A 57,237-nucleotide genomic window follows, 5' to 3' on the forward strand; every position below is an offset into this window, starting at 1 on the left:
GCGGCCGTAAAACTTTCCCAAATTGATCGGACCGCGATAGCCTGAGCTCAACCGCGCTGGTCCGCGTCATGCAACAGCGTTTTTACACGACCAAGACCCGTTGCGGACGATCGCAGCAATGCACATCGACTACGATACCAGGCCGAGGCAATCGGCTAGATCGGCCCAAGGTTTTCACTCGGCACTTGCGCCAGTGCGGCATCGATGGCGGTTTGCAACTCTGCCAGCAAGCAAGGCTTTCTCACGACCGGGGTGCCCCTGAAGGCATCAGGCACACCCGACGATCCGTAGCCGCTCACGAAGAAAAAGGGCTTGCCGCGTCCCGCAACTGCTGTGGCGATTGGCTCGATGGTGTCGCCGCCGAGATTGATGTCCAGGATCGCGAGATCGAACTCGGCATCCGTCGCAAGAACGGCACCCTTGGTGACGTTTCCCGCTTCTGCAACAACTGAATGACCCGCTTCCTCGATCATCTCGACCAGCATCATTCGGATGAGCGCTTCATCTTCGATGAGGAGGACTGAGGCAGACACGGATCTCGCCGTTTCTCAGGCGGGACCCGTCTGCTGCGAGGCCGCGTTCAGGAGCTGGGAAACAGCCGAAACGACTTGCGCGGGCGCAAATGGTTTCTGAAGCAGAATGCTGTTCGGTACACCGAAGATGGGCCATTTATCGGCCGCGCCGCCGGTCATGTAAACCACGGGAAAATGCGGGTCGATCTCACGGGCGGCCCTTGCGACCTCCCAGCCGTCGAGGCGCCCCAGCAGATTGACGTCAGTGACGAGCGCCCGGTAGGGCTGACCACCCTTCAGGAGCGTGACGGCTTCCTCGCCCGTCTTCACGGTCGCGATCTGAAAGCCTCCCTCCGAGAGAGCGTCTTCGACGATGAGCTGGAGCGCATCCTCGTCTTCGATCAACAGAATGGTTGGAAGTTCCGCCGTATTCACATCTTCCCCCTGCTTCGCCCAACGTTACAAAGTGCACATAAGGTTCTTTGTTCCATCGGTGGAACGAACAAAGCGAAGCAGTTCAAGCTACGCCGGGCACTTAGAGACCAGTACGTGCCATTCCTCCCACGGCGCCAATTCCTCTTCAAAATTAATGGAGGAACATTCCTGCCATTGCCAAGTTTTCCCGATACCCTTCCCCAAGGGTGACCCCAATGGCCCCAGCTCAATGCCCCCCCGCGAGTTGGGGCCCTCTTTTTCCCTGACGATTGAGCTGACATCGGGAAGCACAACCGCTTCTTGTCAAAGGAGTGCACGCCCGAGCGCCGGGCGCCGTAGCAAATCATTTTCGGGCCGACTTCGACGGTGCTGGGACCAGCCCCATACACAGCTGCACCTCGGCCGGGACATTGTAGGTCCGCATGATGTGGCGGCTGTCGCGCAAGCCGGATGCCTCACGCTGCACCACGAACATCCAGAGCGCGTGACCGGCTTCCATCACCAGCTTGCGCCTTGCCGGTTGCATCGAGTCCGGCACCTCGGGGAGGGCATGGGCGGCGTCGAACTCGCGCAAGCGCGCGAGCGCCTGCTCGAGCGTGCGGCCCATCCGTCCAAGCGCGGAGGCCTGTTCCTGAACGATCTCATAATGGAGGATATCGACCGGCGGCCGAAGATCACGGGACATGAGGCCCAATATAGGAGCGCCGGAATGGCCTGCAACGCATGCCCGCCTGGCGCTACTTCGCCCGATAAGCCGCCAGGAACATCCGCGTCGCGCTGTCGACGACCTCGCTCATGCGTTCTTCCGACGGTGCGGGCGCGGCCTGGAAGACGAAGGGCAGGAAGAGCGAGGCCTTGCACAGTTCCATGAACTGCGACGCCGCCAGATCGCAATCGTCGATCTCGAGATCGCCGGAGGCGACATGGGTGTTGAGATAGTCGGAGAGGCGGTTGATGGATTTGTCCAGCACGCGCGCATAATAGCGGCGGCCGAGATCGGGCATGCGCTCGGCGATCGCCATCACGGTGCGGATCGCGGACCCGCCGCCGGGCCGGCACAGCAGACGATTGTAGGCCCGGCCGAAATCCTTCAGCGTGGTTTCAACATCGCGTGCCGGATCGAAATTGAACGCGACCTGCCCGTGCTGGAGCGCCTCCTGCTCGAGGATGGCTTCGAACAGCGCGCATTTGTCAGCGAAGTAGACGTAAAGCGTGCCTTTGGAGACCTGCGCCGCGCGGGCGATTTCGCCCATGCTGGCACCGTCAAACCCGAGATCCATGAACACCTTGCGGGCCCCGTCCAGGATCTGGCGGCGTTTGGAGCTGTCCTCCTCTTGGATGACGTGCAGATGTTCGCGGCCGGTTACAACCATTGGTTCAAGGTCTCGGAAAGTTTTTGCTTCGGTCGAGGGTCATGAAACCGAAATAAAGGATTCGGGCCAGTAGGGTCTGTCCGGGAATATTATCTATATTGACCGAACCGTTCGGTCAATGATATTTGGGATCGGCGAGAGGGACCCGGCCGCACGGCGGCCGTCCCTCATTGCGCTTTTTTGGGGGAGGCCTCCATGGCCGTAGTGAGAGACCAGGCTGCGCGCGTCCTTCGCCCGGACGCCGTAAAGACGCCGACGCCCGCGGGTGGTGACGCTGCCACCGAGACGTCTGTAGCTCTCGCCGAGCAGTTGCGCTCTCATGTGGCCGAGGAAACCAAGCGCCGCCCCAGCGAGGCGCCGGAGGCGCCCGTGACCGACAAGCCGGCCGCAGCCCCCGACGCGCCCGCCGCCGCCGGCGCGCCGAAGTCCGGCAAGCGCAAGTTCGTGATGATGGGAGTAGGGCTGGTGCTGGCGCTCGCGGCCGCGAGCTATGCCGGCTATTACACGCTGGTCGGCCGCTTCTACGTCGTGACCGACGACGCCTATGTCCGCGCCAATAACACCATGCTGGGCGCGCGCGTTGCCGGCCACGTCTCCTCGATCCTCGCCGGCGACAACACGACGGTGCGCGCCGGTGACATCGTCTTCCGCATCGACGACGGCGACTACAAGATCGCGGTCGACGCCGCCGCGACCAGGATCGCGACCCAGCAGGCCACCATCGATCGCATCGGCCGCCAGGTCGCGGCACTCGACAGCCAGGTCGCGCAGGCCAAGGCGCAGCTCGTCTCCGCCGAAGCCGGCCTCAAGCGCGCCGACCTCGATTATGAGCGCCAGCAGGCGCTGAGCAACAAGGGGTTTGCCTCGCGCGCCACCTTCGAGAGCTCCGAAGCCGGACGCGACCAGGGCGCCGCCGCGGTCAAGGCTGCGCAAGCCGCCTACGACGTCGCACTCAGCAATGTCGACGTCGCCAAGGCGCAGCAGGCCGAAGCGCAGGCGCAGCTCGCCGAGCTCAAGACCACGCTGGCCAAGGCCGAGCGCGATCTCGCCTTCACCGCGGTGCGCGCGCCGGTCGACGGCACGTTCTCGAACCGCCTCGTCAGCGCCGGCGACTTCGTCGCGGTGGGCCAGCGGCTCGGCAACGTCGTGCCGCTCGACAACGTCTATATCGACGCCAATTTCAAGGAGACCCAGCTCAAGCGCATCCGCCCCGGCCAGCCGGTGACGATCAAGGTCGACGCCTACGGCATGCGCAAGTTCTCCGGTGTCGTCGACAGCATCGCGGCGGGGTCGGGCTCGGTGTTCACGCTGCTGCCGCCTGACAACGCCACCGGCAACTTCACCAAGATCGTGCAGCGCGTGCCGGTCCGCATCCGCGTGCCGAAGTCGGTCGCAAAGCAAAACCTGCTCCGCGCCGGCATGTCGGTCACTGCGACCGTCGACACCAACAAGGGCGCGGCCGACGCCGACAGCGAGGTCGATCTCGACGACGCCACCATGATCCATCCGCAGTAGCGCGCCTGCGCCGCGAGGTCAGACCATGGCGAACGCCACGATCGCTTCACCTGCCATGATGGCGGACCCCGCTTCGGAGCGCATCGCGCCGAAGCGGCTGTTCGCTTTCATCATCATGGTGTTCGGGATGTTCATGTCGATCCTGGACATCCAGATCGTCTCGGCGTCCCTGAGTGAAATCCAGGCCGGCCTGTCGGCAAGCTCCAGTGAAGTCTCCTGGGTCCAGACCGCCTATCTGATCGCCGAAGTGATCGCGATTCCGCTGTCGGGATTCTTGTCGCGCGCCTTCGGCACGCGGCTGTTGTTTGCGATCTCGGCGGCCGGCTTTACCGCATCGAGCCTGCTCTGCGGCTTCGCCACCACCATCGAGGAGATGATCCTCTGGCGCGCGCTGCAAGGTTTTCTCGGCGCCGGCATGATCCCGACGGTGTTCGCTTCGGCCTACACCGTCTTCCCACGCACCAAATTCCACATCGTCGGTCCCATCATCGGGCTCGTCGCGACGCTGGCTCCGACCATCGGGCCGACCGTCGGCGGCTACATCACCGACCTGATGTCCTGGAACTGGCTGTTCTTCATCAACATCGTGCCCGGCATCGGGATCACCATCGGTGTGCTGGCGCTGGTCGATTTCGACGAGCCGCATTTCGAATTGCTCGATCGCTTCGACTGGTGGGGGCTGCTGTTCATGGCCGGCTTCCTCGGCACGCTGGAATACGTGCTGGAGGAAGGCCCGCAATATGAATGGATGCAGGACCCCTCGGTCGCGATCTGCGCCTGGATCTGCGGCATCTCCGCGATTGCCTTCTTCTGGCGCGTCTTCACGGCGGCCGAGCCGATCGTCAATCTACGCACCTTTTCCAACCGCAATTTTGCGATCGGCTGCGTCCTTCAGTTCTGCATCGGCATCGGCCTCTACGGCCTCACCTACATCTATCCGCGCTATCTCGCCGAAGTGCGCGGCTATAGCGCGCTGATGATCGGCGAGACCATGTTCGTCTCGGGCATCACCATGTTCCTGGTCGCGCCGGTGGTCGGCCGTCTCATGGCGAAGTACGACATGCGCTACATGATCGCGTTCGGGCTCGTCGTGTTCGCGCTCGGCTCCTACCAGATGACCTGGATCACGCGCGACTACGATTTCTACGAGCTGTTGATTCCGCAGATCCTGCGCGGCATCGGCATGATGTTCGCGATGGTGCCGACCAACAACATCGCGCTCGGCACGCTCGCGCCCGACCGGGTGAAGAACGCCTCGGGCCTCTTCAACCTGATGCGCAATCTCGGCGGCGCGGTCGGTCTTGCCGTCATCAACACCGTGCTCAACGACCGCACGGACCTGCACATCACGCGCCTGCAGGAGCGCGTCACCTGGGGCAACGCGACCGCGACCGAAACCCTGACCATGTTCATGCAGAAGTTTCAGGGGCTTGGCGATTCCACGCTGATGGCGATGAAGCAGCTGTCGCAGCTCGTGCATCGCCAGGCCGTGGTGATGGGCTTCGGCGATGCCTTCTTCATCCTGACGCTGTTCTATCTCGGCCTCACCCTGCTCGTCACACTGTTGAAGAGGCCGGCCTCGCCGTTCGGCGCCAGCGGCGACGCGCACTAAGCCAGCCACTCATTCGGTGTCATCGCCCGGCTTGACCGGGCGATCCAGTATTCCGAAAAGCCTGTAATAGAGCCGAGGCGCCGCGGCGTGCTGGATGCCCCGCCTTCGCGGGGCATGACGGAGGAGAGCGCGGCGACGCGTACTAATTTGCAACACTCGTGCGTGATCTCGCGCGAGCCCCGTTGCAAATTACCAATGACACATCTATAAAGCGCACCTCATTCCATCGAACCGGGAGGATTTGCATGATTTCGTCGCATTCGCAGATCGCACGCCCGCGCTCGATGATGTTCTGGCTCGGTATCTGCTCGGCCTCCTAGAGGCCTCTTCCGCCAGCTTCGATTGGGCTTCCAGTCCCGATCGCTCCGCTCCCCAAGTCCAAAACCAACTTCAAGTGACGCCGTCTCGGCCCTGGCGGCCGACCTGCGTCCATCAATGGAGCCGGCCCGCGGCATAAGCGGCCGGATGATGCCATGACCGCTCTGTCAAAAAGGCCCGCGGCGATACGCGTGGTGCTGCCCTTCGTGTTCCGGCACTGGCTGAAGCAGCCGGGGCGTACCCTCGTCGTGGCCGGCGGCTTGTTGGGTGCGACCATCGCCGACCTGTTCATGCCGGTCTTCTCCGGACATCTGGTCGACGCCCTGACGCGCGGCCCATCCGATCCCGCCGCGCGTCACGCGGCGCTGATGGCATTGGGCGGTATCGTGGCGCTGGGCGCAGCGTCCATGGTGCTGCGGCTGACCGGCCTCCAGGCCATCGTGCCGTTCTCGCTGAAGATCATGTCCGAGGTCGCGCAGGAAGCCTTCATGCGCGTGCAACGGTTCTCGACCGACTGGCACGCCAACTCCTTCGCGGGATCCACGGTGCGCAAGGTCACCCGCGGCATGTGGGCGCTCGACCTGTTGAACGACACCATCTTGATGGCGCTGGCGCCGTCGCTGCTGGTGCTGATCGGGTCGATGATCCTGCTCGGCGTGCACTGGGCCTCGCTTGGCGCGGTGATCGCGCTCGGCGCGCTGGCCTATGTCACGATGACGGTGCTGTTCTCGACGCGCTACATCGCGCCGGCCGCGCGCGTCTCCAATGCCTGGGACACCAAGGTCAGCGGCACACTGGCGGATGCGCTGACCTGCAACGCCGTAGTGAAATCTTTCGGCGCGGAGGCGCGCGAGGATGCGCGGCTTGCCCGTGTCGTCAACCGCTGGCGCGTGCGCGTGCGGCGGACCTGGCTGCGCTACAACTACACCAATCTGGCGCAGCTCTCGGTGTTGCTGGCCCTGCGCGCCTCCGTGATCGGCGGTGCCGTGCTGCTGTGGATGTCGGGGCAGGCCTCGCCCGGCGACGTCACCTATGTGCTGACGAGCTATTACGTCATCCATGCCTATTTGCGCGACGTCGGAATGCACATCAACAACCTGCAGCGCTCGGTCAACGACATGGAAGAGCTGGTGGCGATCCACGACGAACCGATAGGGATTGCGGATGCGACGGACGCGCGGCCGATCGCGATCGAGCGCGGCGAGCTCGTGTTCGACGACGTCACGTTCCATTACGGCGGCCACCACGCGCCGCTCTATGACGAACTGTCGGTCACTATCCGCGCCGGCGAACGCGTCGGTCTCGTCGGCCGCTCCGGCTCCGGCAAGACCACCTTCGTCAAGCTGGTGCAGCGGCTCTACGACGTCACCGGCGGCCGCGTTCTGATCGATGGGCAAGACATCGCCAAGGCCACGCAGCACTCGTTGCGCAGCCAGATCGCGATCGTGCAGCAGGACCCGATCCTGTTCCACCGCTCGCTCGCCGAGAACATTGCCTATGGCCGGCCCGGCGCCAGCCTGGAGGCGATCGAGCAGGCGGCACGGCTGGCCAACGCGCACGACTTCATCGTGCGCCTGCCTAAGGGCTACGGCACGCTGGTCGGCGAGCGCGGCGTCAAGCTCTCCGGCGGCGAGCGGCAGCGCGTGGCGCTGGCGCGTGCCTTCCTGGCCGATGCGCCGGTGCTGATCCTGGACGAAGCGACCTCGAGCCTCGATTCGGAATCCGAGGCGCTGATCCAGCAGGCGATGGAGCGGCTGATGAGAGGCCGGACCTCGATCGTGATCGCGCACCGGCTGTCGACGGTGAAGAGCCTCGATCGCATCCTGGTGTTCGACCGCGGCGAGATCGTCGAGCAAGGCACCCATGCCAAGCTCGCAGCCAAGCCCGGCGGCATCTATCGCGGGCTGTTCGAGCGCCAGGTGGTGGAGCTCGGACAGATCGCAGCAGCGGAATGAGTGACGCGCGGCCGGCGGACCAATGTCGGCCGCGTCGCCGAAGAATCGGTCAAGGATGGGTGACATGAAAGACCTGACCAACGGCTCCATCGCGAAGCACATTCTGGGCATGGCGCCGCCGATCATGGTCGGTATGGTCACGATCATGCTTTGCCAGCTGGTCGATCTGTACTTCGTCTCGGGCTTGGGCGATGCCGCGGTCGCGGGCGTGGCGGCGGCCGGCAATGCCGGCTTTCTCATCAACGCGCTGATGCAGGTGCTCGGCGTCGGCGCGGTGTCGTTGATCGCGCATGCCGTGGGACGCAAGGATCGGCCGGATGCCAATTTGATCTTCAATCAGGCGATCGTGCTGTCGGTGCTGTTCGGACTGTTGACCCTGGTCGCAGGCGCGGCGCTGTCGCGCGCCTACATGCATGCGATCGCCGCGGACGAAGCCACGATCGAGGCGGGGACCACGTATCTGCTGTGGTTCATGCCGGCGCTCGCGTTGCAATTCGCGAGCCAGGTGATGGGATCCGCGCTGCGCGCCACCGGCATCGTGCGTCCCACGATGCTGGTGCAGGCGCTTGCGGTGGCCATCAACATCGCGCTGGCGCCGGTTCTGATCGCGGGCTTGGGCACGGACCATGCGCTCGGCGTTGCCGGTGCGGGGCTGGCGAGCTCGATCGCGGTGTTGATCGGCGTCGTGATGCTGCTTGCCTATTTTCGCAAGGTCGAACGCTATGTCGCCTTTAATCCGGCGCAGTGGCGTCCGCAGGCGCAGCATCTGAAGCGCATCCTCAATGTCGGTCTGCCTGCCGGCGGCGAGTTCGCGATGATGTTCATCCTCATGGCGGTGGTCTATTTCGTGCTGCGCGATTTCGGTGCGGCGGCGCAGGCCGGTTTCGGGATCGGACAACGGGTCCTGGGCCTGATCCAGATGCCGGCCCTTGCAGTTGCGCTCGCCGCCGGGCCGATCGCCGGCCAGAACATGGGCGCCGGAAAAGGCGAGCGCGTGCGCGAAACCTTCGTCAAGGCGGCGCTGATCACCAGTGTCGTGATGATCGGCTTCATGTGCCTCGCGCAGTCGAAGCCGCAGCTCCTGCTCGCGGGGTTCTCGAACGATCGGGAAACCATGGAGATCGCGTTCCTGTTCCTGCGGATCATCTCGCTCAACATGGTGGCGCAGGGCGTGATCTTCACCTGCTCGAGCATGTTCCAGGGCCTCGGCAATACCAAGCCGGTGCTGTGGAGTTCGGCAACGCGCGTGCTCACCTATTCGCTGCCGGCGATCTGGTTGTCGACGCGGCCGGGCTTCCGGATCGAGCACGTCTGGTACCTGTCGATCGCGGCAACCACGCTGCAGGCGGCCCTGAGCTTGTGGCTGCTACGGCGTGAATTCAGGAAGCGCCTTGTCATGCTCCGACACGAGGAATCCCCGGAGCAGGCTGCGCCGGAGCCCGTGGCGTCTCCTGTACGCGCGCCGGCGTAGCGATCGCTTGTCCCCGCCCCACGGCTCCGGCAAACTTGCTGCGCCGTGGGGATCGCCTGCAGGGGCCAAATGACCGGAGTGTTGTACGAGCAGCGGCCCAATTCCTGGCTCTCCGCGATCTGGGCGGCACGCTATCGCACGCCAGCCCGCTTCGTCGCGCTGATCGCGTTGCTGTTGCCATGGACCACGACCGGGCTCATTTTCGCGCTCATTCCCTGGCTGATCGCGTTCGCGTTCCTCGACCTTCGCGAATTTCCGCGTTCGCTGCTTCGGCCGATCTGCCTGCTGCCGATTGCGCTGGTCGCACTCGCCGCCATCGGCACGCTCTGGTCTGATGCGCCGTGGCCGGACCGAATCCATGCGATCGGCCCGGCAGCGAAGCTGCTGGTGATTCCGCTCCTGATCTACCAGTTCGAGCGCTGGCCCTATGGCAACTGGGTGTTTTCCGCGTTCCTGGTGTCCTGCACGGCGCTGATGCTCTATTCCTTTGCCGTCGCCGCCGATCCCGCACTGTCGCTGAAACTCTATCTGTCGCGCGGGCCTTACAAGGTCGAAAGCGGGATCGCGGTACGCAATTATATCGACCAGAGCCAGGAATTCGCGCTCTGTGCGATCGCGCTGGTTTATCCCACCGTGTCGCTGCTACGACGAGGCCGCTACCGTAGCGCGGCGCTGTTCGTGGCGCTCGCGATTGGATTCCTCGCCAACATGATGTTCGTCGTGGTCTCGCGCACGGCGCTGGTGACGCTGCCGATCCTGATCGTGGTCTTCGCGCTCTTGCATTTGCGCCGCCGCACCGCGCTGCTCGCCGTCGGTGCGATGGGGCTGTTGGCCTTGACGTTGTGGACCGCCTCGCCGCATCTGCGCACGACCGTCGCCAAATTCAGCGGAGACTACGAGGTCAGCATCGTCGGCAACGACGTCAGCGGTATGGGATCGCGACTGGAGTTCTGGCGCAAATCGCTGGCCTTCACCGCGGACGCGCCGCTGCTCGGTCACGGCACCGGCGCGATCCGCGGCCTGTTCGCGCGCGCGGCTGTCGGCGAGAGCGGGGTTCGGGCTGAAATCGTCGGTGATCCCCACAACCAGACGCTCAATGTCGCCGTGCAATGGGGCGCGTTGGGCGTCGTGATCCTCTACGCGCTCTGGTTCGCGCACCTCTCGCTGTTTCGCGGCGAGGGGCTGGCCTGCTGGGTGGGCCTTCTGGTCATGGTGCAGAACTTGCTCTCCTCGCTGCTCAACTCGCATCTGTTCGATTTCGCCGAGGGCTGGATCTACGTGCTTGGAGTCGGCGTTGCCGGCGGCATGGCGCTCGCCGCGAAGACGATACGGAGCTAGTGCGTGCCCAAACTGTTCCAGACCAGGCCGAGGCCCGACAGGAACAAGAGACCGAGCACGACATCGCCAAAATGCTTGTCGCTCAGCGCGTGGTAGACGCGCGCGCCGGCCCATGCGCCGATCAGCGTGCCCGGAAATGCGATCACCGCGAGCCAGATCACCTTGAACGCGACGAGGCCCGAGGCCGTCTGCAACACCAAAGCGGCGGCCAGCACGGTGAAATTGAAGAGCTGGAAGATGCCGCGCCGCTCGTGCTTGTTCCAGCCGCGGATGTTGGCCCACAGGATCGGAAGCGGCCCCGACAGTCCGGCAAGGCCACCTAATATGCCGCCGGCAAAGCCGATCGCGCCGTCGGCAATGCGGCCGCCGAAGGTGACGGCGAGCGGCTGCTTGTTCAGATAGAGAGCGGTCGAAAACACCAGGATCAGCACGCCGACGCTCAGCTTGAACACTTTTGGATCGGCGGAGGCGACCAGCGTGGTGCCCAGCGGCACGCCGATCAGTCCTCCAATCAGGAACGGCCAGACCAGCGAGAGATCGAAACTCTTCCACATCGACGGCAGCGTCGAGCTCTGCGCGATCACCGAGCAGATCAGCACCAGCGGCACCGCGAGCGAGGGCGGCAGCACGTAGAGCCAGATGCCGAGCGCCATCAGCGCCGTGCCGAATCCGGCAAGGCCCGAGACGAAGCCCCCGGCCAGTGCGCCGAGCAGCAGCAGCGCGTAGGTGAGTATTTCCAACAGATAGTCCCTGTCGCCTGGGCGATCCCGAACTGTTGATCGCCATTGCTCGCATAGCACAGCTGCGGCCGTGCAGGTCAATTTCAAAACCGCACGCAAGCGTGATCCCCAGCGGCGGGCGTTCGCGAAAGACAGGCCTAGATGATGCTCGTACTTCAACCTGGGGGTCCGCTCGACGCCATCATGCGGTTCGATCGGCCAGACTCCCGAATGAGCATATGGAGAAGGACGATGACCCGCACGAAGATTGCCGTCGCGGCCGCGCTGATGTCGGCGGCGGCCTTGATGCCGACAATGGCGCAGGCCCAGTTTTCCGAGCCTGCGGCCTATCAGGCTGCCCATCCGGACCGCGACGTTCTGAATGGCGGCCAGCTCACGCCCGCCGCGCGCGGGGCTCGCGGCCAGTCCTTCGCGCCGAGCGAAGCCTATGCGGCCTATCCGTCTCCCGTCGCGCCGGTCGTGCGCTCGCGGCATCGCCGCCAGCATCAATAGGCTATTGCTAGACGATCTGTCTGGTGTCGGCGGGCCTGTGCAGCGCGCCGACCAGGATGCGCAGCGCCTCCGTCAATTCCGCCCTGTTGCGCGCCGCGCCTAGCGAAACGCGTGCCGCGTGTGGCGCGGTCCCGCCGACGGTGAAGGCCTCGCCGGCGACGACTGCCAGTCCATTCCGCAGCAGATGCGCCGCGACGTCGGGACGGTCCTTGGGCAGCCGCAGCCATAGATGGTGAGCGGCGGACTTGGCCTGGAACTCGAAGCCTTTGAGCGCGCGTTGCGCGAGCTGCTGCCGGCCGACGGCCTCGCTCCTGATGGTAGTGACGATGCGGTCGGCGATGCCGGTCTCGATCCAATGCGTCACCAGCGCGACCATCAGCGGTGCCGGCATCTGCACCGTCGCCTGCAAATAGCTGCGCATCTCCCGCTGCGAGCTGTTATCTGGCGTCACCAGATAGGCGACCCGTAGCGCGGGCGCGATGCATTTCGACAGCGTGGTTGCGAGATATGTCCGTTCCGGAATGAGATTGGCGATCGGCGATGCCGACCGATCGAGCAGCCCGTAGGCGTCGTCCTCGATCAGAATCGTATCGGCATCTTTGATGATCTTTGCGAGAGCGCTGCGGCGCTCGGGGAGAAGCGTCGCAGTGGTCGGATTGTGCAGCGTCGGAATGAGATAGACCGCTTTCGGTCTATGCGTGCGGCAGGCCTTCGCCAGCGCGTCGGCCAGGATGCCGCCGTCGTCCATGGCGACGCCGACGAGCTTGACGCCGAGCCGCGCCGCGGCGGCCTTGATGCCGGGAAAGGTGAGCGCCTCCGTCAGCACCACGTCGCCGGGCCGGGCGAGGTGGGCGAGCAGGCTGAACAGGATCGTCTGCGCGCCGGGAAAGATCACGAGCCTGTCGGCATGCGCATGCGGCACGCGTGCGCGCATCCATCGCGCGGCGACCTCGCGCTCGTGTGCGCTGCCGCCGGGCGGCTGGTAGTTGAGATGCGCCGTCAGGCCCGATTGCGCGCGGATGGCTTCCATCCCGGCGATGATGCGCTCGTCGAGTTGCGCTTCGAGAGGTTGCGGCGGCACGTTCATCGAGAGGTCGATCGCGACGGGATGCGGCAGATCGACCGCGCGGCGCGCGCTGGTCTCCGACACGAACGAGCCCTGGCCGACCCGGGCCTCCATGATGCCGCGGCGCCGCGCCTCGGTGTAGGCGCGCGTCACCGTGGTGAGATCGATGCCGAGCGCCTTTGCCAGCGCCCGCTGCGTCGGCAATTGTTGGCCGCGCACCAGCCGGCCGGCGGCGATGTCGGCCTCCATGGCCTCGACGATGCGCTGATAGCGCGGCCCGCTCAGCTCCGAGATTGTAGGGGTCCAATCCATGCAATTAAGGTCCATATCCTTTGAATGTATGGATGCAAGATCTTATTGTATGGATCGTAGAAAAGGAAGAGGTGGGGTCATGGCGACCGGTTCAGTCTCTCTCACGAAAGCGATGTGGCGCGGTTTCTTGGGCAAATGCCCCAATTGCGGCGAGGGGCACGCGTTCGGCCGTTTCCTGAAGGTGGCGGATACCTGCGACCATTGCGGCGAGGAGCTGTTTCACCAGCGCGCCGACGATTTCCCGGCCTATCTCGTGATGGTCGTCGTCGGCCATCTCGTGGTGCCGGCAATCCTCGCGGTCGAGACCGCCTATGCGCCGGCCGTCTGGCTGCAACTGGCGGTGTGGCTGCCGGTGACCTTGTTCGCTTCGCTTGCGCTGCTGCAGCCGACCAAGGGCGCCATCGTCGGGCTGCAATGGCAGATCGGCATGCACGGTTTTGAGGCGGGCAAGCTGCGGCGCGAAGCTGGTCAGGGTGCACCCGTTTTCGTCAAGGTGAACACGCGCGCGGCTTAAGGGGCCGCAGCGTTTACATCGCGAGACCGGCCGCTACACTCCATCGTACAAACAAGAACGATGGAAACGCCGATGGCCGCACGCTCAAAAACCTTCCTGCTTTGTCACGGCGCGTGGTCCGGCGGGTGGGCCTGGAAGAAGATGCATCCGCTGATGGCGCAGGCCGGGCATCGCCTGATTGCGCCGACCTATACCGGCCTCGGCGAGCGCGCGCATCTGGCCAGTGCCGCGATCGATCTCGATACGCATATCCAGGACATTCTCAATGTCATCAGGTTCGAGGACCTCGAGGACATCGTGCTGCTCGGCCACAGCTATGGCGGCATGGTCGCCACCGGCGTCGCCGATCGCGCGCGCGAGCGGGTGACGCAATTGATCTACCTCGACGCCTTCGTGCCGCGTGACGGCCAATCGCTGTTCGATCTCCATGAGGGCGGGCGCGAGCCGATGCGCAAGGCTGCAAGCTCAGGCGACGGCTACCGCATCCCGCCGAACCCGCCGCCGCCGGACACGCCGCAGGCCGATCTCGACTGGCTCAACGCGCGCCGGATCAACATGCCGATCCAAATGTTTCGAGACGAAGCTGAAGCTCGAACATGGCGAGCCGGTGATGCCGCGCAGCTACATCTATTGCACGCGCATTCCGCCGGGCGACGTGTTCGGGCAGTTTGCGAAGCGCACCAAGAGCGAGGATGGCTGGCGCACTTTCGAACTCGACGCGAGCCATGCACCGAATGTCACGGCGCCGGAGGCGTTGATGGCGGTCCTGGAGAAGATCGTCGGATAGAGAGCCAAAATGGTGAGGGGCCCGATGCATTAACACCGAGCCCCTCGTCACTTCTTGGTAAGACACGTTTTCTTCACGCGAACCGGAAAACCACTTCGCTCGAAAACGGTTTAGAATATCAGCCGGCCTGTAAGCCGGGTTCTGTAAGGCACCGTCCGCTTGCGCGAACGACACGTGACGGCCATTCCTCTGGGACCATGTTTGCACAGGGCCTCGAGCAACCTACCCGGACGGCGGGCCTGACATCGCCCCGCGGCGTTATCGCTTTCGCGAACAGCCCGCTACGCCGTCCCTATTCGGTTTTGCTCCCGGTGGGGTTTACCATGCCGGCTCCGTTGCCGCAGCCGCGGTGCGCTCTTACCGCACCTTTTCACCCTTACCTGCCTACGCAGCTTGCGCTGCTACGGCGGGCGGTTCGTTCTCTGTGGCACTTTCCCTGGGGTCGCCCCCGCCGGACGTTATCCGGCACCGTATGTCAAGGGAGCCCGGACTTTCCTCCCCGGCGGCCTTTCGGCACTTACCGGAGCGGCCGTCCGGCCGACTGACGGCTTACGCATGAAGCATTTGTGTCGGTTCCGCAAGCCGATAACGCCATGCACGGTTCGCCCGAAATAATTTATCCTGAAGATGTCGTTGGGCGCGTGTCCCGTTCGACTGGATGTCGGCGATCCAGCCGTGCAACAGGAGTTAAGCGATGCAGTATTTGCTGATGATCTACCAGAACGAAGCCGAGTACGCGAATATGCGTCCGGCGGCCGGCCAGCAGATGACGGCGGAATATCAGACCTTCACGCAAGGCATCATCCAGAGCGGCAATTTCAAGGCCGGCGACCGGCTGCAGCCGACCACGACCGCGACGACCGTGCGCGTGCGCGATGGCAAGACGCTGACGACCGACGGCCCGTTTGCCGAAACGCGCGAGCAGCTCGGCGGCTATTACCTCGTGGAGGCCAAGGATCTCGATACCGCGATCGAGATCGCGTCGCGGATTCCGTCGGCTCGCATCGGCTCGATCGAGGTGCGGCCGATCTGGGTCTACGACAAGTGAAGGCGCAGTCGCGCATCGACATATGACATTGTCCGAGATCGACAAGATCTTCCGCGACGAGGCGGGGCGGGCGCTGGCCACGCTGATCCGCCTCGTCGGCGATTTCGATCTTGCCGAGGACGCGCTCCAGGACGCCTTCGCGGTGGCACTGGAGCGCTGGCCGGCGTGCGAGGTCCCCGACAATCCGCGTGCCTGGCTGGTCAATGTCGCCAGGCACAAGGCGATCGACCGTATCAGGCGCCAGGCCGTCTTCCGCGGCAAGGAGCAGGCGCTCGTGCACGAGCTCGAGCTGAACGCGCAGGCGCCCGTCGAGCCGCCGGCGATGCTCGACGACGACATGCTGCGGCTGATCTTCACCTGCTGTCATCCCGCATTTGCGCCCGAAGTCCAGGTCGCGCTGACGCTGCGCACCGTCTGCGGGCTCTCCACGGCGCAGGTCGCGCGCGCCTTCCTCGTCACTGAGGAGGCGATGGGCCAGCGTCTCGTCCGCGCCAAGCAGAAGATCAGGCTCGCCGGCATTCCCTATGAGGTCCCCGAGCGCGACACGCTGGTGCCGCGGCTCGAGGGTGTGGTTGCCGTGATCTATCTGGTCTTCACCGAAGGCTATGTGGCGACGTCAGGTGCGGATTTGATGCGGCCCGATCTTGCGGCCGAGGCGATCCGGCTTGGCCGCTTGCTCGACCGGCTGTTACCCGATCGCGCGGGGATCAAGGGCCTGCTGGCGCTGATGCTGCTGCACGATGCGCGCCGCGCAGGGCGCCAGACCGCCGCCGGCGACATCGTGCTGCTGGAAGAGCAGGATCGTTCGCGGTGGGACCGTGCACAGATCGAGGAGGGTCTCCGTCTGGTGGACGACGCACTGCGCGTGCCCGGCCGGCCGCAGCCTTATGCAGTCCAAGCCGCGATCGCTGCGCTGCATGCGCGCGCGCCGAGCTATGAGCAGACAGACTGGCCGCAGATTGCCGGGCTCTACGAAGTGCTATTGCGCATCAACCCGTCGCCGGTGATCGGGCTCAACCACGCGGCGGCGGTGTCGATGGTCGATGGGCCGGCGCGTGCGCTCGATCTCGTGGATGCGACTACTGCGCGCGGCGGGCTTCGTGGCTACGAGCTGTTGCCGGCGGTGCGGGCCGATCTATTGCGGCGGCTCGGCCGGAATGAGGAGGCGCGCGAGGCCTATCGCGCTGCGACGGAGGCGACGCAGTTGGAGCCGCTGCGACGACTTTATGCGCGAAGGATGAGGGAGATGGAGTAGTTGCCACATACTCCGTCATTGCGAGGAGCACTTGCGACGAAGCAATCCAGACTGCCTCTGCGGAGGCAGCCTGGATTGCTTCGCTTTGCTCGCAATGACGGGGTGTGTGGCAGTCGTCGTCACTTCGTCGCGACGGTCGTTGCCTCCTGAGGGAGACTCCCCAACAGCGCCTGCAAGGTCGACAGCGTCGAGTGATCCGCGACCCCATCCAGTCGCGCCGGGCGGAAATGGCGCTGGAACGCGGTGACGACTTCCATGGTCGCGGCGTCGTATTTGCCGGTGAGGGGAACGCCGTAGCCGTATCTGGCGAGCGCCTGCTGCAGGCTCAGCACCTCGTCGCTGATGGTGCCGAGCATCAGGCTCTCGCCGCGCACGACCGGCGCGGGCGTGACCCAGTGGCCGACGCCGGAATTCGCCAGCGAATGCCACGGAAATTTTTCGCCGGGATCTTTCTTGCGCGCGGGCGCCACGTCGGAATGGCCGAGCACCCGGTGCGCGGGCACCTTGCGGCGGAGCATGATGCCGCGGCACAGCGCGATCACGGCGGCGATCTGGCGCAGCGGAAACTCCGGATAACCCCAGTCGTGGCCGCGATTGACGATCTCGATCCCGATCGAGCAGGAATTGATGTCGTCCTCGCCGGCCCAGGCGGACACGCCGGCATGCCAGGCGCGCCTGGCCTCCGGCACGCATTGCACGATGCGGCCGTCTTCCAGCACGACATAATGTGCCGACACCTCGGTGCCTGCCGAGCAGAGCCGCGCCAGCGCACCTTCGACGTCGGGCATGCCGGTGTAGTGCAGCACGATCATGTCGGGCTGCCGGCCCTTGTTACGGTCGCCATGGTTCGGTGAGGGGATGATGTCGGAGACGATCGAGGAATCCGGCTCGAACGTCCGCATGTTCGCGGCGGCCTTGGGAACCGGGAGAACACGTTGACGCTTCGAATCAGATCCAGACGGCGTGGACGAACCGGACGACATAAACAGCTCGAGACAGACGGAGAGTGGGCCAAGCCCTTCTCTTTACTATTCCTTTACCCTCCAACGTGCGCAACCGCGCGACGAGGTTAACGGATGCATTTTGGCGCATGTGTGTGGATGAAGCATCACCGCCGCGTCAGCTTTTCGACTTGTCGCGAGCCGATCAACGCTTTCTTAACGCTAAGGGCCGTTACTGAGGGATGAAGAGCCGACCCGCGTCCGGAGGCGGCCAAAGCGTATTTTGGCTCGAAATCCCATGGCTGCCCGACAAATTCCAAGGGGAATACTGGGTTGGTGGCCCAGGACGACCGGGCTCGGTAACCATGTTGGACGGGGGTTGGGTCGTGGAACCGCCGCGACGCGGAATCATTCGAGGCGTTATGAGGTTGTTCGTCCCCGATCTCACTTGGGAGTCCGGCGGGGCGATCGGCAGGCCTGGCGCATGAGCTCGGTTCCGCACATCCCCGTTCTTGGCCGCGAGGCCATCGACCACCTCGCTCCACGCGAAGGTGGCACTTACATCGACGCGACCTTTGGTGCCGGCGGCTACAGCCGCGCGATTCTCGACGTGCCGGGAACCCGGGTGATCGCCATTGATCGCGACCGTACTGCGATCGAGGGTGGCGCCGAGCTGGTCGCCCGCTCCGCAGGCAGGCTGACCCTCGTTGAAGATCGTTTCTCCAACCTCGCCGATGTCTGTGCGGCGCAAGGCCTCGAAGACGTCAACGGCGTCGTGATGGACGTCGGCGTGTCCTCGATGCAGCTCGACCAGGCCGGCCGCGGCTTCTCGTTCCGCCTCGATGGTCCGCTCGACATGCGGATGGGGCAGGCAGGCCCGACTGCAGCCGATGTCGTGGCGCGCGCGTCGGAAGGCGATCTCGCCGACATCATCTATCTCCTCGGCGAAGAGCGGCAGTCGCGCCGGATCGCCCGCGCCATCATCGCGGACCGTCAGGAAACGCCGTTCACGACCACGCGCGCGCTCGCCGATCTCGTCGGCAGGGTGGTTCGTTCCAAGCCCGGCGATATTCATCCCGCGACGCGGACGTTCCAGGCCCTGCGCATCTTCGTCAACGAAGAGCTCGAGGAACTCCAGAGCGCGCTCGTCGCTGCCGAGCGTGTGCTCAAGCCCGGTGGTCGCCTCGTGGTCGTCTCGTTCCATTCGCTGGAAGACCGCATCGTCAAGAACTTCCTCGCCGAGCGCAGCAAGACAGGTGGCGGCTCACGCCATTTGCCGGAAGTGTCTCAGGCGGTGCCGAGCTTCCAGCTGCTGACGCGGCGGCCGGTGATCGCGGGCGAGGACGAAGTCGCGCATAACCCGCGCGCGCGGTCGGCAAAACTGCGCGCCGCCGAGCGCACCTCGGCTCCCGCGCATGACGATCGCGAGCAATCGTCATGGCCAAAACTCTCCGACGTCATGAGAGGTGGCTAGCGCATGCGCTTCATCCACCTCCTCGTCATCGGCGCGCTGATCTTCGCGGCGGCTCATGTCTACCGGATCAAGATGGACTCCACGGCGCGCACCGAAAAGGTATTGCGTTTGCATGCGGAGATCCGCGAGCAGCGCGATGCGATTGCGGCGCTGCGCTCCGAATGGGCCAAGCTCGATGCGCCCCTGCGCCTGCAAGGCCTGTCCGACCGGCATCTGCAGCTCAAGCCGGTCAACGGCACGCAGTATGACTCACTGAAGAATTTGCCCGAGCGTCCGCCGCGGATGTTCAGGCCGGGCGAGCCGGATCCGATCGGCGCCATGCTCAACACCATCGAAGCCGCGAGCGATCCCGATAATGTGACGGGCTCCGTGCCGCAGCCCGAGGACAAGCCATGAGTGCTGTGACCCCGGCCAAACCCACAGAAAAGCCGACCGAGCCTTGGCGCCAACGGCTGATCCGCAGCCTGCTGTACGGGCGCAACGTCGACCGCGCGGCCAAGGCGCGGGCGCGCGTCGGCCTGGCGATGCTCGCCTTTGGCGCGGTCTACGCCCTGATCGGCGGCCGGCTCGTGATGTTCGCGATCGGCGCCGACGCCCACGGCGCGCGCCGCGCCGCGGCGCAGGAGGTGGTCGCGACCGCGCGGCCCGACATCGTTGACCGCAACGGCGCGATCCTCGCGACCGACGTCAAGGCGTCGAGCCTGTTCGGCGAGCCGCGCCGCATCATCGACAAGGACGAGGCAATCGAACTTCTGACCGCCACCGTGCCCGACCTCGACGAGGCCGAGGTGCGCGAGCGCCTGAAGACGCGCAAGGGCTTCGTCTGGCTCAAGCGCGAGATTACGGCGAAGCAGCAGCAGGACATCCACAAGCTCGGCATTCCCGGCATCGGCTTCCTGCGCGAGAACAAGCGCGTCTACCCGACCGGCAACGAGGTCGCCCACCTCATCGGTCTCGTCAACATCGACAACCAGGGCATCGCCGGCATGGAGAAGTGGCTCGACAATCAGGGGCTCGCCGATCTCCACCGCGCGGGCTTTGCCACCGACCGGCTGCAAAAGCCGATCGAGCTCTCGGTCGATCTGCGCGTCGAGCACGCACTGCGTGACGAACTGCTGAAGGCCAAGGAGAAATACCACACCAAGGCTGCCTCCGGCATCGTCTCCAACGTCAAGACCGGCGAGATCGTGGCGATGGTCTCCCTGCCGGACTTCGATCCCAACAATCCGAAGGAAGCGCACGACCCCGACCGCATCAACCGCCTGACTACCGGCGTCTACGAGATGGGCTCGACGTTCAAGGCGTTCACGCTGGCGATGGCGCTCGATTCCGGCAAGATCAACCTGAACTCGATGTGGGATGCACGGGGAAACCTGCACTACGGCAAGTTCACCATCCATGACAGCCACGCGCTCGGACGTTTCATCAATACCAAGGAAGTGTTCACCTTCTCCTCCAACATCGGCGCCGCGCGGATCGCGCTCGGCCAGGGCGTCGAGGCCCACAAGGCGTTCCTCGCCAAAATGGGCCAGTTGACGCGGCTGCGCACCGAACTGCCGGAAAGCGCGGCTCCGCTGATACCGCGCCGCTGGGGCGAGCTGAATACGGTGACCATCGCGTTCGGCCAGGGCATGTCGGTGGCGCCGCTGCAGGCGGTGATGGGCATCAACGCGCTGGTGAACGGCGGCTATCTGATTCCGCCGACCTTCATGAAGCGCACCGAGTCCGAAGCGGCGTCCATGGCCAAGCGCGTCATCAAGACGGAGACCAGCGACAAGATGCGGTTCCTGATGCGGCTCAATGCCGAAATCGGCACCGCCAAGACCGCCGACGTCAAGGGTTACTATGTCGGCGGCAAGACCGGCACGTCCGAGAAGGTCATCAACGGCCGCTATGCCAAAAAGCGCGTGCTCAACTCCTTCACCGCAATCATGCCCTGCGACGATCCGAAATATCAGATCCTGATCATGCTGGACGAGCCCCAGGCGATTCCTGAAACGAAGGGTTTCATCACCTCGGGCTGGAACGCGGTGCCGACCGGCGGCAAGGTGATCGAGCGGATCGCGCCGCTTTTAGGCGTCGAGCCGCGGTTCGACCTGCCGCCGTCCGAGCGCCTTATTCTTGCAGCATCCAGGACAACCCAGTAATCAACCGGATGGGCCGTTGCCGCTGCTGAGTCGGGATTTCCCTGGAAATTCGGCGATCCGGTCCGGCATGTCGACTGGAAGACCATGAAGCTGCGCGACCTCCTCGGTCAGGACGTTCAGGGCAATGATGCCGCAATCGAGCCCGCCGTCGCGGCGCTCGACGTGAACGGTGTTGCCCTCGACAGCCGCGCGGTCAAGCCGGGCGATCTCTTCTTCGCGCTTGCGGGCAGCAAGACCGACGGTGCGCGCTTCATCGATGCCGCGATTGCCGCAGGCGCGGTCGCGGTCGTCGGCGACCACGCGCCTGATGGCTGCAAGGTGCCGTTCATTGCGGTTGCCAATCCGCGCCGCGCGCTGGCGCTGGCCGCGGCAAGATTTTTTTCCGCGCAACCCGCGACAATTGCGGCGGTGACCGGCACCAGCGGCAAGACCTCGGTCGCAGCATTCACCCGGCAGATCTGGGAGCGGCTCGGGCATGCCTCCGCCAGCATCGGAACCATCGGGCTCGTTTCGCCGAAGCGCACCGTCTATGGCTCGCTGACGACGCCCGACCCGGTCGCGCTGCACCGGCAGCTCGACGAGATCGCGCGCGAGGGCGTCACGCATCTCGCCTTCGAGGCCTCCTCGCACGGGCTCGACCAGTATCGGCTCGACGGCGTGCGCGTCTCGGCCGGTGGTTTCACCAATCTTTCGCGCGACCACATGGATTATCATCCGACCGTCGCGCATTATCTCGCGGCCAAGCTCAGGCTGTTTCGCGAACTTGTCCCGCCGGGGGGCGCGGCCGTGATTTCCGCCGATCATGATTGCTCGGCGGAGGCGATCAGTGCTGCGAATTCGCGCGGCTTGCGCGTCATGGCGGTCGGTCGCAACGGCGACGGGGCGGGCGAGGGCATTCGTCTCGCCGGTGCGGAGGTCGAAGGGTTTTCGCAAGTGCTCGCGCTCGACCATCGCGGCAAGCGATATGCGGTCCGGCTGCCGCTGGTCGGCGAATTCCAGATCGAGAATGCGCTTGTGTCGGCCGGTCTCGCCATCGGCACCGGCAGCGACGCCGCAGACGTGTTTGCGAGTCTCGAACATCTCGAGGGCGCCAAAGGCCGGTTGGAGCGTGTCGGCGAGCGCAACGGTGCGCCGATCTTCGTCGATTACGCGCACAAGCCCGATGCGCTGGCCAAGGCGCTGCAGGCGCTTCGTCCCTACGCCAGGCGCAGGCTGGTCGTCGTGTTCGGCGCCGGCGGCGACCGCGATGCCGGCAAGCGTCCAATCATGGGCGAGATCGCGGCCGGCAATGCCGACGGAATCATCGTCACCGACGACAATCCGCGCAGCGAGAAGCCGGAGGCCATCCGCGCCGAAATCCTCGCCGCCGCCAAGGGCGCCCGCGAAATCGGCGACCGCGCCGTTGCGATCCGCACCGCGATTGAGGAATTGGAGGATGGCGATGCGCTGCTCATCGCCGGCAAGGGCCACGAGACCGGGCAGATCGTCGGCGGAGAGGTTTTGCCCTTCAGTGATCACGAGGCGGTCGCCGCCACATTAGCGTCGAGGATTGCATGAGCGCGCCCATATGGACGGTGGCCGAAGTGGCGCGCGCGCTGGGCGCTGCCGGATCGTTCCCGGATACGCCGATCGACTTCGTCACCCAGGACAGCCGGCTGGTGAAGCCGGGCAGCCTGTTCGTGGCGCTGAGCGGCACCCCGAGCGGCGGCTTCATCTCGGCCTTCGCCAGCGCGCGTGACGGCTGGGAGTTCACGGACAAGGCGGAAGCCTCGGGCGCGGTCGCGATGATCGTGCCGCACGAGATCGCGGGCATCCGCATTCCCCAGATCGTCGTCAAGGACACGCTGATCGACGGTCTCTGGGGTCTAGCGCGCGCGGCACGCGCGCGCTTCAACGGGCCGGTGATCGGGCTCACCGGCAGCGCGGGCAAGACCAGCACCAAGGAATTCCTCGCGGCCTACCCCAATGCCTATGCCAGCCCGTCGAGCTTCAACAATTTCTGGGGCGTGCCGCTGACGCTGTGCAATGCGCGGCCCGATGCCAGTCTCTGGGTCGTCGAGATGGGCATGAACCAGGCCGGCGAGATCGCGCGGCTCAGCGAACTGACGCGGCCGACGGTCGCGCTCGTCGTCAACGTCCAGCCGGTGCATCTGGAGAAGCTTGGCTCGCTCGAGGCCATCCGCCGCGAGAAGGTGTCGATTGCCCTCGGCCTGCCTTCGGAAGGCGTGCTGGTGCTGCCCGCCGGGATCAAGGCGCCGGACTGGAAGGGCAAGGTCATCCGCTTCGGCGACAAAGCCGAGGTGCACGAGGTCGCGCACGCGCCGCACGGCGACAGCTGGCAGGTCGTGGCCGCGCTCGGCAAGAAGGAGATCGCGTTCAGCCTGACGCCGGGCGCGCCGCACCGCGTTCAGAATGCGCTCGCCGCGCTCGCATCGATCCGTGCGGCCAACCTCGATGCGGCGACGCTTGCGATCAAGCTCGACCGGGTCGGCATCATGACCGGCCGTGGCGTCGAGCAGGCGGTCGGCGGCGTCACCGTGATCGACGACAGCTTCAACGGCAATCCGGCCAGCGTGGCTGCCGCGCTGCAAAGTCTGCAGGCGCGCAACACGACCGGCGGCCGCCGCATTGCGGTGCTCGGCGACATGCTGGAGCTGGGCGACGGCGCGCCGGCCTATCACACCGATCTCGTCAGGCATCTCGACGGCATCGACGGCGTCTATTGCGTCGGGCCCCTGATGCGTCACCTGTTCGAGGTGCTTCCAGCCGGCAAGGGTCTCGGCTGGCACGACGACCCCGTCACGCTGAAGCCGGGCGAGGTCGCAAATCTGCTGAGGGCAGGCGATGTCGTGGTTGTCAAGGGCAGCAAGAAGATGTTCTGGGTCAACAAGTTTGTGCCGGGCCTAGTGGCCGCCTTGCAGGCAAGGGCGTAAACTGCTTGGAAGGCGCTGTTCCCGAATCCCACCCTTTCCGGCGCGAAGCCGTTCGTTTTCTTTAGAGGTCGCCCGACCCCAGGATGAAGACCAGCGAATGCGCGTGAGACAGGTTGATAAGGCCAAGATCAAGGCGCGTGCAAAGGCGCCATAGGACCGTCTGAATGTTTTACTGGCTGATCGAGCTCTCCAACACATTTCCGGGCTTCGGTGCCGTTCGCACCTTCCTGAACGTCTTCCGCTACATCACCTTCCGCACCGGCGGCGCCGTCGTCACCGGCGCGCTGTTCGTGTTCCTGTTCGGCCCCTGGATCATCGACCATCTGCGCATCCGGCAGGGCAAGGGCCAGCCGATCCGGGCCGATGGTCCGCAATCGCATCTCGCCAAGAAAGGCACGCCCACCATGGGCGGGCTGATGATCCTGTCCGGTCTCACGGTCGGCACGGTGCTGTGGGCCAATCCGCTCAACCCTTACGTCTGGATCGTGCTGGCGGTGACGCTCGGCTTCGGCTTCGTCGGCTTCTATGACGATTACCTCAAGGTGACCAAGCAGACCACGACCGGGTTCGGCAGCAAGCTTCGCCTGCTGATCGAGGCGGCGATCGCGCTGGTTGCCTGCTACGCGCTGGTGCGGCTGAACCGCGATCCCGCGTCGACCGCGCTGACGATTCCTTTCCTGAAGGACACCGTGCTGCATTTCGGCTGGTTCTTCGTCGGGTTCGGCGCCTTCGTCATCGTGGGCGCCGGCAATGCGGTGAACCTCACCGACGGTCTCGACGGCCTTGCCATCGTACCCGTGATGATCGCGACCGCGAGCTTTGCGATGATCGCCTATCTCGCCGGCAACGCGGTGTTCGCCGACTATCTCCAGATCAAATATGTTGCCGGCACCGGCGAGCTCGCGGTGCTCTGCGGCGCGCTGCTGGGCGCCGGTCTCGGCTTCCTCTGGTTCAACGCGCCGCCGGCCTCGATCTTCATGGGCGACACCGGCTCGCTCGCGCTCGGCGGCATGCTGGGGGCGATCGCGGTCGCGGTGAAGCACGAGATCGTGCTCGCGGTGATCGGCGGCCTGTTCGTGCTGGAGGCGGTCTCCGTCATCGTGCAGGTGGTGTCGTTCAAGATGACGGGAAAACGCATCTTCCGGATGGCGCCGATCCATCACCATTTCGAGCAGCTCGGCTGGACCGAGCCGCAGATCGTGATCCGCTTCTGGATCATCTCGGTGATGCTGGCGCTGGCCGGCCTGTCCACGCTGAAGCTGCGGTGATCGGTCGATGATCCCCGTCACGTCCTTTGCCGGCAAGACGGTCGCGGTGTTCGGCCTCGGCGGCTCGGGGCTCGCCTCCTGTCACGCGTTGAAGGCGGGCGGCGCCGAGGTGATCGCCGCCGACGACAATGCCGAGAACGTCGCCAAGGCGGCGCAAGCCGGCTTCATCACGGCTGATTTGCGCAACGTCTCCTGGGCCAACTTCGCCGCGCTGGTGCTCGCGCCCGGCGTTCCGCTGACCCACCCGGTGCCGCATTGGAGCGTGTTGAAGGCGCGCGAGGCAGCTATCGAGGTGATCGGCGACATCGAGCTGTTCTGCCGCGAACGGCGCCGGCACGCGCCGGATGCGCCGTTCGTCGCCATCACCGGCACCAACGGCAAGTCGACAACGACGGCTTTGATCGCGCATCTGACCAAGGTCGCCGGATACGACACCCAGATGGGCGGCAATATCGGCACCGCGATCCTGTCGCTGGAGCCGCCGGGCATGGGGCGCGTCCACGTCATCGAGATGTCGTCCTACCAGATCGACCTCACGCCCTCGCTCGATCCCTCCGTCGGCATTCTGCTCAATGTCAGCGAGGACCACATCGATCGTCACGGCACCATCGTGCATTACGCTGCGGTGAAGGAACGCCTCGTTGCCGGCGTGCAGGCTGGCGGTACCGCGATCGTCGGCGTCGACGACGGTTTTTGTCGCGACATCGCCGACCGGCTCGACCGTGCCGGCAATAATGTGGTGCGCATCTCCGTCAAAAATCCGCTGGCCAGCGGCATCCATGTCGAGCATGGCAATATCGTGCGCAATTCCGGCGGCGCACGCAGTGAAATCGCGGCGCTCGGCGGCATCGGTTCTCTGCGTGGCCTGCACAATGCGCAGAACGCGGCGTGCGCGGCAGCCGCCGCGCTCGCGATGGGCATCGGCCTCGATATGCTTCAGAACGGCCTGCGCAGCTTTCCCGGCCTTGCGCATCGCATGGAGCAGGTCGGCCGCCGCGGCAACGTGCTGTTCGTCAACGATTCCAAGGGCACCAATGCGGACGCCACCGCGCATGCACTGTCGTCCTTTTCGGACATCTTCTGGATCGCGGGCGGCAAGCCGAAGGCCGGCGGAATAACTGGCCTCACCGGCTACTTCCCGCGCATCCGAAAAGCCTATCTGATCGGCGAGGCCGCGCAGGAGTTTTCCGGCACGCTCGGCACGCAGGTGCCGCACGAGATCAGCCAGACCCTCGACGTCGCGGTCGAGCAAGCCGCACGCGATGCGGAGGCGTCGGGCATCACCGACGCGGTCGTCTTGCTGTCACCCGCCTGCGCCTCCTTCGACCAGTACCGCAATTTCGAAATTCGCGGCACCAGGTTCCGCGAGCTGGTGCAGGCGCTGCCGGGTGTGAAGCCGGTGGTGTGAGGCAATTCCAATCATCCGCGATTTCTTAACCTCCCGGTAACCAACCTCGGCGACCAATGGACCGACCTCTGTCCGAAAGCGGCCGCCATGCTCTCCCGTGAAGAACGCACCCCCTTTTCCGAGTGGTGGTGGACCGTCGACAAGCCGCTGATGGGAGCCATCCTGGCGCTGATGCTGACCGGCGTGATCCTGTCGCTGGCAGCGAGCCCGCCGGTTGCGACCCGCATCGGGCTCGATCCCTTCCATTTCTTCAGCCGCCACGTGATGTTCCTGGCGCCGTCCGGCCTGGTGCTGCTCGGGGTGTCCTTTCTGTCGCCGCGGGCGATCCGTCGCTCGGCGCTGATCATCTTCGCGGCCAGCATCGTCCTGATCGTGCTGACGCTCGCGATCGGTCCTGAGGTGAAGGGCTCGCGGCGCTGGATCACGCTACTCGGCGTCAACATCCAGGCCTCCGAAATCGCAAAGCCGTCGTTCGTCGTCATCGCCGCCTGGCTGTTCGCGGAATCGACCAAGCGGCCGGAGATGCCGGCGACCTCGATGGCGCTCGCGCTGCTCTTGATGCTGGTCTCGCTTCTCGTCATGGAGCCGGATTTCGGCCAGACCATGCTGATCCTGATGGTGTGGGGCTCGTTGTTCTTCATCGCGGGCATGCGGATGATCTGGGTGTTCGGGCTCGCCGGCCTCGGCGCCGCCGGACTGTTCAGCGCCTATCTTTTTGTTCCGCACGTCGCCGGCCGCATCAAGCGCTTCATGAATCCGGCCTCTGGTGACACCTTCCAGGTCGATACCGCCATGGAGGCCTTCTACAATGGCGGCTGGTTCGGGCTCGGACCGGGCGAGGGCATTGCCAAGCGCAGCTTGCCGGACAGCCACACCGATTTCGTGTTCGCGGTTGCCGCCGAAGAGTTCGGCATCATCCTGTGCCTCGCGATGCTGGCCCTGTTTGCTTTCGTCGTCATCCGCACGCTGTCGCGCGCCTATGCCAACGAGGACATGTTCTCGCGCTTCGCTGCCTCGGGTCTTGCGATCCTGTTCGGCGTGCAGGCCGCGATCAACATGTCGGTCAATCTCCAGCTCATCCCGGCCAAGGGCATGACGCTGCCCTTCATCTCCTATGGCGGTTCCTCGATCGTGTCGCTGGCCTACAGTGTCGGCATGATGCTGGCGCTGACGCGGCTGCGCCCGCGCACCGAAGTCGAGGCGAGCGGCCACGCCGAGGCGATGCGCAGCTACGCGTAGTTTTTCGTCATTGCGGGCGAAGCGAAGCAATCCAGAATCCCCCCGCGGTGGCAGTCTGGATTGCTTCGCTTCGCTCGCAATGACGGGGGAGACACTGTAAAACTCCCCACCATGGATACCTCTCCCCTGATTCTTCTCGCCGCGGGCGGCACCGGCGGCCATCTGTTTCCGGCCGAGGCGCTCGGCGTCGAGCTGATCCGGCGCGGATTCCGCGTCCGCCTTGTCACGGACGAGCGCGCGCTGCGCTACAGCGGGCTGTTCACCAAGGACATGATCGACGTCGTCTCGAGCGAGACTGCGCGTGGACGCAATCCGCTGCAGCTCGCCTATGCCGGCCTGACGCTCGCAGCCGGCACGTTGTCCGCCTACAGCCTGATCAAGCGATTGAAGCCGGTCGCCGTCGTCGGCTTCGGTGGCTATCCGACGCTGCCGCCGCTGGTCGCGGCAAAATTCGCGGGCGTGCCCGGCATCATCCATGATGCCAATGCCGTGCTCGGCCGCGCCAACCGGTTTCTGTCGAGCCGCGTCCGCGCCATCGCGACGTCATTGCCCGGCGTGCTCGACCGCGATCCGGCGCTATCGGGCAAGACCACGACGGTCGGCACGCCGATGCGTCCGGCGATCCTCGCCGCAGCCGGCGTGCCCTATGCTGCGCCTGAAATGAATGGCCCGCTGCGCCTGCTCGTCGTCGGCGGCAGCCAGGGCGCGCGCATCATGGCCGACATCGTGCCGGGCGCGATCGAGCGCCTCGAGCCCGCGCTGTGGAGCCGGCTCGTCCTTACCCAGCAGGTGCGCGACGAGGACATGGCGCGCGTGCGTGCGGTCTACGACAGGCTGAAGATCAAGGCCGAGCTTGCGCCGTTTTTCACCGATCTGCCCGCGCGGCTCGCCTCCAACCATCTGGTGGTGTCGCGCTCAGGCGCCGGCACCGTGGCCGAGCTCGCCGTGATCGGGCGGCCCTCGATCCTGGTGCCGCTGCCGGGTGCGATCGACCAGGACCAGTTCGCCAATGCCGGCGTGCTGGCCAAGGTCGACGGTGCGATCCGCATTCCGCAAACCGAGTTTTCCTCCGATCGCCTCGCCGCCGAGATCTCCGCCTTCGCCGCCGAGCCCGCGCGTCTTGCCGCCATGGCGCAGGCCGCCCGTGGCGCCGGCCGGCTCGACGCAGCGGAGCGGCTGGCCGATCTGGTGGCCAAAATCGCGGGAATCTGACGCGAAATCAGCCAGAATTCCTACTTTTGCCGTCATGGCCGGGCTTGTCCCGGCCATCCACGTCTTGCAAGAAGTGCTAAGGATTCGTGGATGCCCGGGACAAGCCCGGGCATGACGAGGGAACTGCGGGATACGCCATGAGACTGCCGCGCGAGATCGGACCCATCCACTTCGTCGGGATCGGCGGGATCGGCATGAGCGGCATCGCCGAGGTGCTGCTCAATCTCGGCTATTCCGTGCAGGGCTCGGACGCCTCCGACAATTACAATCTCGACCGTCTGCGCAAGAACGGCGCGAAAGTCTCGGTCGGCCACAAGGCGGAGAACGTCGACGGCGCCGACGTCGTCGTGGTCTCCACCGCGATCAAGCGTGACAATCCGGAACTGACGGCGGCGCGCGAACGGCGTATCCCGGTGGTGCGCCGCGCCGAGATGCTGGCCGAGCTGATGCGGCTGAAGAGCTGCGTCGCCATCGCCGGCACCCACGGCAAGACCACCACGACTACGATGGTCGCGACGCTGCTCGACGCCGGCGGCCTCGATCCCACCGTCATCAACGGGGGCATCATCAACGCCTATGGCTCGAATGCGCGTCTCGGTGCGGGTGACTGGATGGTGGTCGAAGCCGACGAGAGCGACGGCACGTTCCTGAAGCTGCCGACCGAAGTCGCGATCGTCACCAATGTCGATCCCGAGCATCTCGATCACTTCAAGACCTTCGAGGCGGTGCAAGACGCGTTCCGAAACTTCGTCGAGAACCTGCCGTTCTATGGCTTCGCCGTGATGTGCATCGATCATCCCGTGGTGCAGACTCTTGTCGGCAAGATCGAGGATCGGCGCATCATCACCTATGGCGAGAATCCGCAGGCCGATGTGCGCTTCGTCGACCTGGCCCCGATGGGCGGCGGATCGAAGTTCAAGGTTGCGTTCCGCGATCGCAAGACGGGCGCCGTGCACGAGATCTCCGATCTCATGCTGCCGATGCCGGGACGCCACAATGCCTCCAACGCGACGGCCGCGATTGCGGTCGCGCGCGAGCTCGGCGTGTCGGACGAGGCAATCCGCAAGGCGATCGCCGGCTTCGGCGGTGTCAAGCGCCGCTTCACCAAGACCGGCGAGTGGAACGGCGTTACCGTCATCGACGATTACGGCCATCATCCGGTCGAGATCGCGGCGGTGCTGAAGGCGGCGCGGGAATCCACCAACGGCAAGATCGTCGCGGTCGTGCAGCCGCATCGCTATACCCGCCTGCAGTCGCTGTTCGAGGAATTCTGCACCTGCTTCAACGACGCGGATGCGGTGATCGTCGCCGAGGTCTATGCCGCGGGCGAGACGCCGATCGAGGGTATCGACCGCGACCATTTCGCCGCCGGCCTGCGCGCCCACGGCCACCGCGAAGTGATCCCGCTGCCGGCGGCGTCCGATCTCGCCGGCATCGTCAAGGGCGTGGCGAAGTCGGGCGATCTCGTCGTGTGCCTGGGCGCCGGCAACATCACGCAATGGGCGTATGCCTTGCCGGATGAGTTGAAGGTGCTGGGGTAGGGCAGTGAGCTTCCCCGACATCACACCCGACCTCAAAGCCGCGATGCCGGATCTTCGCGGCCGGCTGCTGGCGAACCAGTCGCTCGCCGAGCTCACCTGGTTTCGTGTCGGTGGTCCCGCGCAGGTGTTGTTCACGCCGGCGGACGAGGACGATCTCGCTTATTTCCTCGCGCATCTCGCAAGCGACATTCCCGTCTATGTCGTCGGTGTCGGCTCCAACCTGATCGTGCGCGACGGCGGCATTGCGGGCGTGGTGGTCCGTCTGGCGCCGCGCGCCTTTGGCGAGGCGAGCGCGAGCGGCGATGTCGTCACCGCAGGCGCAGCAGCGCTCGACAAGCGCGTGGCGGAAGTCGCCGCGGGCGCGAACATCGGGGGGCTCGAATTCTACTTCGGCATTCCCGGCACGATCGGCGGCGCGCTGCGCATGAACGCGGGCGCCAATGGCGGCGAGACCAGGGACGTGTTGATCGAGGCGCAAGGCGTCGGGCGCGACGGCAAGAAGCACGTCTTCTCCAATGCCGACATGAAGTTCGTCTACCGCAACAGCGGCGTCGATCCCTCCATCATCTTCACCTCCGCGCGTTTCCGTGGCGAGATCAGGGATGCCGACGCAATCCGCGCGCGCATGGCGGGAGTGCAGAGCCATCGCGAGACCGCGCAGCCGATCCGCGAAAAGACCGGCGGCTCGACCTTCAAGAACCCGCCCGGCCATTCCGCCTGGAAGCTGGTCGATGCCGCCGGCTGCCGCGGCCTGCGCGTCGGCGGTGCAGAGGTCTCCGAGATGCATTGCAATTTCCTGATCAACACGGGCAATGCCACCGCGCACGACATAGAGACGCTGGGCAAGACCGTTCGTGAACGGGTGAAGACGAATTCCGGAATTGAGCTACACTGGGAAATCAAGCGGATCGGAATTCCCGGCTAATCTGGACAAGCGACGAGAGAACATGCGCATCACGATCCTCTTCGGCGGCTCCAACCGCGAACGTCTGGTTTCGGTCGCCTCAGCCCAGGCGCTGCATCAGGCGCTGCCCGAGGCCGATCTCTGGTGGTGGGACGTCGAGGACGAGGTGCATGTCGTGCAGTCCAGACAGCTGCTCGAACATGCCCGCCCGTTCGAGGACGAGTTCAAGCCGGGCACGTCAGGCATTCCGTTGGAGCAGGCGCTCGACCAGGCCAGGGCGGAGAACCGCGTGCTGGTGCTCGGCCTGCACGGCGGTCGTGCCGAGAACGGCGAATTGCAGGTGATGTGCGAGGCGCGCGGCGTGCCGTTCACCGGATCGGGCTCGGCCTCCTCGCATCTCGCGTTCGACAAGTTCGCGGCCAAGCATTTCGCCGCGCTCGGCGGCGTGTCGCCGCCGGCCAACATTGCGCTGGACCAGATCGACGAGGCCTTCGCCGAATACGGCCGGCTGATCGCAAAGCCCGCCAGGGATGGCTCGAGCTACGGTCTGATCTTCGTCAACGCCAGGCAGGATCTGGTCGCCGTCCGCAATGCCGCCAAGCACGAAGAGTACGTGATCGAGCCCTACATCGCCGGCGTCGAGGCGACCTGCGGCGTGCTGGAGCGGCCGGATGGCTCGATCATCTCGCTGCCGCCGATCGAGATCATCCCGGGCGAGGGCAGTTTCGACTACGCGGCGAAATATCTTTTGAAGTCGACCCAGGAGATCTGTCCAGGCCGCTTCACGGCGGAGATCACCGCCGCACTGAAGCAGCAGGCGATGCTGGCGCACCGGGCGATGTCCTGTACCGGATATTCGCGTTCGGACTTCATCGTCTCGGACAAGGGGCTGGTCTATCTCGAAACCAACACGCTACCCGGCCTGACCAAGTCCTCGCTCTACCCCAAGGCGCTGAAGGCCGAGGGCATCGCGTTCGTCGAGTTCCTGCGCGGCCTGGTCGAGCTCGCCGTGGCCGGTGTGCGAAAATAATTAGGACTGGTTAACGGCCGAACTGGCGAAACGGCCGGTTTTGGAACCCAAAACCGGTAAAATGCCGGATATTGCGGCATAAATGCCTCACAGGCCTGGGCAAAACGCTCACGTCGTTAACGAACTTTACCTTTTGTTTACCAGGACGTCCGAAGGTTAACGCTGGCGGCGCATATGACGCTTTGGCTGCCGGCGCGTGGACCGTTGCGGGTGTTGTCACTCCCAGCGAACGCTCTGAAGGGGAGAGGTTTTCTTCTGCTGAAGACCAGCACCCGGCCCGGCAAGTCCGAGACGTCATGTTCGCCAGGACCCGCGCGATGTCGCGGGCAAACTGTTGACGAGCTCGTGCAATGGATGGAGCAGGAAGCCTCACTCGGTCGCTTTTCAGATCGCTGAGGCCCCAAGCTGACCTGAAGGCGGCCGCTATCGGAGCGGTCGTGCTTCTGCGCGAGTGGGTGCAGGACAAGCGTCTGGAACGAGTTCACGGCGCGCGTGCTGCGGCCAACGAAAAGATTAAAACCAAAGCCCGGGCCAAAGCCATCATCGAGCGCGAGCCGACGCCGCGGTTGGTCGCGCTGGTCGAGCGCTATCTGCCGCGCCGGGTCGGGATCAGCATGACGGTGCTGCTCCTGATCGGAAGCTGCGGCTTCGGTATCGTCAAGGGCGGCCATCTCCAGGATTTCATCACGGCGGTCAACGACACCCGCAACGCGCTGGCCAATTCCGCCGGCTTCCGCATCACCTCCGTCGTGATCAACGGCCGCAAGCAGCTCAGCCAGGACGAGATCCTCGCGATCGGCGGCGTCAGCGGCCGATCCTCGCTGCTGTTCCTCGACGCCGACGCCGTGCGCGACAAGCTCAAGGCCAATCCCTGGATCGCGGACGCGACCGTGCTGAAGCTCTATCCGGGCCAGCTCATGATCGAGCTCACCGAGCGCAAGGCTTTCGCGCTGTGGCAGGAGGCCGGCCGGCTCTCCGTCATCGCCGACGACGGCGCCGTGCTCGAACCCTATGTCTCGCGCCGGTTCCTGTCGCTGCCGCTCGTGGTCGGCAAGGGCGCCGATACGCAGGCCCGCGATTTCCTCGCTTTGCTGGCGCGCTATCCGCAGGTCAATTCGATCACCAAGGCCGCGATCTTCGTAGGGGAGCGGCGCTGGAACCTGAGGCTCAAGGATGGCCTCGACATCCGCCTGCCCGAGCAGGACGTCGGTAACGCGCTTGCGATGCTGTCCAGGCTCGACAAGGAGGACAGGCTGTTCTCCCGCGACATCGTCGCGGTCGACCTGCGCCTGCCCGATCGGCTGGTGGTGCAGCTGTCCGAGGACGCCGCCAAGGCGCGCGACGATTTGTTCAAGGACAAGAAGAAGAAAAAGGCCGGGGACGCTGCATGACCGGTCTTGATCGCACCCAGACACCGAAGACACGCCCGATGCCGCACAAGCGCGGCGGGCTCGTCGCCTGCCTCGACATCGGCACCAGCAAGATTGCCTGCATGATCGCGCGGCTGAAGCCGTCGGCGCCGAGCGAAGCCCTGCGCGACCGGACCCATGCGGTGGAGCTGATCGGCTACAGCCAGATCCAGTCCCGCGGCATGAAGGCCGGCGCCGTGATTGATCTCGGCGAATGCGAGCAGGCGGTACGACAGGCCGTCGGGCTTGCGGAGAAAATGGCCAAGGTGCGGGTCGAGTCCGTGCTGCTGTCGGTCTCCGGCGGCCGGCTCTCCGGTCAGCTGGTCGAAGCTGCGGCCGACATCCGCGGCGGCGCCGTGACGCCGGCCGATGTCAGCCGCGTCACCTCGACCGGCATGCGCCACGCCACCGGCGAAGGCCGCACCGTGCTGCACGCGCTGCCGGTCGGCTACACGCTCGACGGCGTCAAGGGCATCCGCGATCCCCGCGGGATGGTCGCGCATCAGTTCGGCATCGACATGAACGTCGTCACCTGCGACGCCACGGTGGCGCGGAACCTGATGCTGGCGGTCGAACGCTGCCACATCAACGTCGAAGCCATGGCAGCAAGCCCCTATGTGGCTGGCCTGTCGGTGCTGACCGACGACGAGGCCGATCTCGGCGCTGCCGTGGTCGAGATGGGCGCGGGCACCACCACGATCGCGGTCTTTTCCGGCGGTCGGTTCGTGCATGCCGCCGGTTTTGCGGTCGGCGGGCAACACATCACGATGGATCTGGCGCGCGGACTCTCCGCGACCATTGCCGATGCCGAGCGAATCAAGACGTTATACGGGACCGTCATCACCGGCGGATCGGACTCGCGTGAGCTGATGTCTGTACCGACAGCCGGTGACGAGCAGGATCTGCCGCAGATCGTCTCCCGCGCTACCATCGCCAACATCGTCAAGCATCGTGCCGAGGAAGTCTTCGAAATGGTTCGGGACAAGCTGAAGGATTCGCCCTTCGCCTCGGAGCCCAACGGCCGTGTCGTGCTCTCGGGCGGGGCCTCGCAGCTCACCGGTCTGGTCGAGCTCGGAACGCAGATTCTCGGCCGGCCCGTGCGGGTCGGACGTCCGCTCGGTTTCGGCCGGCTGCCCAACGAGGCGAAGAACGCCGCCTTCGCGGTGCCGGCCGGACTGCTCGTCTACCCGCAATATGTTCATCACGAACATGTCGAACCGCGGCATACGCGGCAGCAGGTCAGGACGGGGACCGGCGGGTATTTCGGAAAGGTCGGACGATGGCTACGCGAGGGCTTTTGATGACTCCTTCCCGCAATATTCGATTTTCACCAACTCCCGCGGCCGCCGGCCGGGGCGAACCCACGCGCGCGTGATCGAGAGGCAAACATGACCATCAGCATCAATGTTCCTGATATTCACGAACTGAAGCCCCGCATCACCGTGTTCGGCGTCGGCGGCGCCGGTGGTAACGCCGTCAACAACATGATCACGGCGGGCCTCCAGGGCGTCGATTTCGTGGTCGCCAACACCGACGCGCAGGCGCTGACGATGTCGAAGGCGCAGCGCATCGTGCAGATGGGCACGGCCGCCACGCAAGGGTTGGGCGCAGGTTCGCAGCCGGTCGTCGGCGCGGCCGCAGCCGAAGAAGTGATGGACGAACTCCGCGACCATCTCTCGGGCGCCAACATGGTGTTCGTCACCGCCGGCATGGGCGGCGGCACCGGCACCGGTGCGGCTCCCGTGATCGCCAAGATCGCGCGCGAGATGGGCATCCTCACCGTCGGCGTCGTGACCAAGCCCTTCCACTTCGAAGGCGGCCGCCGCATGCGCACCGCGGAAGCGGGTATCAACGAGTTGCACAAGGTCGTCGATACGCTGCTGATCATCCCGAACCAGAACCTGTTCCGGGTCGCCAACGAGAAGACCACCTTCGCCGACGCTTTCGCGATGGCCGACCAGGTGCTCTATTCGGGCGTTGCCTGCATCACCGACCTGATGGTCAAGGAAGGCCTGATCAATCTCGACTTCGCCGACGTTCGCGCCGTCATGCGCGAGATGGGCAAGGCGATGATGGGCACGGGCGAAGCCTCCGGCGACAAGCGCGCGCTGACCGCCGCCGAAGCCGCGATCGCCAACCCGCTGATCGACGATAGCTCGATGAAGGGCGCCAAGGGCCTCCTGATCTCCATCACCGGCGGCAAGGATCTCACGCTGTTCGAGGTCGACGAAGCTGCGACCCGCATCCGCGAGGAAGTCGACCAGGACGCCAACATCATCGTCGGCGCCACCTTCGACGAAGCCCTCGACGGCCTGATCCGCGTCTCGGTCGTCGCCACCGGCATCGAGCAGGCCGCGATCGCGCGTAACAGCCAGGCCACCAGCGCTCCCGTGGCGAATCCTGCTCCGCAGGCGCAGCAGGCTCCCGCTGCTCCGGCCGCGGCTGCCGAGAGCCGTCTTGCCGATTTGACCGCACGGCTGCGCGCCGACAATCAGCGCATGGCCGAGCGCGCCCAGAAGTTCGAAGGGCAGACCCCGGCCGCAGGAACGGGCCAATTTGCCGCCGCTCCCACGGCTCCGCGTCCGAACGTGGAGCGCGCTGCGCTTGCCGCCATCGCCGCCGCCGTCGCGGACGTCCCGCAGGCTCCCGCGCCGATGCAGACCTATGGCGACGTCACAGTGCGGCCGATCGCGCAGAAGCCCACGCTGTTCCCCGAGCCCGAGCAGGCGCCGATGGCCATGCATGAGCCGATGACGCCGGAAACCTTCATCCCGCCGCAGGCCGAGCGTGCGCCGGTCCGCACACCGCGGATGCCGCGGATCGAGGAACTTCCGATGCCCGCCCAGGCCGAGCTTCGCCAGGCCCGCGGCGAGGTCGAGGAGGAGACCCCGCAGAAGACCCGGCTGTCGCTGCTGCAGCGCCTCGCCAATGTCGGCCTCGGCCGTCGTGACGAGGAGAGCGAGGCGCCGATCGCGGCCCGCACCGCCGGTCCCGCGATGCCGCCGCTGCCCGATCGCCGGCCTCAGAAGACCGTGGCGCAGCAAATCGCTTCCACCGAGCCGGTGTCGGAGTATGCCCGTCGTCCCGCGCCGCAGGGCCTGGACATGCACGGCCGTCCCGCGCCTGTTGCCCCGGCGCCACAGGGAGACGACCATCTTGATATCCCGGCCTTCCTGCGGCGGCAGGCGACCTGAGGATTGTTACAATAAGGCAGACGAAAAAGGGTCCCGGCGGGAAGCTTGCCGGGACCTTTTCTTTTGCCCCGTGCGTATCCGGATTGCGTCGCCAAGCAACTGATTTTAAATAATTAATTACATATTCGATGGTTCAGTAAAACTACCGAAAACGGTCCCAAACTCCGGTCCAATTTGGTTAAGCCTTGGCGCGAATACGGCGGGTTTGGGGTAACAATCGGTAAAAAAGCGTGAGTTGGCGCTGTTTGAGGCAGTGACTATGGTTTGCCGTGACTTGGGGATACGGATTCGGAAGCGAGCGGTCTGGGCCGCTCAGTCGGGTTCAGTATAAGTCGCAGTGGTCGTAGTGGGGCGGTTCCTGATGAAATTTAGCCGGCAAACAACGCTTCGTGCGCAAGCCAGTGTGGCAGGCGTCGGCGTTCATTCCGGTCTTTCCGTCACGCTCACGCTTGGACCCGCGCCTGTCGACGCGGGCTTTGTTTTTATCCGCACCGGGCTTGAGGGAAGTGACCGCGAAGTTCAGGCCACCGCCGAGCAGGTGATCGCGACCGATTTCGCCACCGTCCTCGGAGATCGCAACGGCCCGCTGGTTTCCACCGCCGAGCATGTGCTTGCTGCGCTGCGGGGCATGGGCGTCGACAACGCCATCATCGAGATCGACGGGCCGGAAGTGCCGATCATGGACGGCAGCGCGGCAGCCTTCGTCGCGGCGATCGACCAGGCCGGCATCGTGACCCAGCCGGCACAGCGCCGCTTCATCCAGGTTTTGAAGCCGATCTCGGTCAAGATCGGCGACTCCTTCGGCGAGATCAGGCCCTATGCCGACGGGTTCCGCGCCGAGGTCGAGATCGACTTCACCAATCCTGTCATCGGCCAGCAGAGCTACGCCTTCGACCTCAACCCGGAGCGTTTCCGCCGCGAAGTCGGTCGGGCCCGGACTTTCGGTCTGATGTGCGACGTCGCACGGCTCTGGAGCGCGGGGTATGCGCTCGGCGCCTCGTTCGACAACACCGTCGTATTCGACGAGGAGCGGCTGCTCAACACCGAAGGCCTGCGCTACGCCGACGAATGCGCCCGCCACAAGGTGCTGGACGTGATTGGCGACCTCGCGCTGGCTGGTCTGCCGCTGCTCGGCGCCTACCGCTCGGTGCGTGGCGGCCACAAGCTCAATCACGCCGTCCTGACCGCGCTGCTCGCCGACCGTACCGCCTGGCGGGTGGTCGAGGGCGAGGCAGCCCGCCGCACCACGCGTCCGGTGGCTGAAACCGGTCGCGGCATCGTCGGCGGCCGGATCGCCGCGGTCTACGGGCCGGACGTTTCCTGAAGCGAGACGTTTCCTGAAGCGGACATTTCCTAAAGGAGAGACGGGCCTGAAGAGACCCGTCGCCGCAGGCGTTTGGCGGCGGCTTTCCCCGGGAAACTCCTGGTAACGATGATCGGCTAGGATTGCGGCGCGTTCGCCTTAATCCGGGCGGAATGCCTGCCTATCCGGTTGGTTGAAGATCGTTTTTCGGTTACACCGGCGTGGTCGCACGGCAGGCACCACAGCTATATTTCGCGCCCAGGACGGGGTTCATGGGCTGGCGGACACCGCACCACAGGGCGTCAGGGCAATATTCATGTCGGCACAGCGTATGACGCGCGGATATCTTCAAGTCCCGTCTCGAGAGGTCTCATCTCGAGAAGTCTCGTCTCGTGCCCGTGGGCTGATTCAGGCTGTCGTCCTCTTTGTGCTCGCGCTGCCGCTGGCCGGCTGCGGTACCGGCGCGCTGTGGGACAAGTTCACCGCCAAGGACGACACCTTCGTCGAGGAGCCCGCCGACAAGATCTACAATGAGGGCCTGTACCTCATGAACGAGAAGAAGGACATGAAGGCGGCGAACAAGAAGTTCGAAGAGGTCGACCGCCAGCATCCTTATTCCGACTGGGCCCGCAAATCGTTGCTGATGTCGGCCTACGCGTCCTACCAGGGCGGCGACTATGACAATTGCATCGGCGCGGCCACCCGCTACGTCACGCTGCATCCCGGCAGCCCGGATGCGGCTTATGCGCAATATCTGATTGCCGCCTCGCATTACGACCAGATTCCGGACATCAGCCGCGACCAGACCCGCACCGAGAAGGCGATCGCCTCGCTGGAAGAGGTGGTGCGCAAATATCCGACCTCCGAATATGCGACCTCGGCCAAGGCCAAGATCGAAGGTGCGCGCGACCAGCTCGCCGGCAAGGAAATGAACGTCGGCCGCTATTACGCGCAGAAGCGCGACTACACGGCGGCGATCAACCGCTACAAGGCCGTGGTGACGCAGTACCAGACCACCCGCCATGTCGAAGAGGCGCTGTACCGCCTGACCGAGGCCTATATGGCGATCGGGATCGTCGGCGAGGCTCAGACGGCCGCCGCCGTGCTCGGGCATAATTTTCCTGACAGTCGCTGGTACAAGGACGCCTATAATCTTGTAAAATCGGGCGGTCTCGAACCGAGCGAGAATCAGGGGTCCTGGATTAGTAAGACCTTCAAGAAAATGGGTCTCGGCTAGGAAATAGAGTTCCATGCTGGCGCGTCTGTCGATCCGTGACATCGTCCTGATCGAACGGCTCGATATCGAATTCGCACCGGGCCTCGCGGTTTTGACCGGCGAGACCGGTGCGGGCAAATCCATCCTGCTCGATGCCTTTGCGTTGGCGCTCGGCGGCCGCGGCGATGCCGGCCTCGTGCGGCATGGGGCGGAGCAGGGGCAGGTCACTGCCGTATTCGATATCCCAAAAAACCATCCCGCGGCCAAAATCCTCGCGGAGAACGGGCTGGACGATACCGGCGAGATGATTCTCCGCCGGGTCCAGCTCGCCGACGGCCGCACCCGCGCCTTCATCAACGACCAGGCGATCAGCGTGCAGACGCTGAAGGCGGTCGGGGCTGCCCTGGTCGAGATCCACGGCCAGCACGACGAGCGCGCGCTGGTCGATGCCGCCACCCACCGCCGCCTGCTCGACGCCTTCGCCGGTCTCGAAAAGGACGTTTCGGCGGTCGAAGCGCTCTGGGACGCCCGCCGCACCGCCAGCACTGCGCTGGAGGAGCATCGCGCCGGCATGGAGCGCGCTGCGCGCGAAGCCGATTACCTCCGCCACGCCTCCGACGAATTGAAGCAGCTCGCGCCCAAGGACGGCGAGGAGACCTCGCTGGCTTCGAGGCGCACGACCATGATGCAGGGCGAGAAGATCGCCTCCGACCTGCGCGAGGCGCAGGAGGCGGTCGGTGGCCACCATTCGCCGGTCGCCTCGCTGTCGGCGGCCGTGCGCCGGCTGGAGCGTCGCGGCGTCAACTCGCCGGCGCTGGTCGAACCCGCGGTGAGGGCGATCGACATCGCGATCAACGCGCTGGAGGAGGCCGACCAGCATCTCCAGGCGGCGCTTGCGGCAACCGATTTTGATCCCTCGGAGCTCGAACGCATCGAGGAGCGCTTGTTCGCGTTGCGCGCCGCGTCGCGCAAATATTCGACGCCGGTCGACGGGCTCGCCGCGCTTGCTGCAAAATACGCCGCCGATGTCGTTCTGATCGATGCCGGCGCCTCCCGGCTGAAGAAGCTGGAGCAGGCTGCGATCGAGGCCGATGCGCGCTATGCGGCGGCCGCCAAGAAGCTGTCGATGGCGCGGCAGAAATCGGCGGAGAAGCTCAACAAGGCCGTCAATGCCGAGCTCGCGCCGCTCAAGCTCGAACGCGCCAAGTTCATGACCCAGGTCCAGACCGACGAGGCCGCTCCAGGCCCGCAAGGCTTCGACCGCGTCGAGTTCTGGGTGCAGACCAACCCGGGCACCAAGCCGGGGCCGATGATGAAGGTCGCCTCCGGCGGCGAGCTGTCGCGTTTCCTGCTGGCGCTGAAGGTGGTGCTGTCCGACCGCGGCTCGGCGCCGACCTTGGTGTTCGACGAGATCGACACCGGTGTCGGCGGCGCGGTCGCGGACGCGATCGGCGGACGGCTGGCGCGGCTCGCCGGCAAGGTTCAGGTGATGGCCGTAACCCACGCCCCCCAGGTCGCCGCCCGTGCCGACCAGCATCTGCTGATCTCCAAGGACGCACTGGACAAGGGCAAGCGCGTCGCCACCCGCGTCAATGCACTCGCCGCCGACCACCGCCGCGAGGAGATCGCGCGGATGCTCGCCGGCGCCGAGATCACCGCCGAGGCGAGGGCTGCCGCGGACCGTCTGCTCAAGGCGGCGACGGCTTGATTTCGTGTCCCGGACGCGCGCAAGCGCCGGGGCCCTAAACGTTATGTCCGGGGTACGAAACTGTAACCGCCTTTACCCTCCCGCCCGCTCCATCGTATCCAAGCACCATGGCCAGAGCAGCAAAATCGAAACCAGCACCGCTTCGCGACGTCGCCGACCTCACCAAGGCGCAGGCCAAGGTCGAGCACATGCGGCTCGCGCTCGAGATCGAGGGGCACAACGAGCGCTATTACCAGGACGACGCGCCCACCGTCACCGATGCCGCGTATGACGCGCTGCGCCAGCGCTTCAACACGATCGAGAAGCGCTTTCCGGAATTCGTCAGCGCGGACTCGCCGTCGCAGAAAGTCGGTGCTGCACCGTCAGGCCGCTTCAAGAAGGTGCGGCATTCCGTCCCCATGCTGTCGCTCGACAACGCCTTTGCGGAAGAGGATCTGCGCGACTTCGTCGGCCGCATCGTGCGCTTCCTGAAGCTCGACGACGACAGAATCGATTTCTCGGCCGAGCCGAAGATCGACGGCCTCTCGATGTCGCTGCGCTATGAGGGTGGTGAGCTCGCCACCGCCGCGACGCGCGGTGACGGCGCGGTCGGCGAGGACGTCACCGCAAACATCCGCACCCTCGAAGACGTGCCGCAAAAGCTGAAGGGCCGCAACGTGCCCGATATCTGCGAGGTGCGCGGCGAGGTCTACATGACCAAAAAGGCCTTCCTCGCGCTCAACGAGCGGCAGAAGGCGGAAGGCAGCACCATCTTCGCCAATCCGCGCAACTCGGCCGCGGGCTCGCTCCGGCAGAAGGATCCGACCATCACGGCCTCGCGCCCCCTCGGCTTCTTCGCCTATGCCTGGGGCGAGATGAGCGCGATGCCGGAGGGCACGCAGAGCGGCATGATCGGTTGGTTCGAGCGCTGCGGCTTCAAGACCAACCCGCTGACGAAGCTCTGTCACTCCGTCGAGGAGCTGCTGGCGTTTCATCATGCGATCGAGGAGCAGCGCGCAAAGCTCGACTACGACATCGACGGCGTCGTCTACAAGGTCGACCGCATCGACTGGCAGGAACGGCTCGGCTTCGTCTCGCGCACGCCGCGCTGGGCAATCGCGCACAAATTCCCGGCCGAGCGCGCCATGACGGTGTTGCGCGACATCGAGATCCAGGTCGGCCGCACCGGCTCGTTCACGCCGGTGGGCAAGCTCGAGCCGGTCGGCGTCGGCGGCGTGATCGTGCAGAACGTCACGCTGCACAACGAGGACTACATCAAGGGCATCGGCAACAAGGGCGAGGTGCTGCGCGAGGGCCGCGACATCAGGATCGGCGACACCGTCGTGATCCAGCGTGCCGGCGACGTCATCCCGCAGGTGGTCGACGTCGTCCTCGACAAGCGGCCGAAGGCTGCCAGGGAATTCCAGTTTCCGAAGAAGTGCCCGTGCCCGTTGCATACTGATGTCACGCGCGAGGAGACGGCGGCGGGCGAAGAGGGCTCACGCGCTCGCTGCACCGGCGAGTTCGCCTGCCCCTACCAGAAGATCGAGCATTTGAAGCTGTTCGTGTCGCGGCGCGCCTTCGACATCGACGGCCTTGGCGAGAAGCAGCTCCAGTACTTCTTCGACGAGGGTTTTGTGAAGGAGCCAGCCGACATCTTCACGCTGGAAAAGCGCAACGCAAAACTCAAATTGGAGGACATCGAGGGTTACGGCGCAACCTCGGTGCGCAATTTGTTCGGCGCGATCGAGAGCCGTCGCAAGATTGCACTGGAGCGCTTCATCTACGCGCTTGGCATGCGCCATGTCGGCGAGACCACGGCGCTGGCGCTGGCACGCGGCTACGGCTCCTGGGACGCCTTCCACGACGCCAGCCTCAAGGTTGCCAAGGGCGACGAGGAGGCAATGGCTGAGATGGATGCGCTCGACCAGATCGGCGAGACCGTGATCAAGAGCATCGCCGATTATTTCGGCGAGAGCCACAATCGCGGCATCGTCGAGCGGCTCACCAGGGAGGTCGAGATCATCGACGCCGAGAAGCCGAAGAGCAACTCCGCCGTCGCCGGCAAGACCGTGGTGTTCACGGGCTCGCTGGAGAAGATGACGCGCGACGAGGCCAAGGCCACCGCTGAGCGGCTAGGCGCAAAAGTGTCCGGCTCGGTGTCCAAGAAAACTGATCTCGTCGTCGCCGGCCCCGGCGCGGGTTCGAAGCTCGCGGAAGCCAACAAGCACGGCGTCAAGGTGCTGACCGAGGACGAGTGGCTGACGCTGATCGGGGAGTGAGGGCTTCTTTCGTCATTGCGAGCGAAGCGAAGCAATCCAGAATCTTTCCGCGGGTCGCAGTCTGGATTGCTTCGCTTCGCTCGCAATGACGGAGGACGCGGCGTGCCATCCCTCACATCATCCCGCTCTCTTCCTCTTCCGCCTGCCCGATCAGCGTCTCGCTCACCATGACCTCGCGGCGGGGGACGACGAAGATCATTGTGCAGGCGCACAGCAGGGAGATCGCCAGCACTGCGGCGGTGAGCGGCAGCGTGGTCGCGGAATGGCCGCCGAGATAGGCGCCGAATTGCGACATCAACGCGCCAATGCCCTGCTGGAGAAAGCCCATCGCACCTGATGCGGTGCCGGCGGCCTCGGGACGGACGCTGATGGCGCCGGCGGCCGAGTTCGCCATCACGAAGGCATTGCCGACCATCACGATCATCTGCGTGCCGAACAGCCAGGCGGGTGCCTCGTTCCAGCCGGTGAAACTCCACAGCAGGTTCAACAGGCTGCCGCAAAGCTGGAGCGCGAGGCCGAACCAGATCAACTTCTCCAGCGAGTGCCGCGGCGCGAAGCGCACGCAGAGCAGATTGCCGACGAGATAGGCAAAACCCGTCGTCGCGAACCACGCGCCGTATTCGGCGCTGGTCCTGCCCATCTGCGTCACCACGATATAGGGGCCGCCGCCGGCGAAGGTGAAGATGATCTGCGAGGCCAGCACCTGGCACATCACGTAGCCGACGAAGGCGCGGTTGCGGATCAGGATGCCGACATCGCCGCGAAAGCCGCTGCCGGCGGCGCGGTCTCGGCGCGTCTCGGGCAGCGCGAACGCGATGCCGACGGCGACGATGATCGCGGCGACGGTGATGGCGTAGAAGATGGCGCGCCAGCCGAATGCTGTCTCGATCAGGCCGCCGGTGAGCGGGGAGACCATCTGCCCGATCATCAGCGCCGCGACCACGAGGCTGATCATCGAGGCGACGCGATCGCGCTGGTAGATGTCGCGGATGATGGCGCGGCTCACCACCATGCCGGCGGCGCCGCCCAGCGCCTGGAAGAAGCGCGCGGCGATCAGCTGCGGCAGGGTTTCCGCGAAGATACAGGCGACGCTGGCGACGACCATCAGCGCCAGACCTCCAAGCAGCACCGGGCGCCGCCCGAAACGGTCCGACAGCGGGCCCATGATGAGTTGCGATAGCGCGATGCCGACCATGTACAGCGACACCGTCATCTGCGCGACCGAGATGTCGCTGCCAAAGGTCGTCGCCAGCACCGGTAGCGCCGGAACCAGCATGTAAAGCGAGATCGGCGCGATGCCAGTCATGACGACGAGCAGCAGCAACACCACGCGCGAGGTCGCGATGTTTTTCGCCGTTTCCGGCGGCTTGCTTATCATGCCGTGCATGCCTGACCGTCTCATAGAAATTCGAATCTGACTGTAGCGCTCTCGCGCAAGACGGATATCGGCGTTTCGGAATGCGGCTATACGGATTCCGGGACGGTGATAATGGCGGCGCGATGATGATGAATTGGGCGCGTTGCTCGTGCCGCGTGACAGGTGTCATTCCCCGCGGAGGCGGGGAATCCAGTATTCCAGAGGCTGCAGTGATTGAATCGAGAGGCCGCGGCGTACTGGATGCCCCGCCTTCGCGGAGCATGACAGCTGTGGTGGAGAGACAGCCTTGCACAAAACACGTAGTGCCATGCGACATCGCGACGACGCGCTTACGCCTTCAACTCCGCCGTGGCCTGGTCCAGCCAGGCCTTCGTCGTCTCGTCCAGGGCCGGCCGCACCTCGGCCCTGACGCGCGCGTGATAGGCGTTGAGCCAGGCGAGCTCGTCCTTGCTGAGCATGCCGAGATCGATCAGCCGGCGGTCGATCGGTGCCAGGGTCAGCGTCTCGAACGCGTTCATCGATTTCTCAGCGCCCTTGATGTCGGCTGCGACCACCAGTTCGAGGTTCTCGATGCGGATGCCGAAGCCGTCGGTCTTGTAGTAGCCGGGCTCGTTGGACAGGATCATGCCGCGCTTCAGCGGCGTGGTGCCGAGCTTCGATATCCGTGCCGGTCCTTCGTGCACCGAGAGATAGCTGCCGACGCCGTGGCCGGTGCCATGCTCGAAATCGACGCCGGCGGCCCAGAGATATTGCCGTGCCAGTGTGTCGAGTTGCGCGCCGGTCGCGCCGTCGGGAAAGATCGCGCGGGCGATTGCGATGTGGCCGCGCAGCACACGCGTGAAGCGGTCGCGCATCTCGTCGGTCGGCTCGCCCACGGCCATGGTGCGGGTGACGTCGGTGGTGCCGTCTTCGTATTGCGCACCTGAATCGATCAGCAGCAGATCGCCCGGCACGACCCGCCGGTTGCTCTTGCGGGTGACGCGGTAGTGTACGATGGCGCCATTCGGGCCGGTGCCCGATATGGTCGGGAATGACACGTCCTTGAGCGCGCCGGTGTCGCGGCGGAACGTCTCCAGCGCCTCGACCGCGTCGATCTCGGTGAGCTTGCCGCTTGCCGCCTCGCGATCGATGAAGGCGAGGAAGCGCGCCAACGCCACGGCGTCGCGCCGGTGCGCGGTTTGCGTGCCCTTGATCTCGGTCGTGTTCTTGACCGCCTTGAGCAGTGCGATCGGATCGCTGCCGCGCACCGGCTTGCCGCCGGCACCCGTGATCAGCCGGCTAAGGGCATCGGCCGCGGTCGCATTGTCGAGCGCGATCGATCCACCGCTCTTGGCGAGCGCCATCAGCGTCGGCGCCATCGCATCGGGCTCGCGCACGTCGGCGGACTGCTCGAGATGGTCGCGGGTCAGATTGGAGAGCTTGCGGTGATCGATGAAGATGGTGGGACGGCCGTCCTTCGGCACCAGCGCATAGGACAGTGGCAGCGGCGTATGCGCGACGTCGGCGCCGCGGATGTTGAAGGTCCAGGCCACGGCATGGCTGTCGGACAGCACCAACGCATCGACGCCGAGCTTGCCGATCTCGCTCCTGATCTGTGTCAGCTTCTCGGCTTCAGTCACGCCGGCATGTTGCATCCCGTGCACCGTGACCGGCGCAATCGGCGGCTGTGGCCGGTCTTGCCAGATCGCATCGACCGGATTGCTGTCGACGGCGACCAGCTCGGCACCGGCCTTGGTGCAGGCGGCGGACAAACGCTCGGCTGCCGCAAAAGTGTGCAGCCACGGATCAAATCCTAGGCGGTCGCCGGCCTTCAGGTGTGCCGACATCCAGCTTTCCGGCGGGGGATCGATCAGAGATTCCACGGCCCAGGCCCTTGAATCGACCTGCTTGGCCGCCTGGATCGTGTAGCGGCCATCGACGAACACCGCGGCCTCGTGCGTCAGCACCACCGCCAGTCCCGCCGAGCCGGTAAAACCGGTCAGCCAGGCCAGACGCTCTTCCGACGGCGGCACATACTCATTCTGCTGCTGGTCGGCGCGTGGAATCACGAAACCGGTCAGCTTGCGGCGGGCGAGTTCTTCACGGAGCGCGGCCAACCGGGCCGTCAATGCGACGCCCGCCTCGGGCTCCTCGAATGTCTGGAAGTGCGCTTCGAACATGGTGGATCACTTTAGGATCATGCGGATCAGTCCGCAATGTAGACGCATTTGAGGTCGTATCTGGCATGGACTGTGCTTGAACAAGTTCCATTCGAATTGAGTGGAGTACAGGATGCGGCAGTTGCGCTTCGTCTGGATAACAGGGAAATTCGAGCAAGTTGTTCATCTCAATGACGAGGGGACACTCGATGCCAGCGTTCACGTTTGAGAAGATTACGCCGCCGGTGCGCCGCGCCCCGGCTGCGGCAACACCGAAGAAACCGCGCGGCCTCATCAACCAGATGATCGACCGTTTCGCCGAACGCCGCGCGAGGCGCGCCTCGCGGGCCGAGCGCGCGATGCGCCCGGACGAGAAGGCGGCAAAGTAGCGGCATCTACAGCAGCACCCGTACTCACCACATCTTCCGCAGCAACAGGCTGCTCCACCCCTCGATCCGCAAGTGCTTCAGAGGCACTAGGCCGCGCGCGCGGTAGGCGGCGATCACGGCGGGGACTTGGGGCGTCAACAGGCCCGAGAGGATGACGCGCCCTCCGGTCGCGAGGTGCCGCGTCAACGGGCCCGCCAATTGCCGTAACGGATTGGCCAGGATGTTGGCCAGCACCAGGTCGAACGGGCCGCATCTCCCGAAATCAGCCGCCGCGAATCCGGTGGCGCGGATCACTCGCACATGGTGACCGACTTCGTTCAACAAGGCGTTCTCGGCTGCCACCTTGACCGAGGCCGGGTCGATGTCGGAGGCCAGCACCGCGCGATGCAGCGCCTTCGCCGCCGCTATCCCCAGCACGCCGGTCCCGGTGCCGAGGTCGAGCACGCGGCCGGGCCGGGTGCTTTTCAGGACATGGTCAAGCAGGAGTAAACAGCCGCGTGTGGTGCCGTGATGGCCGGTGCCGAAGGCGAGAGCCGCCTCGATCTCGATGGCGTGCTTGTTTGGCGCCACGCGGTCGCGGTCATGGCTGCCGTGGACGACGAAGCGCCCGGCCGGCACCGGGACGAGGTCTTCCAGGCTCGACTTGACCCAGTCCCTAGCTTCGACGGTGTCGAAGGCCAGCGTGTCCGCGATCTCATTTCCTGCTGAGGTTGCAACGAGTTCGCGCAGCCAGGCCCGGTCCGGCGCGTTCGCGAAATGCAGCGCGACGTCCCACTGTCCGTTCGGCTGCTCGAAGGCGGCGACCGCCGCATCGTCCTCGAAGAACATTTCGGTGAGGACGTCGACAATGCGCCTGGCGGCGATCTCGCTGCCGATCGAAAAGCTGGCGCGATGGGTGGGGGAAGGCTGCATTCTCAGGGTTCCGTCCGGTTCAATTTTTGGAACTTTTGTTCCAATTTTTCCAATAACTTGCATTCACGAGGTTAACCCGACCGCAGGTTGTACCACGTAGATTTGCGGGTGTTGGGCAACCCACACAGCTTGAAATGGAATAGGAGGCGAGACTTGAAGCGCATGATTTTGAAGTTCTGGACCGACGATTCAGGTGCAACCGCAATCGAGTACGGCCTGATCGCAGCCGGCATTGCGCTGGCGATCATTACCGTGGTGAACGGCCTGGGCACCACCATGAACGACAAGTTCACTTCGATTAGCAGCTCCTTGAAGTAATTTCCGCCTCCCATTTGCCGGCGGGGCCAATTCTCCATACGACTGCTTTCGAGCCGCGCCCGTCGGGGGAATTGCCCCCTGGCGGGCGAAGTCGTGTTTGGGGATTGGCTTGCACACAATGCCCACAGGCTTACCCGCTGGTTTTTCCGGGCTTTGTCCACGGATTATCCCGCCGTTCATCCCCGGATTTTCCACCGACTTGTACTGGCTTGGAGAAGCGTAACCCACCGCGCCTTCACAGTTTTGCCAACAGTCTGTCCACAGCCCATCCACAGGCTTATCCACGGCTTCCGAACAACGACCGGTGATCCCTCAAAATCGCCTGCGCGGCGTTGTGGCCGGGGGCGCCCGTGACGCCGCCGCCGGGATGGGCGCCGGAGCCGCAATGATAGAGGCCCCTCACGGGTCCGCGATAATCGGCATGGCCCAGCATCGGCCGGGCCGAGAACAGCTGGTTCAGCGTCAGCGCGCCGTGGAAGATGTCGCCGCCGAGCAGGCCGAATTGCCGTTCAAGGTCGAGCGGTGACAGGATCTGGCGGCCGAGCACGCTTGTCGCAAAACCCGGCGCGTATTTGTCCACAGTCGCGATCATGAGGTCGGCGACCTCGTCGCGATGGTCGTCCCACGACTTCCCATCTGGAAGCTCCGGCGCGACGTGCTGGCAGAACAGGCTTGCGACGTGGTGTCCTGCGGGCGCGAGCGTGTCGTCGAGCGTCGAGGGGATCAGCATTTCCACGACCGGCTCTCGGCTCCAGCCGTGCGCCCGGGCATCGAGAAAGGCGCGGTCCATGTAGCCGAGATCAGGCGCCAGGATGATGCCGGAGGTGAGATGATCGCCGTCGCCTGGCAGCGCCGTAAAGGAGGGCAGGCGGTCCAGCGCCACGTTCATGCGGAAGGTGCCGGAGCCGTTCTTCCAGTGCCGGATGCGGTCGAGGAAAGTTTGGGGAAGCGCATCGGCGGCGACCAGCCGCGTATAGAGCAGCTTCGGATTGACGTTGGCCGCGACATATTTCGCGCGGATGGTCGTGCCGTTCTCCAGCGCCACGCCGACCGCGCGGTCGCGCTCGACGATGACCTCGCGCACGCCTGCATCGGTGTCGATCACGACGCCGCGGTCGCGTGCGGCGCGCGCCATGGCTTGCGTGATCGCGCCCATGCCGCCGATGGCGTGACCCCAGACGCCCTTCTTGCCGTTCACCTCGCCGAAGGCGTGATGCAGCATCACATAGGCCGAGCCCGCGGCGTAGGGGCTGGCATAATTGCCGACGATGGCATCGAAGCCGAACAGCGCCTTGACCAGATCATGCTCGAAACGTTCATCCAGCATCTCGCCGGCCGAGCGGGTGAAGAGATCGAGCAGGCTGCGGCTCTGCTCCAGAGACAACCCGCGCAGGATGTTGGCACTCTGGAATGCGTTCACGGCCTCGCGGATCGAGGCCGTGCCGAAGCCATCGAGCAGGTTTGGCGGCGCGCGCAGCACGAATTGCCGGAGCACGTCGGCGATATCTTCCAGCTCGCGCGAAAACCCGTCGAGCGCGTTTGCGTCATGCGCGCTCAGCCGTGCGACGGATGCCTGCGTCCGTCCCTCGCCAGTGAGGAGATAGCTGCCGTCGGGAGCGGGCAGAAAATTCTGCGCGCGCCGTTCAACGATGCGCAGGCCCTGTTCGGCCAGCTTCAAGTCGCGGACCACTTGCGGATTAAGCAGGCTCACGGTGTAGGCCGCGACCGAATTGCGGAAGCCCGGATGAAACTCCTCCGTGACCGCGGCCCCGCCGACCACCTTGCGGCGCTCGACCACGCGCACGCGCAAGCCGGCCATCGCGAGATAGGCCGCGCAGGTGAGGCCGTTATGGCCAGCGCCGATGATGATGACGTCGGTTTCGATCATGAAGGTGCAAGCTGTTCCACGGTCATTCCGGGACGGTCTGAGCGCCCCGGTTCGGAATGACATCTGTATATGAAGCATTCCCCGCTGCAACATCACGAGAGCCTTTATTGCTCGTTCAGGCGCCTTGTGCTCCATTGCGCGCGCCCGGCGTCCGCCGGGATATGCTGGAGCTTCCATGGATTCGATCGTGCAACCCGCCGCCACGGAGCAGCCGTCCTCGTCACGCAACCGGCTGCTGCTGACGGTCTACACCGCCGCGATCTTCGTCAGCGCGCTGTTGCTGTTCTCGGTGCAGCCGCTGTTCACCAAGATGGTCCTGCCGCGGCTCGGCGGCTCGCCGGCGGTGTGGTCGGTGGCGATGGTGTTCTTCCAGTCGCTGCTGCTGGCGGGCTACGCCTATGCGCATTTGTTGATGCAGGTGAGGAACCGCATCGTTCCCGTGCTGGTGCATCTCCTGCTGCTGATCGCGGCCTTCGCCACGCTGCCGCTCGGCATCGCCTCCGCCTATGGCGATCCGCCCGCTTCGGGCTACGCGATCTGGCTGCTCGGCCTGTTCGTGATCTCGATCGGGCTGCCGTTCTTCGCGCTTGCCGCCAACAATCCGTTGCTGCAGGCCTGGTTCGTCCGCACCGGGCATCCTGCCGGACATGATCCCTATTTCCTCTATGCGTCCTCCAACATCGGCAGCTTCCTCGCCCTGTTGTCCTATCCGTTCCTGCTGGAGCCGATGTTCACGCTGCACACGCAGAACCGGCTCTGGACCGGCGGTTACGGCATTCTGATCCTCCTGATCGCAGCATGCGGCGTGCTGCTGTTGCGCTCGCCGAAGCTGGCCCTGGTCGATGCACGAACCGAGGATTTGAATGCGCCGGCGCCCGGTTTCATGACGCGGCTGCGCTGGATATTCCTCGCCGGAGTGCCGTCCGGCCTGCTCATCGCCGTCACCGCGCACATCTCGACCGACGTCGCGGCCGCGCCGCTGCTGTGGGTGCTGCCGTTGTCGCTGTACCTCTTGACCTGGGTGGTGGTGTTCCAGTCGCGGCCGCTGCTGCCGCACAAATGGATGCTGATGCTGCAGCCGGTCGCGATCGCGGGCGTCGTCTTCCTGCTGGCCTTCGGCGGCGAACAGAACCTGCTGCTGACGCTCGGCGGCCATCAATTGTGCTTCTTCGTCATCGCCATGGCCTGCCACGGCGAATTGGCGCGGACCCGGCCGGCCGCGAAATATCTCACCGGATTCTATGTCGCGCTGTCGTTCGGCGGCATGGTCGGCGGCCTGTTCGCAGGGCTCGTCGCGCCGTTCACATTCTCCTGGATCGCGGAATATCCGATCCTGGTTGCGCTTGCCGCGCTCTGCCGGCCGCCGGCGAACGAGCGGCTGGCGGGCATCGTCAAATGGTATTGGCTGGCGCTTGCCGCGCTGGTCGTCGTGCTCGTTGCGCCCTTTGCCACGACGGGCGCCCTGTCGAGCTGGTTCGAGGATCACCGCGTCTGGCTGGCCAGCGGCGTCGGCGTGCTCGCCGCGCTGCTGGCGCTGGCGGTCAACGCCGGCCGCTGGAAGATATTCGCCACCTTCGCGCTGGCGCTGGCGTTGATCCGGGTTTATCCGGCGGACGAAGGCCGCGTCACCACGGTGCGCAGCTTCTTCGGCGTGCACAAGATCGTGGTGACGCCCGGCGGCTATTTCCATGTGCTGATGCACGGCACCACGATCCACGGCGCCGAGCGCTTCCTCAACAATGACGGCACGCCGGTCACTGGCCGGCCCGAGCCGATCACCTACTATCACAAGGATGGCGGCATCGGTCAGGCCGTGACCGCGATGCGCGAGCGCAAGGGCGCGCCGCTGAAGGTCGCGGCGATCGGCGTCGGATCGGGCACGCTCGCCTGCGCCGCGGAGCCGGGCGAGAGCTGGACCTTCTTCGAGATCGATCAGTCCATGGTCGACGCGGCAAGCGATCCGAAGAATTTCCGCTACATCTCGAGCTGCATGCCGGGCCTGAAGCCGGTGATCGGCGACGCCCGCCTCACCTTCGCGAAGGAGCCGGACGGCGGCTATGATCTCATCATCGTGGACGCCTATTCGTCCGATGCGATCCCGATCCATCTTGCGACCGAAGAAGCGATGAAGATCTACAAGGACAAGCTCGCTCCGCACGGTGCCGTGGTGATGCACGTCTCAAACCGCCACCTCGATCTCGAGACCGTCGTGGTCGGCATCGCCGATGCCAACGATCTCAAGAGCTGGGTCTACAACGAGGATTCGGGGCGCGATGGCGACTACATCTTCTCGACCGACGTCGTCATCTCCGCCCGCGAGGATGCCGACGTCGGCAGGCTCGCATCGTCGAAATCATGGGAGCAGACCGAAGCCGACGACAGGGTGCGGGTCTGGACCGACGATTACTCCAACATTTTGGGCGCGCTGTACCGGCGCTTGCGGGACGGGGAGTAAGGCCCGCTTCTACGGCTCCACCGGCGTCGCCGCGGGCAACGCAATTGCTTTCTCGCCCGCGACCTGTCGCAACAAATCGGGCCTGTCGGAGATGATCCCGTCGACGCCGATCTCGATCATGCGCGTCATGTCTTCAGGCTTGTTGACCGTCCAGACCACGACACGCAGCCCGAGCGCATGGGCCTCGGCGATCAGCGCCGCGGTCACATCGCCGAAATAGGGCGACCAGACCGTGCCGCCCGCAGCCTTGATGGTCCGGGGCAGCGACCCGCCATGATCGGTCGGGCTGAATCCTGCTGTCCAATTGGTCGCCTTGTCCAGCGCCACCGTCTGGCTCGAGCCGCGCTGGAGCGTCAGGTACACCGTCGGCATCTTCGGTGCCCGCTGCTGGACGAGCAACAGAGTCCGCCAGTCGAACGACTGGATCATGACGCGGTCGGAGAACTTTTCGGCTTCGATCAGGGCGAGCAGCCTGGTGACGAAAGCTTGCGGATCGGGCGTCTCGTCCGGATGGTTCGGATCGATCTTGGTCTCGATGTTGAAGCGCACGCGCGTATTGCCGGATTTGCGCACCAGCGCGAACAGCTCGCTCAAGGTCGGAATGCGGGTCCCGGGCATGGCGCGCTGGTCGGGGAATTGCTTCGCGTAAGGGCTGTCTGGCCGGAACTCGCCGACGTCATAGGTCCTGATATCGGCGAGCCGCAGTTTCACGAAGGGCGTGCCGGGGGCCGCGACATAAGCGCCGCTCGCATCCCGCGTGATATCAGGGTTGAGCCCGCGCTCATGCGACACGACGACTTCTCCGTCGGCGGTGATGCCGACGTCGAGCTCCAGCGTGTCCACGCCCATCGACAGCGCATTGGCGAAGGCCGGAAGCGTGTTTTCCGGCAGCAGCGCCCGCCCGCCGCGATGGGCCTCGAGGTCGAAAGCCGAATCAAATGCCATGGCCGGTCCCGCAATGAGAAGTGTCAGTACGGTCAAGATCGTCGCAGCACGTGACGGCATGGCGGCTCGTGGGGCAAGGGGAAAGGGGCGATATTTCAACGCGTTTTGGCGCGTCCGGACGATTGTATAGGTTTTCGTGGCTGTTGAAACCTTGGGCGGTGGCTTGGGTTGCGGCCGGCGCGGGGGTATGTACTCTTAGTCGGTGCCCTGGAATCCCGCCCGTGCAGCAGCAACGCGATCATCGAATTATCCGCAGCCGGCATTTTCGCCGGATGCAGCGCCGGCATTTCATCATCTTCGACGTTTTGCCCTTCGTGGGCACGCTGCTGGCGCTGGTCCTTCTGTTCTACCGCCCGATCGGCGCGATGGAGCTTGGCCTGTTCGTCGGCTTCTGGCTGGTTACCGGCCTCGGCCTTACCGTTGGCTATCACCGGCTCTTCACCCACCGCGCCTTCGCGACCTCCACAGCGATGAGTGCGATCCTGGTCGTGATGGGATCGATGGCCGGCCGCGGCCCCATGCTGTCCTGGGCGGCAATGCACCGCCGGCACCACGAATTGTCCGATCACGACGGCGATCTGCATTCGCCGCGGCTGCACGGCGAGGGCGCGTTCGGCCGCCTGCGCGGCTTCCTGCACGCGCATTTGACCTGGATGATCGAGCACGATTATCCCAATGTTGCGCACTATGTCCCGGATCTGATGGCGGATCGCAGGCTGGTTGCCGTCAACAGCTACTATTACAGTTGGGTCGGTCTCGGCCTGGTGCTGCCGGCCGCGATCGGCGGCCTCGCCACCATGAGCCTGTGGGGCGCACTCACCGGCTTGCTCTGGGGCGGCGTGGTGCGCATGTTCGTGGTCGAGCAGACCATGTCCGCCATCAACTCCGTGATGCATAGCTTTGGCGCGCAGCCCTTCGTCACCCGCGACGACAACAGCCGCAATCTCGGCGTGATGGCCTGGCTCGCCTGGGGCGAGGGCTGGCACAACAACCACCACGCATTTCCCTATTCCGCGGCCTTCGGCCTGCGCTGGTTCGAGTTCGATCCGGGCTTCATCTTCATCCGGGCGCTGGAAGCGCTGGGACTGGCCTGGGACGTCAAGGTGCCGAGCGAGGAGAAGATTGCGCGACGCATGCTGCGGCAGCCGGGTGAAGTTGCGCCCGACCTCGAAACGGGCTGAGCATCATCCGCCGGCTCACGCCGGCGATGGCGCGGCTTTGAACCGATGTTGTTCAACGACTATCCCTTTCTCCTGGTCTTCCTGCCCGCGGCGCTGCTGATCTATCGCTTGGCCGATCCCTATCCGCATCTGCGCATCGGCGTGCAGGTCGCGCTGTCGCTCGCCTTCTATGCCTGGGGCAGCCCGTCATTCATCCTGCTCCTGATCGGCTTGATCGTGATCAACTGGCTTGCCTCGGTCGCCTATGGGCGCTTGAAGTGGCCGGCGGTGCTGACGCTGGTGATCGGGCTCGATCTCGCGGTGCTGGCGTTGTTCAAATACGCCAACTTCCTACTCGCCAATCTCGGTCTCGCGCTGGGTACGACGTTGCCGGTGCTCGACGTCGGGCTGCCGCTCGGCATCTCCTTCTTCACCTTCCACCACGTCATGTATCTGGTCGACCTGAAGCGCGGCAGGGCGCCGCTCTATGCGCTCGACCGCTACGCGCTCTACATCGCCTTCTTCCCGCAGGCGATCGCCGGCCCCCTGGCGCGCTGGTCGGAGGTGATGCATCAGTTCGGCAGGCAGATCTACGTTCCGGGCTGGCAGCGCCAGTTCTGTGTGGCGACCTGCTTCATTGCGATCGGCCTGTTCGAAAAAATCGTGATCGCCGACGGCCTCGCGCATCTGCTCGATCCCATCTACGCGCAGGCAGCGAACGGGCCCTTGCCCAGCGGCGATGCCTGGCTTGCCTTCTGCTTCTCCTTCCAGATCCTGTTCGATTTCTCCGGCTATTCCGACATCGCGATCGGCCTTGGTCTGCTGTTCGGCGTGCAGCTGCCGTACAATTTCAATGCGCCGCTGCGCTCGACCAATATCCAGGATTTCTGGCAGCGCTGGCACATCACCTTGATGCTGTTCCTGCGCGACTACGTGTTTTATCCGCTGGTCAACCTGCGTCTTTTGCCGCGGCACTGGCTACCGATCCAGTTCTTCGGCGCGATGATGATCACGATGGCGCTGTGCGGCCTGTGGCACGGCGCGAGCTGGACCTTCGTGTTGTGGGGCGTGCTGCACGGGCTTGCGCTGGTTGCCTGCACGCTGTGGCGTCGCTATGGCCCGGAGTTCCCGTCATGGCTCGGCTGGACGCTCACCGTGCTCTTTGTGCTCGCGACCGGCGTGATTTTTCGCGCGGGCTCCGTGGAGGCGGCATGGCATGTCTTCTGTGGGCTGGTTTCGCCGCTGCCGCTCGAGCGCGGAAAGCATTTGTGGCCGCTGATTGTAGCGCCGCTGTTCGCATTCCTGCTGCCGGCGAGCCAGGACATCGTGGCGGTGCTCACGCGTCGCCCCAATCCGTGGCTCGCGGGTCTGCTCGGTCTTGGGCTATTCGCATTGCTGCTTCACATGGGTGGTCGGGATCTCCATGACTTCGTCTACTTCAAGTTCTGAGACCGACCCCGGCTGGGGTCGGAGCTTGCTCGCGTGTCTGGGCACGCTGATCGGGGCTGCGCTGCTGGTGCTCGCACTGATGGTGGTGGTCGATCCCTATGACAGCGGCAAGCTCGGCCTGCTTGGCATCGACGGCGTCGATAATCGTCTGACTCAGATCACGGCGGCGAGCCGCGCGCGAAATCCGGATTTCAATGCCGCGATCCTGGGCAATTCGACGGCGCAGATGATCGAGCCGATGGAACTGTCGCGCGCGACCGGCCTGCGATTCGTG

The 57,237-nt window shown here is 65.0% G+C and carries 47 protein-coding genes, 1 other RNA gene and 1 pseudogene (1 of these 49 only partly in view); 36 read left to right on the plus strand and 13 right to left on the minus strand.

The window, feature by feature from the left end; translation table 11 throughout:
• Positions 1-155: 155 nt before the first annotated feature.
• From IVB41_RS31365 to IVB41_RS31380, 4 genes are all read right to left on the minus strand, one after another.
• On the minus strand, positions 156-533 hold the full coding sequence (locus IVB41_RS31365) for a response regulator (RefSeq protein ID WP_247438288.1): 378 nt from the start codon (positions 531-533) through the stop codon (positions 156-158).
• Between the two features lie 15 nt (positions 534-548).
• Entirely contained in the window at positions 549-917 is a 369-nt protein-coding gene (locus tag IVB41_RS31370; protein WP_247438291.1) for a response regulator, read from the minus strand.
• A 373-nt stretch (positions 918-1,290) separates the two neighbouring features.
• Positions 1,291-1,632 carry a DUF6665 family protein gene (locus IVB41_RS31375; protein WP_027570682.1) on the minus strand — a complete coding sequence of 114 codons (342 nt, stop codon included), beginning with the start codon at positions 1,630-1,632 and terminating at the stop codon, positions 1,291-1,293.
• A gap of 52 nt (positions 1,633-1,684) precedes the next feature.
• Complete coding sequence (locus tag IVB41_RS31380) at positions 1,685-2,320, minus strand: TetR/AcrR family transcriptional regulator (protein WP_247287981.1); 636 nt, start codon at positions 2,318-2,320, stop codon at positions 1,685-1,687.
• A 195-nt stretch (positions 2,321-2,515) separates the two neighbouring features.
• On the opposite strand from IVB41_RS31380, the gene IVB41_RS31385 reads away from it, so the two are divergent.
• From IVB41_RS31385 to IVB41_RS31405, 5 genes are all read left to right on the plus strand, one after another.
• A complete protein-coding gene (locus IVB41_RS31385; protein WP_247438293.1) occupies positions 2,516-3,835 on the plus strand; it encodes an HlyD family secretion protein in 1,320 nt (439 codons plus the stop codon).
• Between the two features lie 25 nt (positions 3,836-3,860).
• Positions 3,861-5,447, plus strand: a complete 1,587-nt coding sequence (locus IVB41_RS31390) for a DHA2 family efflux MFS transporter permease subunit (RefSeq protein WP_247438295.1) — start codon at positions 3,861-3,863, stop codon at positions 5,445-5,447.
• A 473-nt stretch (positions 5,448-5,920) separates the two neighbouring features.
• On the plus strand, positions 5,921-7,720 hold the full coding sequence (locus tag IVB41_RS31395) for an ABC transporter ATP-binding protein (protein WP_247438298.1): 1,800 nt from the start codon (positions 5,921-5,923) through the stop codon (positions 7,718-7,720).
• A gap of 64 nt (positions 7,721-7,784) precedes the next feature.
• Entirely contained in the window at positions 7,785-9,191 is a 1,407-nt protein-coding gene (locus IVB41_RS31400) for an MATE family efflux transporter (RefSeq protein ID WP_247438300.1), read from the plus strand.
• Positions 9,192-9,260: 69 nt separating this feature from the next.
• Complete coding sequence (locus IVB41_RS31405; RefSeq protein WP_247438302.1) at positions 9,261-10,529, plus strand: O-antigen ligase; 1,269 nt, start codon at positions 9,261-9,263, stop codon at positions 10,527-10,529.
• Here the strand turns inward: IVB41_RS31405 and IVB41_RS31410 are convergent.
• A complete protein-coding gene (locus tag IVB41_RS31410; protein ID WP_247438304.1) occupies positions 10,526-11,269 on the minus strand; it encodes a sulfite exporter TauE/SafE family protein in 744 nt (247 codons plus the stop codon). The genes IVB41_RS31405 and IVB41_RS31410 overlap by 4 nt on opposite strands.
• A gap of 231 nt (positions 11,270-11,500) precedes the next feature.
• Between IVB41_RS31410 and IVB41_RS31415 the strand changes: the two genes are divergently transcribed.
• Positions 11,501-11,761: a hypothetical protein gene (locus IVB41_RS31415; protein ID WP_247287987.1), complete on the plus strand. Its 261-nt coding sequence runs from the start codon at positions 11,501-11,503 to the stop codon at positions 11,759-11,761.
• A gap of 7 nt (positions 11,762-11,768) precedes the next feature.
• Here IVB41_RS31415 and IVB41_RS31420 read toward each other — a convergent pair whose 3' ends face one another.
• Entirely contained in the window at positions 11,769-13,139 is a 1,371-nt protein-coding gene (locus IVB41_RS31420; protein ID WP_247438305.1) for a PLP-dependent aminotransferase family protein, read from the minus strand.
• Positions 13,140-13,188: 49 nt separating this feature from the next.
• Between IVB41_RS31420 and IVB41_RS31425 the strand changes: the two genes are divergently transcribed.
• The 3 genes and pseudogenes from IVB41_RS31425 to IVB41_RS35975 all read left to right on the plus strand — a co-directional run bounded on the left by IVB41_RS31425 (position 13,189) and on the right by IVB41_RS35975 (position 14,440).
• On the plus strand, positions 13,189-13,653 hold the full coding sequence (locus IVB41_RS31425; RefSeq protein ID WP_256464269.1) for a DUF983 domain-containing protein: 465 nt from the start codon (positions 13,189-13,191) through the stop codon (positions 13,651-13,653).
• Between the two features lie 141 nt (positions 13,654-13,794).
• Positions 13,795-14,238, plus strand: a pseudogene (locus IVB41_RS35970) (alpha/beta fold hydrolase); the annotation flags it as partial.
• A gap of 25 nt (positions 14,239-14,263) precedes the next feature.
• Entirely contained in the window at positions 14,264-14,440 is a 177-nt protein-coding gene (locus IVB41_RS35975; RefSeq protein ID WP_407062508.1) for a hypothetical protein, read from the plus strand.
• Positions 14,441-14,554: 114 nt separating this feature from the next.
• On the opposite strand, the gene rnpB is transcribed toward IVB41_RS35975, so the two are convergent.
• Positions 14,555-14,985, minus strand: an RNA gene (gene rnpB / locus IVB41_RS31435) — RNase P RNA component class A.
• Positions 14,986-15,134: 149 nt separating this feature from the next.
• Between rnpB and IVB41_RS31440 the strand changes: the two genes are divergently transcribed.
• Entirely contained in the window at positions 15,135-15,488 is a 354-nt protein-coding gene (locus tag IVB41_RS31440; RefSeq protein ID WP_007600836.1) for a YciI family protein, read from the plus strand.
• Positions 15,489-15,510: 22 nt separating this feature from the next.
• On the plus strand, positions 15,511-16,743 hold the full coding sequence (locus IVB41_RS31445; protein ID WP_247438307.1) for an RNA polymerase sigma factor: 1,233 nt from the start codon (positions 15,511-15,513) through the stop codon (positions 16,741-16,743).
• A 119-nt stretch (positions 16,744-16,862) separates the two neighbouring features.
• On the opposite strand, the gene IVB41_RS31450 is transcribed toward IVB41_RS31445, so the two are convergent.
• Positions 16,863-17,645 carry an N-acetylmuramoyl-L-alanine amidase gene (locus IVB41_RS31450; protein WP_247358645.1) on the minus strand — a complete coding sequence of 261 codons (783 nt, stop codon included), beginning with the start codon at positions 17,643-17,645 and terminating at the stop codon, positions 16,863-16,865.
• A gap of 523 nt (positions 17,646-18,168) precedes the next feature.
• On the opposite strand from IVB41_RS31450, the gene rsmH reads away from it, so the two are divergent.
• The 19 genes from rsmH to ligA all read left to right on the plus strand — a co-directional run bounded on the left by rsmH (position 18,169) and on the right by ligA (position 43,931).
• A complete protein-coding gene (gene rsmH / locus IVB41_RS31455) occupies positions 18,169-19,158 on the plus strand; it encodes a 16S rRNA (cytosine(1402)-N(4))-methyltransferase RsmH (RefSeq protein ID WP_247401844.1) in 990 nt (329 codons plus the stop codon).
• A gap of 3 nt (positions 19,159-19,161) precedes the next feature.
• The gene (locus tag IVB41_RS31460; RefSeq protein WP_027570696.1) at positions 19,162-19,554 is read left to right on the plus strand and encodes a hypothetical protein; all 393 of its coding nucleotides are present in this window, start codon (positions 19,162-19,164) and stop codon (positions 19,552-19,554) included.
• Entirely contained in the window at positions 19,551-21,305 is a 1,755-nt protein-coding gene (locus IVB41_RS31465) for a penicillin-binding protein 2 (RefSeq protein ID WP_027570697.1), read from the plus strand. Before IVB41_RS31460 ends, IVB41_RS31465 begins: the two co-directional genes overlap by 4 nt.
• A gap of 84 nt (positions 21,306-21,389) precedes the next feature.
• Positions 21,390-22,862, plus strand: a complete 1,473-nt coding sequence (locus IVB41_RS31470; RefSeq protein ID WP_247438309.1) for a UDP-N-acetylmuramoyl-L-alanyl-D-glutamate--2,6-diaminopimelate ligase — start codon at positions 21,390-21,392, stop codon at positions 22,860-22,862.
• A complete protein-coding gene (gene murF / locus IVB41_RS31475; RefSeq protein ID WP_247438312.1) occupies positions 22,859-24,238 on the plus strand; it encodes a UDP-N-acetylmuramoyl-tripeptide--D-alanyl-D-alanine ligase in 1,380 nt (459 codons plus the stop codon). The genes IVB41_RS31470 and murF overlap by 4 nt, the downstream gene beginning before the upstream one ends.
• Positions 24,239-24,402: 164 nt before the next feature.
• Positions 24,403-25,506, plus strand: a complete 1,104-nt coding sequence (gene mraY / locus IVB41_RS31480; protein WP_027570700.1) for a phospho-N-acetylmuramoyl-pentapeptide-transferase — start codon at positions 24,403-24,405, stop codon at positions 25,504-25,506.
• Positions 25,507-25,513: 7 nt separating this feature from the next.
• Positions 25,514-26,914, plus strand: a complete 1,401-nt coding sequence (gene murD, locus IVB41_RS31485) for a UDP-N-acetylmuramoyl-L-alanine--D-glutamate ligase (protein ID WP_247438314.1) — start codon at positions 25,514-25,516, stop codon at positions 26,912-26,914.
• An 87-nt stretch (positions 26,915-27,001) separates the two neighbouring features.
• On the plus strand, positions 27,002-28,153 hold the full coding sequence (gene ftsW / locus IVB41_RS31490; RefSeq protein ID WP_247438316.1) for a putative lipid II flippase FtsW: 1,152 nt from the start codon (positions 27,002-27,004) through the stop codon (positions 28,151-28,153).
• Positions 28,154-28,264: 111 nt separating this feature from the next.
• Positions 28,265-29,365, plus strand: a complete 1,101-nt coding sequence (gene murG / locus IVB41_RS31495) for an undecaprenyldiphospho-muramoylpentapeptide beta-N-acetylglucosaminyltransferase (protein WP_247438318.1) — start codon at positions 28,265-28,267, stop codon at positions 29,363-29,365.
• 137 nt (positions 29,366-29,502) lie between these two features.
• Positions 29,503-30,906 carry a UDP-N-acetylmuramate--L-alanine ligase gene (gene murC, locus IVB41_RS31500; RefSeq protein ID WP_247438320.1) on the plus strand — a complete coding sequence of 468 codons (1,404 nt, stop codon included), beginning with the start codon at positions 29,503-29,505 and terminating at the stop codon, positions 30,904-30,906.
• 4 nt (positions 30,907-30,910) lie between these two features.
• A complete protein-coding gene (gene murB, locus IVB41_RS31505; RefSeq protein ID WP_247438322.1) occupies positions 30,911-31,831 on the plus strand; it encodes a UDP-N-acetylmuramate dehydrogenase in 921 nt (306 codons plus the stop codon).
• Between the two features lie 22 nt (positions 31,832-31,853).
• Positions 31,854-32,840 (plus strand): D-alanine--D-alanine ligase, encoded by a 987-nt coding sequence (locus IVB41_RS31510; protein WP_247438324.1) that lies wholly within the window; start codon positions 31,854-31,856, stop codon positions 32,838-32,840.
• A 350-nt stretch (positions 32,841-33,190) separates the two neighbouring features.
• On the plus strand, positions 33,191-34,231 hold the full coding sequence (locus IVB41_RS31515; RefSeq protein WP_027570707.1) for a cell division protein FtsQ/DivIB: 1,041 nt from the start codon (positions 33,191-33,193) through the stop codon (positions 34,229-34,231).
• The gene (gene ftsA, locus IVB41_RS31520) at positions 34,228-35,550 is read left to right on the plus strand and encodes a cell division protein FtsA (protein WP_007613530.1); all 1,323 of its coding nucleotides are present in this window, start codon (positions 34,228-34,230) and stop codon (positions 35,548-35,550) included. Before IVB41_RS31515 ends, ftsA begins: the two co-directional genes overlap by 4 nt.
• 87 nt (positions 35,551-35,637) lie before the next feature.
• Entirely contained in the window at positions 35,638-37,443 is a 1,806-nt protein-coding gene (gene ftsZ / locus IVB41_RS31525; RefSeq protein WP_027570708.1) for a cell division protein FtsZ, read from the plus strand.
• 361 nt (positions 37,444-37,804) lie between these two features.
• The gene (gene lpxC, locus IVB41_RS31530; RefSeq protein ID WP_247438326.1) at positions 37,805-38,767 is read left to right on the plus strand and encodes a UDP-3-O-acyl-N-acetylglucosamine deacetylase; all 963 of its coding nucleotides are present in this window, start codon (positions 37,805-37,807) and stop codon (positions 38,765-38,767) included.
• 295 nt (positions 38,768-39,062) lie between these two features.
• Complete coding sequence (locus IVB41_RS31535) at positions 39,063-39,983, plus strand: outer membrane protein assembly factor BamD (RefSeq protein WP_247288010.1); 921 nt, start codon at positions 39,063-39,065, stop codon at positions 39,981-39,983.
• A gap of 13 nt (positions 39,984-39,996) precedes the next feature.
• Complete coding sequence (gene recN, locus IVB41_RS31540; protein ID WP_027570710.1) at positions 39,997-41,670, plus strand: DNA repair protein RecN; 1,674 nt, start codon at positions 39,997-39,999, stop codon at positions 41,668-41,670.
• A 107-nt stretch (positions 41,671-41,777) separates the two neighbouring features.
• Positions 41,778-43,931 carry an NAD-dependent DNA ligase LigA gene (gene ligA, locus IVB41_RS31545; protein WP_247438328.1) on the plus strand — a complete coding sequence of 718 codons (2,154 nt, stop codon included), beginning with the start codon at positions 41,778-41,780 and terminating at the stop codon, positions 43,929-43,931.
• 112 nt (positions 43,932-44,043) lie between these two features.
• Here the strand turns inward: ligA and IVB41_RS31550 are convergent, their stop codons facing one another.
• Both IVB41_RS31550 and IVB41_RS31555 read right to left on the minus strand, forming a co-directional pair.
• Entirely contained in the window at positions 44,044-45,318 is a 1,275-nt protein-coding gene (locus tag IVB41_RS31550; RefSeq protein ID WP_247438330.1) for a multidrug effflux MFS transporter, read from the minus strand.
• A 320-nt stretch (positions 45,319-45,638) separates the two neighbouring features.
• Complete coding sequence (locus IVB41_RS31555) at positions 45,639-47,468, minus strand: aminopeptidase P family protein (protein WP_247438333.1); 1,830 nt, start codon at positions 47,466-47,468, stop codon at positions 45,639-45,641.
• 188 nt (positions 47,469-47,656) lie between these two features.
• Between IVB41_RS31555 and IVB41_RS31560 the strand changes: the two genes are divergently transcribed.
• Positions 47,657-47,836, plus strand: a complete 180-nt coding sequence (locus IVB41_RS31560; RefSeq protein ID WP_027570714.1) for a hypothetical protein — start codon at positions 47,657-47,659, stop codon at positions 47,834-47,836.
• 24 nt (positions 47,837-47,860) lie between these two features.
• Here IVB41_RS31560 and IVB41_RS31565 read toward each other — a convergent pair whose 3' ends face one another.
• A complete protein-coding gene (locus IVB41_RS31565) occupies positions 47,861-48,748 on the minus strand; it encodes a 50S ribosomal protein L11 methyltransferase (RefSeq protein ID WP_247438335.1) in 888 nt (295 codons plus the stop codon).
• 162 nt (positions 48,749-48,910) lie between these two features.
• Here IVB41_RS31565 and IVB41_RS31570 point away from each other — a divergent pair, with 162 nt between their 5' ends.
• Positions 48,911-49,066 (plus strand): Flp family type IVb pilin, encoded by a 156-nt coding sequence (locus tag IVB41_RS31570; protein ID WP_085395715.1) that lies wholly within the window; start codon positions 48,911-48,913, stop codon positions 49,064-49,066.
• A gap of 277 nt (positions 49,067-49,343) precedes the next feature.
• On the opposite strand, the gene IVB41_RS31575 is transcribed toward IVB41_RS31570, so the two are convergent.
• Positions 49,344-50,954 carry an NAD(P)/FAD-dependent oxidoreductase gene (locus tag IVB41_RS31575; RefSeq protein WP_247438337.1) on the minus strand — a complete coding sequence of 537 codons (1,611 nt, stop codon included), beginning with the start codon at positions 50,952-50,954 and terminating at the stop codon, positions 49,344-49,346.
• 175 nt (positions 50,955-51,129) lie between these two features.
• Here IVB41_RS31575 and IVB41_RS31580 point away from each other — a divergent pair, with 175 nt between their 5' ends.
• Positions 51,130-53,409 (plus strand): spermidine synthase, encoded by a 2,280-nt coding sequence (locus tag IVB41_RS31580; RefSeq protein ID WP_247438339.1) that lies wholly within the window; start codon positions 51,130-51,132, stop codon positions 53,407-53,409.
• Positions 53,410-53,418: 9 nt separating this feature from the next.
• Here IVB41_RS31580 and IVB41_RS31585 read toward each other — a convergent pair whose 3' ends face one another.
• Complete coding sequence (locus IVB41_RS31585; protein ID WP_407062509.1) at positions 53,419-54,414, minus strand: glycerophosphodiester phosphodiesterase; 996 nt, start codon at positions 54,412-54,414, stop codon at positions 53,419-53,421.
• A gap of 161 nt (positions 54,415-54,575) precedes the next feature.
• On the opposite strand from IVB41_RS31585, the gene IVB41_RS31590 reads away from it, so the two are divergent.
• The 3 genes in view from IVB41_RS31590 to IVB41_RS31600 are tightly spaced (at most 45 nt apart) and all read left to right on the plus strand, a layout consistent with a single transcriptional unit that may run on beyond the window.
• Positions 54,576-55,535: a fatty acid desaturase gene (locus IVB41_RS31590; RefSeq protein WP_247438353.1), complete on the plus strand. Its 960-nt coding sequence runs from the start codon at positions 54,576-54,578 to the stop codon at positions 55,533-55,535.
• Between the two features lie 45 nt (positions 55,536-55,580).
• Positions 55,581-56,963, plus strand: coding sequence for an MBOAT family protein (locus tag IVB41_RS31595; protein ID WP_247438355.1), 1,383 nt, complete (start codon positions 55,581-55,583; stop codon positions 56,961-56,963).
• 25 nt (positions 56,964-56,988) lie between these two features.
• Positions 56,989-57,237 carry the 5' portion of a hypothetical protein gene (locus IVB41_RS31600; RefSeq protein ID WP_247438357.1) on the plus strand. 714 nt of this gene lie beyond the right edge of the window, so only the first 249 of its 963 coding nucleotides appear in the window; the start codon lies at positions 56,989-56,991; its stop codon lies off the right edge, out of view.

Origin of the sequence: Bradyrhizobium sp. 44 (genome assembly GCF_023073095.1) — a bacterium.
Lineage (GTDB): Bacteria > Pseudomonadota > Alphaproteobacteria > Rhizobiales > Xanthobacteraceae > Bradyrhizobium.

Bases quoted from the DNA above. Each gene is read 5' to 3' on its own strand.
- IVB41_RS31375 (WP_027570682.1), bottom strand. From the start codon at position 1,632: ATGTCCCGTGATCTTCGGCCGCCGGTCGATATCCTCCATTATGAGATC.
- IVB41_RS31380 (WP_247287981.1), bottom strand. From the start codon at position 2,320: ATGGTTGTAACCGGCCGCGAACATCTGCACGTCATCCAAGAGGAGGAC.
- IVB41_RS31385 (WP_247438293.1), top strand. From the start codon at position 2,516: ATGGCCGTAGTGAGAGACCAGGCTGCGCGCGTCCTTCGCCCGGACGCC.
- IVB41_RS31390 (WP_247438295.1), top strand. From the start codon at position 3,861: ATGGCGAACGCCACGATCGCTTCACCTGCCATGATGGCGGACCCCGCT.
- IVB41_RS31395 (WP_247438298.1), top strand. From the start codon at position 5,921: ATGACCGCTCTGTCAAAAAGGCCCGCGGCGATACGCGTGGTGCTGCCC.
- IVB41_RS31400 (WP_247438300.1), top strand. From the start codon at position 7,785: ATGAAAGACCTGACCAACGGCTCCATCGCGAAGCACATTCTGGGCATG.
- IVB41_RS31405 (WP_247438302.1), top strand. From the start codon at position 9,261: ATGACCGGAGTGTTGTACGAGCAGCGGCCCAATTCCTGGCTCTCCGCG.
- IVB41_RS31415 (WP_247287987.1), top strand. From the start codon at position 11,501: ATGACCCGCACGAAGATTGCCGTCGCGGCCGCGCTGATGTCGGCGGCG.
- IVB41_RS31420 (WP_247438305.1), bottom strand. From the start codon at position 13,139: ATGGATTGGACCCCTACAATCTCGGAGCTGAGCGGGCCGCGCTATCAG.
- IVB41_RS31425 (WP_256464269.1), top strand. From the start codon at position 13,189: ATGGATCGTAGAAAAGGAAGAGGTGGGGTCATGGCGACCGGTTCAGTC.
- IVB41_RS35975 (WP_407062508.1), top strand. From the start codon at position 14,264: ATGCCGCGCAGCTACATCTATTGCACGCGCATTCCGCCGGGCGACGTG.
- IVB41_RS31440 (WP_007600836.1), top strand. From the start codon at position 15,135: ATGCAGTATTTGCTGATGATCTACCAGAACGAAGCCGAGTACGCGAAT.
- IVB41_RS31445 (WP_247438307.1), top strand. From the start codon at position 15,511: ATGACATTGTCCGAGATCGACAAGATCTTCCGCGACGAGGCGGGGCGG.
- IVB41_RS31450 (WP_247358645.1), bottom strand. From the start codon at position 17,645: ATGCGGACGTTCGAGCCGGATTCCTCGATCGTCTCCGACATCATCCCC.
- rsmH (WP_247401844.1), top strand. From the start codon at position 18,169: ATGAGCTCGGTTCCGCACATCCCCGTTCTTGGCCGCGAGGCCATCGAC.
- IVB41_RS31460 (WP_027570696.1), top strand. From the start codon at position 19,162: ATGCGCTTCATCCACCTCCTCGTCATCGGCGCGCTGATCTTCGCGGCG.
- IVB41_RS31465 (WP_027570697.1), top strand. From the start codon at position 19,551: ATGAGTGCTGTGACCCCGGCCAAACCCACAGAAAAGCCGACCGAGCCT.
- IVB41_RS31470 (WP_247438309.1), top strand. From the start codon at position 21,390: ATGAAGCTGCGCGACCTCCTCGGTCAGGACGTTCAGGGCAATGATGCC.
- murF (WP_247438312.1), top strand. From the start codon at position 22,859: ATGAGCGCGCCCATATGGACGGTGGCCGAAGTGGCGCGCGCGCTGGGC.
- mraY (WP_027570700.1), top strand. From the start codon at position 24,403: ATGTTTTACTGGCTGATCGAGCTCTCCAACACATTTCCGGGCTTCGGT.
- murD (WP_247438314.1), top strand. From the start codon at position 25,514: ATGATCCCCGTCACGTCCTTTGCCGGCAAGACGGTCGCGGTGTTCGGC.
- ftsW (WP_247438316.1), top strand. From the start codon at position 27,002: ATGCTCTCCCGTGAAGAACGCACCCCCTTTTCCGAGTGGTGGTGGACC.
- murG (WP_247438318.1), top strand. From the start codon at position 28,265: ATGGATACCTCTCCCCTGATTCTTCTCGCCGCGGGCGGCACCGGCGGC.
- murC (WP_247438320.1), top strand. From the start codon at position 29,503: ATGAGACTGCCGCGCGAGATCGGACCCATCCACTTCGTCGGGATCGGC.
- IVB41_RS31510 (WP_247438324.1), top strand. From the start codon at position 31,854: ATGCGCATCACGATCCTCTTCGGCGGCTCCAACCGCGAACGTCTGGTT.
- IVB41_RS31515 (WP_027570707.1), top strand. From the start codon at position 33,191: ATGGATGGAGCAGGAAGCCTCACTCGGTCGCTTTTCAGATCGCTGAGG.
- ftsA (WP_007613530.1), top strand. From the start codon at position 34,228: ATGACCGGTCTTGATCGCACCCAGACACCGAAGACACGCCCGATGCCG.
- ftsZ (WP_027570708.1), top strand. From the start codon at position 35,638: ATGACCATCAGCATCAATGTTCCTGATATTCACGAACTGAAGCCCCGC.
- lpxC (WP_247438326.1), top strand. From the start codon at position 37,805: ATGAAATTTAGCCGGCAAACAACGCTTCGTGCGCAAGCCAGTGTGGCA.
- IVB41_RS31535 (WP_247288010.1), top strand. From the start codon at position 39,063: ATGTCGGCACAGCGTATGACGCGCGGATATCTTCAAGTCCCGTCTCGA.
- recN (WP_027570710.1), top strand. From the start codon at position 39,997: ATGCTGGCGCGTCTGTCGATCCGTGACATCGTCCTGATCGAACGGCTC.
- ligA (WP_247438328.1), top strand. From the start codon at position 41,778: ATGGCCAGAGCAGCAAAATCGAAACCAGCACCGCTTCGCGACGTCGCC.
- IVB41_RS31550 (WP_247438330.1), bottom strand. From the start codon at position 45,318: ATGCACGGCATGATAAGCAAGCCGCCGGAAACGGCGAAAAACATCGCG.
- IVB41_RS31555 (WP_247438333.1), bottom strand. From the start codon at position 47,468: ATGTTCGAAGCGCACTTCCAGACATTCGAGGAGCCCGAGGCGGGCGTC.
- IVB41_RS31560 (WP_027570714.1), top strand. From the start codon at position 47,657: ATGCCAGCGTTCACGTTTGAGAAGATTACGCCGCCGGTGCGCCGCGCC.
- IVB41_RS31565 (WP_247438335.1), bottom strand. From the start codon at position 48,748: ATGCAGCCTTCCCCCACCCATCGCGCCAGCTTTTCGATCGGCAGCGAG.
- IVB41_RS31570 (WP_085395715.1), top strand. From the start codon at position 48,911: ATGATTTTGAAGTTCTGGACCGACGATTCAGGTGCAACCGCAATCGAG.
- IVB41_RS31575 (WP_247438337.1), bottom strand. From the start codon at position 50,954: ATGATCGAAACCGACGTCATCATCATCGGCGCTGGCCATAACGGCCTC.
- IVB41_RS31580 (WP_247438339.1), top strand. From the start codon at position 51,130: ATGGATTCGATCGTGCAACCCGCCGCCACGGAGCAGCCGTCCTCGTCA.
- IVB41_RS31585 (WP_407062509.1), bottom strand. From the start codon at position 54,414: ATGCCGTCACGTGCTGCGACGATCTTGACCGTACTGACACTTCTCATT.
- IVB41_RS31595 (WP_247438355.1), top strand. From the start codon at position 55,581: ATGTTGTTCAACGACTATCCCTTTCTCCTGGTCTTCCTGCCCGCGGCG.